This is a genomic window from Neolewinella agarilytica (genome assembly GCF_900110645.1).
Classification (GTDB): Bacteria; Bacteroidota; Bacteroidia; order Chitinophagales; family Saprospiraceae; genus Neolewinella; species Neolewinella agarilytica.
This window is the reverse complement of record NZ_FOFB01000010.1, coordinates 57,672-115,342: the sequence shown is the minus strand read 5'-3', so window position 1 is coordinate 115,342 and position 57,671 is coordinate 57,672. Positions and strand designations below refer to the sequence as shown.

The following is a 57,671-nucleotide window of genomic DNA, read 5'->3' as shown; positions in this document are numbered from 1 at the left end:
GCAGCCTTTTCTGTGTTTTCTCGGATGGAACCTGGTTCGGTCGGTATAAAAAAGCGATCAGCGGACAGCATTCAGAGCCGTTTTGCCTGAATGCTGTCCGCTGATCGCTAAAAATCCTATTTTTTGCCAGAAAACACCGTCATCTAATCCGAAAATTAGGGATGACTCATGTTTGTTATTGGGGGTAATTAAAAGTTGACTATCGCTCCAGCACCATTTCGGTGTCTACATCAACGGAGACGGTCAGGCCGAAGAAGGGGTCCATGATGGTTTCAGAGGCGTTGCCTACGAGCTCGAGGCTGCTACCCATGACGTAGCTCCTGACCGTAAATACCGTGGGGGATTCCGTGTCCGAATCATCTCCAGCGTCAATACCCGTCATGGAAAGCTGGCTATTGGTTACGCTGTAGGTGCCACTACCGATACCGTCATCGTAGGTTTCCATTTCGGTTGTGTCTGATGACATAATGGTAATATCATACTGGCCGGCGGAGGACCAGGTGCCATCAGCCGCAAAAGTTACCACTACAGTACTGTTAGCGATTTCACTGGAGCCACTTTCGTCGCCCAGGCCAGCGATGCTAACTTCGAAGTCGTTGTTTAACTCAATGAGGTTCCAGTCGCCAACGACGTTTTCCTGTGTGAGCTCCACGGCATCTGAGTCGTCATCTCCGCCACAAGCGGTGAACAAAAGCAGGCAAAGCGGGAGCATTAAAAGGGATAAATTACGCATAGTAATTGTGGTGTTTATTGGTAGAGCAGCTCAGGTAAAAACAGGGGCTGAGGCTACCGTTTATTGATAAGGTGAGCCCAAAAGTAAGGCATGTGATTTGAGAATCAGCTAATGGTTCCTTGCCTGAGCAAAAGACGAAAGTCAACAGGAATTCCAGACTGCCTAATAATTATGCACCGGGTAAAAATGTCAGAATTTATGTCATTGGTCGCCCGGCCCATCAATAGAATTAATAGGTTAAAGAGGAGTGCATTTTTTTACTTTTTTAAAGAATTCGCTTGGCGAAAGGAAGCGCTGAACTTAATTAAGCCAAAGACATTCGGTAGGCTGGCCCCAATAGCTTGTTCGCTGCCCGGTCATTCGCAATCCGTTCGGTAGCGGGATCCCAGATGAGCGGCCGTCTCAGGCGATAGGCAATGTTGGCCAGGGTGCACATGCTGGATGTTCGATGGCCCGTCTCCGCCGGGCAGCTTACTTCCTTGCCCTTCAGGATGGCATCAAAGAACTCCTGAAAGTGGATGACATTAGCACTGGTGCTCATAGAGGCATTCGTATCGTTATAACCCACCAGGCCGGGAATACTGCTATCGATAAATCCCCGGGATACGTCCAGGGTGCCTTTTGATCCGATGAAGCGGACGGCATTGCCCCGCCCAAACTGCCGGTGCTCCACTTTAAAGCCGTCGTCATAAAACATCGTTAAGCCGAACTGGGCATCGCCGCCAGAAGGGAAAAACTGCGTCGGGCCGGAGGTGTCTTTGTCCCGGGCCCATTGTACGATATCGAACATATGTGCGCCCCAGTCAGTGATCATCCCTCCGCCGTACTCGGCAAAGTCGCGCCATTTGGCCCACATCCGTTGGTCGGATCCGGGAGCGAGATTGGTATGGAAAGGGCGACTTACCGAAGGCCCCACCCAGGCCTTCCAGTCCATACCTGCGGGAACGGGCTGTGCGGGCAGGTCAAACGTCCGGGCCGGAACGCCGATGCTGACGATGGCCTCGCTAAGCTCGCCGATCGAGCCGGCCCGGATTAATTCCACGGCCCGCTGAAAGCTGCGCATAGAGCGCTGCATGCTGCCGGTTTGCAGCACTTTCCCGCTGCGTTTTACGGCCTCAACGATGGCCCGGCCTTCCTCGATGGTATGCGCCAGGGGCTTTTCGCAATACACATGAAGGCCCCGGTCCAGCGCATCGATACACATCTGTGCGTGCTGGTGGTCGGGGGTGGCAATGAGTACGGCGTCCAGGTCCGGGTGATCCAGTAAGCGGCGGTAGTCCGAATAAGTCGCCGGTGCGCTGTCATTGCCTCCGCCGGCCTGCTCGGCGTAGGTGGTGGCAGCAGTAGCGACGAAACGTTCCAGATTGGAGGCATAAACGTCGCAGGCGGCTACTACCCGGGCTTCGGGCATTTTGCTCATACGTTTAAAGAGGCCATTGGCCTGCTTGCCTGTCCCAATAACGCCAAGGTTGATTTGCGCGTTCGGGCTGTGGCCCGAAAAGCCGGCGCGTAACCAGGAAGGAATGAAGAGTGTTCCTGCTCCTACGGAAGCAGTGGAAATGAATTGTCGGCGGTTCTGTCTCATAATGGTGTTAAAGTAAGAAGCTCATTCGTTTACGCGCGAGGGTTTTCTACTTTTTACCGATCTGTTGCCTCTTATTATTTCTATGTTTCAGACAAGGTGTTACGTCATGTCTGATAGAACTCCCGAAAGACCTCCGAGAGTGTAAACCAGCCACAGCGCTTACACTCATGGAAAAGAGCCATCAGGCGCTCTGCTTCGGGGCGGATGTCTTCCAGCAATACCTGTTTTTGTGCCAGGCTAAGTGCCTTAGCGAAGCTCTTCACCGCAGAGTCGTGAAACTGCTCCGCATCCACGCGGTAATAGACGATGGCCTCGATCATGACTTCCACGCGGTAGAGGTGGAGCAGGACGAGGTCTTTGTTGTGAATGGAGACTTCTGCGAAAGCCTTGATGATCTTAGAGGAGTTGCTGCGCCCGCGTTTGCCCATCCGGCGGCGGCCGGTGAAGAAGGCCTTGCGCACGTCCTTTTTATACTTTTCGAGCACATCTTTAGTGCTGGTGCCCAGCTCAAGTTTATAGTATTCGCGCAAAACGGGGAAGCGCTCGTACAGGGCGAGGAGTTCTTCACGGAGCTCTTCTTCATCGAGCGCTTTGAGGAGTTTGAGGAAGTCGCGTTTCATGGTAATAGCTTTGGGCGAGGGACCGCAGGGTGCAAGGTAAAGGTATTGGAGCAATGGAGGATGACTTCAGGACTTCGTGTGTATCACAATGGTCCGTTACGATTTTGGATTATAAACATGATTGATCCATTATCCTCCGTTAAGCTTCTCGTCTTACATGCCTGCCGGCGGCCTACTTTTGAAGGGCAAAAGTAGCCAAACCCCTGGCCTGTGCCACTGGCTTATCGGTAGAACGGAGCAAAAGAGCCTACGAAAGGGCTAACTCGCAGCACAATCCGTTTTTCAAGTAAAGCTGTGGGGCTAGCGATCTCTTGTGGGAAAAGCTTGAGTTGGGTGTATGCTCAAACAGCCCTTCCGCTTAACGGCTCTTTTGCTCCGTTCTACCGGCCAGTGACAAGGGCCCTCCTCCGAAAAGACACCGGCACAGCCAAGGTTTTTTGTTTCTTTTTCACGGACCACGAAGTAGCAGCGTAGCTAAAAAGAAAGAGCCCGCGCGGAGCAAGGTAAGACGAGAAGGAATAGGCCATTTTTCTGTTCAAAACACGGAGTTTCGCATTTTGAGCGTGTGTGGGGTTTGCCTAAACAGGTCAATTTTCAAGACTATGTATAGGCGTGCCTGAGATAATACTTCCAAAGTTGCATGAAATCGTAGCGGACCATTGTATCACGAAATGCACGGTCAAGCCGCCTGAGACGTCTCCCCTCTCCTCCGGAGAGGGGCCGGGGGAGAGGTTTTTCTAATGAATCGTGCATCTCGTGATACACACAGGACTTCCGGTGTGTAACCAAATAATAGTCCGCTACGAATTTAGGGCTGTGCCGGTAAACGCTATTGTACCCCGGCTTCAGCCGGGGGGGAAGGGGAGCTTCGCCGATCGCCCGTTTCTCCCCGGATTTCGCTACTTTTTACCCTTCAACAGTTTGCTATCCACTGGGGCTTCCTTGCTTTTCTCCACACTTTGCACCTGCGGTCCCGCGCCCAAACACCACAATTCCATATCTTGCTCCCATGAAATACTTACCCCTATTCCTCCTGTTTTTGTTGTCGTCGTTCATTCAGGCCCAAAAAACCGGCCCGGTATTTAAAGACGGCGAAGCCCAGATCGTCCCCGCTTTTGAAAACAGTAAAGACTGGTTACGGCATGATCTTTGGGTAGAAACGGAGTTTGATTCCGACGGAGACGGCAAGATGGACCGTATGCACGTGGCCGTTACCCGCCCGAAACAGACGGAAACGGAAGGCCTGAAATTACCGGTGATCTACGTCACCAGCCCTTATTTCGCGGGTGTTGCTCAGGGAGGCGACGAACTCTTCTGGGACGTTCACCACGAGCTGGGCGAAGCCGGCCCCGAACATGTCCACCCCGAAGTGGAACGACGGGGCGAACGGCCGATCATCTCCAACTCTCACATTAAAAAGTGGGTGCCCCGCGGCTACATCGTCGTACACTCATCGTCTCCGGGAACGGGGCTATCTCAGGGTGCGCCCACGGTGGGTGGCCCGAACGAATCACTGGCGCCGAAGGCCGTCATCGATTGGCTCTGCGGCCGGGCGAAGGGCTTCGAAGCGCCGAATGGTAATAAACAGGTGAAAGCCTCCTGGTCTACCGGCAAGGTAGGCATGACCGGTACCTCCTACAACGGTACGCTGCCGCTGGCAGCGGCAACCACCGGAGTGGAAGGCCTAGAAGCCATCATCCCCATTGCGCCCAACACGAGCTACTACCACTATTACCGTTCCAACGGTCTCGTTCGCTCCCCCGGCGGTTACCTGGGGGAAGACATTGACGTCCTCTACGACTTCATTCACAGCGGAGATGAATCCAAACGTGCGCGTAATAACCAGGTGGTCCGGGACACCGAAATGAAGGAAGGAATGGACCGCATCACCGGCGACTACAACGACTTCTGGGCAGGTCGTGATTACCTCAATCACATGGACGGTATGAAAGCCGCCCTGCTGATGAGCCACGGCTTCAACGACTGGAACGTGATGCCCGAGCACAGCTACCGCATCTACGCTAAAGCCAGGGAGATGGGGCTCCCCGTACAAACGTTTTATCACCAGAACGGACACGGCGGCCCGCCGCCCATGACGATGATGAATCGTTGGTTTACCCGTTACCTGCACGGCGTGGAGAACGGTGTGGAGCAAGACCCCAAAGCATGGATCGTCCGCGAGCGTGACGCCCGAGACAAACCAACCGCCTACGCCGACTATCCTAATCCGGATGCTGCCGACGTAGACCTCTTCCTCACCGCCGGTGCCCCCGGCCACGGAGGGCTCGGCCTCGTGCAGACCCGTACGGCGAAAAAGGAAACCCTGGTGGATAATTATTCCTTCGACGGAGAAGCGCTCGCTGATGCTGAATTCACGAATCACCGACTGATTTATCTTACGCCCGAGCTCAGTTCCGAAATCCATATCTCCGGTAGCCCCCGGGTAACGGTCCGTATGGCCGCCAGCAAGGCCCGCGCCAACCTCTCCGTCTACCTCGTATCCCTGCCCTGGGAAGAAGGCCACCGGACGGTCATCACCGATAACCTCATCACCCGAGGCTGGGCCGACTTCCGTAACCACAAAGACATTCGCCAGGAGGAAGACGTGAAGCCCGGCGACTTCGTTGACGTAAGCTTCGACCTCATGCCTGATGATCAGCTCATCCGTAAAGGACAACAAATCGGGCTGATGATTTTTTCCAGCGATAAAGACTTCACCCTCCTGCCCGAACCCGGTACGGAGTTGACGGTGGATCTGGCGGGAACGAAACTTACCTTGCCGGTAGTGGGAGGTAAAGAGAAACTGATGGAGGCAATGAAATGATGGCTGAGGTTACTTAGCCTAAACCCGGTTAGGTCAGGGGGCAGGAGGTATCGCTCGGTGAGCTACTGCTTCATGAAAGTGCTTGCCGGACAAGTAGAATCGGATTTTTCTTAAAAAATGCTCTTCGGAGCGTAACGGTTTGTGGAATCTCTCCATAAACAATCGTCTTTCTTACCGAAAGACCGGCTCTCCCTGAAGAGCGCCGAAACCCATATTTTTTAAGAAGACGAGCTGGCGACAGCCGTCATTAATTTATCCCTTCTATGAAAAACCTCCTCAGACTCATTGCTCTCACCGTTTGTCTTTGCTTCGCCTTCCAAACTGAGGCCGTGGCGCAAGACTACAAATCCGCCGCCGGGCTTCGGCTCGGTTACCCCTGGGCGGCGAGTTACAAAACCTTCCTCTCCGAATCTAATGCCGTTGAAGTGTATGTTGGTTTTCGGGGCTTTACTTTTTACAATACGATCAGTATTAATGGTGCGTATCTGGTTCACAAAGACATCCCGTCTGTAGACGGCCTGAAGTGGTACTTTGGCGGTGGCGCCGGGGTACAGTTTTGGAGTTACTCTGGTGTTAGTGAAGGTAGCACTTTGTTTACCGCTTCGGGTTACCTGGGGCTGGAATACACTTTTGCCGATACGCCCATTTCCATCACGGCAGACTGGGTGCCAACCTTCGTTTTTGGCGATAGCTTTGGCGGCATTGGATCTACGGGCTTTGGCGGCCGATCCGGTGGCATTGGGGTGCGGTATATCCTCAATAGTGGCGCTGCCAGAAAATAGACGTAAACTATCGGCCCGAATCCTGAAGGATTTACTGCCGGCCAGTTGATAACAGACAGAAGGGACGACCGAATTTCGGTCGTCCCTTCTTGTGTTTGTTCCTATTGCCGAGCCTGCAACTTTTTACCTTTTTGTACCGGTTGATTTCGGGCACCCTATTTGCTCACTAATACCCATCTCGTTATGGAAAACCAACGCAACCCCGATCTCGTCCGCGCTTTCGAAAAAGAACTTGCTGCGGCTACTTTTTCCATTCGGCGCCGGTATGAGCGGGAGTACGAACGCTTCGTATTCTTTGGCTCTGAAGCCGCCCGGGAGGCCTTCCTGAAACAATGGAAGGAAGCCGACGAGGCAAAGCTTGCCATGGAGCTTGAAGACGCTCGCGTACAGATTAACCTCAACTACTTTGGCCCTGAGGCGGCAATAGAGAAAGCGCCTGCTGAAGAATCAACTCGCTCAGCATCTAAGGGGGCTTTCCCTGGATTTAGCTGGTTGCGACGTGTAGCCGCAATGCTCTAAGCTTTTGCCGTACCTACAGCCCCGCCTTCGCCGAAATCTCCAGCATCCGGTCAATACTCGCCACACCCTTCTCAATTACCCATTCTGGCAGCGTGATCTCGGGCAGCTCGTGCTTCATACAGAGGTAGAGCTTCTCCATCGTATTGCGCTTCATGTGGGGACACTCGTTGCAGGCGCAGCTGTTGTTGGGCGGAGCGGGGTAGAATTTCTTGTCAGGGCTGGCCTTTTGCATCTGGTGGATGATGCCAGGCTCGGTAGCGACAATGTACTCCTGGTGGCCACTCTCGCGGGTGAAGCGTAGCAGGCTGGAGGTGGAGCCGACGTGGTCGGCCGCATCCAGAATGTGCGCTTCACACTCGGGGTGAGCGATGAAAGCCGCCTCGGGGTGCTTCATCTGCAGCTTAACGATCTTCTCGTGGCTGAAAATCTCGTGTACCATACAGCTGCCGTTCCAGAGCACCATGTCGCGGCCAGTTTCCTTAACGAGCCAACGACCGAGGTTGACGTCCGGGGCGAAGATCAATGGCTGATCTTCGGGGAAGGAGTCGATGATGTGCTTGGCGTTGGTGCTGGTACAGCAGACGTCGGTGAGGGTCTTCAGCTCGGCGGTACAGTTGATGTAGCTCACGACTTTATGATCGGGGTACTTCTCCTTGAACTTGCGAAAGACGGGCGCTGGGCAGCTATCTGCTAATGAGCAACCGGCCTTCAAGTCAGGCAGCAATACTTTCTTGGAGGGGCTCAGCATCTTGGCGGTTTCCGCCATGAAGTGTACCCCGGCAAAGACGATGATGTCCGCATCCGTTTCGGCTGCCTGCTGGCTCAGGCCCAGGCTATCGCCGATGTAATCCGCAATGTCCTGAATCTCCGACTCCTGATAGTAGTGCGCCAGGATGACGGCGTTCTTCTCTTTCTTCAGTTGGTTGATCGCTTCTACCAGATCCAGGGTGGGGTCGACTTCGAGGTCGAGAAAGCCCATTTTATTCAGATTCTTGGTAGCGAGGTTAAGTTCAGCAGACATGGCGTTTTTTCTTTAGGACGGTAAGATAACGCGGGGGTAACGAATTTTGTTTGTTTATTTTTTAAGCTAACGTTGTTTGCTAATATTGATGAAAAAAATCAACTACTTTGCGACCGAATTAGAATTTCTTTTCGGTTTAACTTACTTGCAAAATAGTTAGCAGGTACTTAAATTCGTGCTGTACTTTACCTATTAACTCAAACCAAACCCTAAATGCACTTCCGCACTTCCGCACGTTGTCATTTGCCTGTTAATGATAGGAATTACGTCCGTAAATCTTACCGCTCAAACTACCTATCCCGTCGGCATTTTTGCTAAAATAACCGACACTCAAACAAAAACAAGCCTAGCCTTTCATACTTATCTTGACGAGTTGAAGTCAAAGCCTGAAGTAATTAGCGCGCAACCAGCGTTTCCGGGCGCACAATCTGTTGCATTGCAAGAGACTATGTTCATTAAACTTCAAGGCTCTGCAAACTATGCAGTATTCGGTGAGAATTTAAAGGCTAGTGGTCATTTCGAGGAAGTTACTATTGAGTATGTACCTGCCCTAACCTGTGATCCAAGTTCCCAAAGCTGTCCAGATCCATCGACAACACTAGAACCTTCAGAATGCTCTAGCCCAGTCAATTTTAATGATCCGGGGACACAGTGTACCAGGCACATAGAACGGATGGAACTTCCCTGTGCCTGGACGGAGTCAAATGGATCCAGTGATGTTGTAGTAGGCGTTGTAGATGTCTATTTTGATAATAGTCACCCTGATTTAACCGGGAAATTTCTTTCCATCTCTGGAGACTGCCGGGAAGAATCAGCAACCTCTAGTCACGGTTATGCAACTTCTGGGGGCGTTGCAGCAATCAGAAATAACGGAATGCACGTTGCTGGCGCTGGCGGAGAAACCAAGCTGCGTGGATACTGTGTGGGAGGAGGAGACTGTGGACTGCTACCCACTACATCCCTTAATACTTTAGCATGGGAAGCTTATCTTGACGGAGTTGATGTTATTAACATTAGTTACTCTTCTAATAGCTGGAATCGGGAGATGATCGCCGAAATTGTAGAAGGAGGTACAACTGTTGTTGTTGCGGCACGAGGCGACTCACATCAAGAAATAGCGGATATCGACGGCGTCATCAATGTAGGCCAATTAACAGAGAGCGGTAATTATCAGAGGTATGATGGAGGCACCCCTGATGAAAACCTGGACATTGCTGTACCCATTCTTAATTTACATCGACTTACTTCCCCATTAGTTGATTTTTCCGGTTACGGAAGCGGTAACACTTCTATGGCCGCTCCTTATGTAGCGGGTACTATAGCCTTGATGCGTGCAGAGGCACCTTGTATCCCACCGGCAATAATCGAAAAGATTCTTAAAGAAACCAGTAATAACATTCCAAACGCTGATGAGCCGAGCGACCAATATTACGCGGAATTAAACGGAGCGGGTGCTCTTAATGCGTACCAGGCAGTATTGGCGGCTAAGAGCTTTCAGTCGGAAACATTACTGGTTGGACCCAACGAAACAGTTATTATAGAAAACGATGTTCGTAGCTTCAAAAAAGTAGAAGTTGATCCATTAGGTAAGCTGGTAATTATCAACAGTCAGATATTTATGGATGAGCCAGATCCTTCCTCCCACAAAACAGGATTCTTTACCGTTAAGCGAGGAGCCAAGTTGATTTTCAAAAGGTCGACGGTTACTGCCGCCTGTAGAAATGGCATGTGGGGAGGTATACGGGTTTGGGGCAATAATGATCGTGAACAACCTGATGTTTGGGCGACAGTTGGTGAAGATGAAGTCCTTGATTATAATGTCCCCGTCACGACCGATGATGCAGGCATGGTGCTTTTTGATATTGGAACAAAAATCACCCGGGCTAAAAGAGTAGTTGGTACACGCTCTGATGCGGTCCCATATGCCATTCAGGTAGACCGCCGAGGAGGTTTAGTGGCTGGTAAAGGTGCTACTTTCATTGATAACGGTCGCGTTGGCGAATTCCTCCAATACCCTCGTCCATCCGGAGGCTATGCTTTTGCGAATAAGAGTAGGTTTGTACTTTGTAACTTTAAGGAAACGAGTGAGGAAACCGAAAAGGGTATCGGGTTCACCATATGGGATACCGATGGCATAACTTTTGACCACTGTACTTTTCGGGAGTTTGATCATGAATCAATCGTAGCGTTTGATGCCAAGATTAATATTACCAGTGGTAATGTATTCTTCAAATCGGAAGAATACACCACGGGTAACCGTTCTCGCATCATCTCTGCAGTTTCTACTTATCCTTTTTCCGGAGGGCTCAATATTGGGGGGGTGAACAATGACCCAAATATTTTCAATTACGCAGCAAGAAGAGGGGCTATGATTCATAGCTATGGTCAGAATAGCTTTGACGCTACTATTGTTACAGAATGTGAGTTTAACTCTAAATATGTGGGGGAAGGTTCAATAAGCGCTACAGGTATCTATTTGGAGGGCCCTGCAGATTATAACATTAGTAGTAACTCGTTTAATAGCACGGCTAATCGCATTGTTGGCACAATAACAGGTAGAGCTTTTGACACAGGAGTTGCCCTTAATAATACAGGCGTTAACGAGTTGTTTAGCTTTAGTAGAATTAGTTGTAATGATATGGACGATTTCTACACAGGCGTTAGAACATCAAGCAATAACTCTTTTGTAGAAATTCTCAGTAACGATTTTCAAGAGGCCAATCGCGCCATTCGAATAAGTGGAACAGTTAATGAGAAGCAAGGGAGCGAAGGAAGACCCGCAGGAAATTGTTTTGATTCAACTGTCGATACTAGAATTTCTACAACGGGCACTGTTTCCCCATTTCGGTACTATATCGATGAAACACTTACTATGCCTTGTGAGATGCCGGAAACATCTACTGTATTTGAAATTAAGGAAACTCCTAACAATGAAAATAATTGTAACCAAAACCGACCGCCCCTTCCAAATCCTGGGTCGAAAGAAGGTATAAAACAAGCCCGTTCAAATGCTTTTGCTAATTTAAGTGCTAATCCCACCAATGAACAATACCAGGACGAATATCAGGAAGCAAACGAGGCTTACGGCCATTTCTTTCGGGGCATGATCAAATCGAAGCTGTTGGAAGGCGAGGTAAACCAAGCCATAAACTATGCTTTGGAGATAAATGCAAAAGAGTTCCCTTATGAGTTGTTTGGTACTTATATGCAATTAGGTCGCTACAATGATGCGGAGGCTTTATTAAATGCGACATCGCTCACGGATAAGAAAACACTAGATTTTAAGGCAATTCAGGAAATCAATTTAGAATACCTGCGGGATACCAATACTTACGTACTCTCACCCAAAAATTTCGAGTTGTTGGATGCCATTAGCTTAGAAGGGACCGCTAATAGCGGCTACGCAAAAGGACTCATGCTTCTTACTGCGGATCGTCGGTATTCTGTGCCTGAGTTGGAGGAAGATGTGCCAAAAATAGCCTCTGTCGTTACTGAAGAAACCGAACAAGTACTGGTCTATCCTAATCCATCAAATAACACTCTTTTTGTAGAGTTGCCTAATAGCTTATTAGAAGAAGGAAAAGAAGCAACCATTCAAATTATCTCTGTCGTTGGCCGGGTAGTACACGAGGAGAAGCTCTATAATTTTTACTCCAGACATTCCATTGGCCTTAATAATATTGAGGCTGGAACCTATTTTTTAAGGATACTACCCCAAGGGAAACCCCAATGTGTTAAGAAAATCACTATAATTAAATAGGGAGCTATGTTCAGGTCATCGTTATTGCTCTTTCTGTTGATTATTATAATTTCTTCAATTGGGGTTAGAGCACAGTCAAATTTTTCAAAGACTTATCGAGCTTTAGGATTAGATTGGTCCTTTGGGACAAATATTCATTGTTTTGACGATAATTATTTACTCACTTTGTCGGAATACCCTTCTGCTTCTTCTGTTCCAAATAGTGTTCGCTATCTAACCATCGATATAAGTGGGAATATTGTGAATGATCGATTAATTGATGACTTTGAATCTCATACCTATCCGGTAAAATCAAATGGGACTCTTTTGGATTCGGACAGAATTTATAGTCTTTTGTTCAATAGAGAACAAGGTAGGCCTCAGTCTTTTGGACTTTTAACAATGAACCTGATAGAAGATACGATTAGCTATCGAGATTATGCCCACATAAGCACTACAGCAGGCTATTCTCTTGTTAAAGGCCAAGGCGACACCCTAATCATATTCGCCGATGAAGTGGACGGTGCCGACACCTCCAAGTGGGTGGCTTCCCTTACTTTTTATGACACTGGCACAGGTGAGGATACGACAATTTCCTATAGAGGAGATTACGGTTACCCTCAACCGGGGGAGATCAAGACTTTGGCTAATGGAGAAATCCTGATGGCCTTTGGTGCCCGCGATTATTCTTCTCAACCACCAGGAGAAGAGCGAGGCATTTTGCAAAAAATAAGCGCCAACGGAAAGCTCTTGTGGTCAAAACCTATCTATCCTGGAAGAACCTTTGACTTTCAACCCACCATTCTCCCTCTTCCCAATGGAGATATTGCTTACGGTTGGACAAAGGACTCCTTTAGTCTGAGTCGCCCACCCCGTTTTTACGATACGGACCCGGTGGCTATTTTTTTCCTGGACAGCTTAGGCGAATTTAAAAGCCGAACCATGCTAGGGCCGGTTCAAGGACAGTTAAACAATCTTGAACTATTACCAGGTGGAGATATTTTGGGGATGGGATGGAAAGGGATGATTGTAGAGCCTGGTGTGCCCGGGCGAGTTGGTTGGGTATTTCGGCTTAGCCCCAATGGAGAAAAGATATGGGAGCGTCTTATCACCTATCCAGGCAGTACGTCAACCTACCTTTCGTTTTACGATGCGGTGGAAACCCCAAGTGGAGATATACTACTGGCAGGGGTACGTGATATTGAGGAGTTTAATTATGGCAGTTGGTTGGTGAAACTGGGAGCGGACGGCTGCTACGATCCGGATGATTGTGGGGGCGTAAAGGACACCATTGTCATTTATGAAGAGGTGGTAGACATAAAAACACCGGAAGTAATTGAAGTCGGATTAGATATTTTTCCGAACCCCACCAAAGAGCGTTTCACGGTCCAACTGCCTTCGGGGCATGAAACAGCGGGGAGTAAATCCTTGAGCTTATTTGATGTTAGTGGCCGGGAAGTTTACCGCCAGAGCTATGTTTCCGGCGAGCAGTTAACGATATCTGTTGATGACAAATGGTCTGCTGGCGTTTACCTGGTAAAGCTTGAAACTCCACTGGGGGTAGCTCAGGGGAAGGTGATTATTAGGTGACTATTGGTACACTACTAGGCATAGGGTGTTACCTCTGTAGGGAAAAGTGTTGTTTTTTTGACGCTATTCACCGCCTCTGGTTCGGCGGAAAGGGCTTCAAGAAACCTCTCCCCAACCCCTCTCCGGTAAGTCTCGCCTCCGGCTTGACGGAGAGGGGCTCGTTAAAACGCTTCGCGTTTTGTGGGCAAAATACCAAGCAGAAACCAACGAATACTTAGGTTACACTGTACTAACAGTATATGACCATTAATTTATTTCGCCGCCCCCAACCGGGTAGTCAGCAGCAGCTCTCCATCTTCACTGGTCACCCGTAGCAGGTAAGCCCCCGCTGGTAAATCCAGCCCCCGCATCTGTAGCCGCTCACTACCAGCCGCAACCGGCTGGCTGTTGAGCAGTCGACCATTCAGATCAAGCAATTCCGCCGTAGCGTTTTTGGGGAGGGGAGTAGCGAATGCTACGGTAAAGGCATCCACGAAGGGGTTGGGGTAAACCTTGCTTTCTACAACTTCCATGGCACCTGCGGCAGCGCCCAAAGTAACGGTAAGCGGAGCGCCATCCAGGCCAACTGCCACAGAAAGTTCGTTGTCGGAAAGCGTAAACATTTCGGCAAGCGAGCCATCGGCTTCCGCCCGGACCTCAAGCGTGATGGTGTGACTCGTCGCACCAGACTCTACGCCCAGTAGCTGTAGCTGACCGTTGGCCAATGCATAACTACTGGCGGGCAGATCGCTGCTGATGACGTCCGTAATTCGCAGACCTTCGCCCGCTAGTTTCAGCTGGAAACCGGCCAGCTCTTCGCCGGTCAAGCGAAGGGTTACCCGTTGGGTTTCCCCAAAGGCAATGTCGGTGTCCGGAACATTGACCACCAGTCCTTCGGCGAGGTTGTTCGTGCTGAGATCAGCGTCAGCGTTCACGTCACCCCGTTTGTAGGCGATGAAGCCCTGGTTAATGTCACCGGGGGCCACGACGGAGAAGTCAATCGTGGTTAGCAGTGGATCATCAAAGGGCCAGGCCGGTGTCTGAAACTCGTAGCTGGCGGCTACGAAAGACCAGGGTTGGGCGGGAGCGGGAAGTAACTCGAGATCCCGACCGAGGATCAGACGGGAGATCGAGACGATGTCAAAAACATCGATGGTAGCATCACCATTAGCATCTGCTGCCAGGAACTGATAGGGATTAGCCAGCTCTTCGATGCCGAGCAATTGGCGCTGGATGGCGACCATGTCAAAAATGTCAACTCCTGCCGCCCAGTCATCGTCCCGCTGGGCGGTAAGGATGGTGTTGTCACAAGCGGGCAGAGCGTCGAAATCGTAGAAGCCGAGATCGGAGGTTAATTCCGTTTGGGTCAATTCCCCATCATCGGTCAGCACGTTGATGGTTACGTCTTGAAGCGGCGCGTCAGTGGTGTGTACTCTCACCAGGCCGTCAACGGCTACGGTAGAACTACCGCAAACTTCACTGAAGGGCATCGCTTCGAAGACATTCTCCTGCATCAGGCTGATGCTGCTGTTGTACATGATGATGTCGCGGAAGGTAGTGGCTTGAATCCAGTCTTTTTCCTCCTCGCTCAGCATCGGATCGTTCTGGTAGAAGAAACGGTCTCCGTCCCTCAGGTCAGAGAATTGCTTCTGCATAATGCGCTGGATGGTTGGGCCGAAAATGCTTCCACTAACGGGGCGTTCGGACAGCATGGCTACCCAGGGATCGATTTTATTGATGTCACTTCCGTACAGTCCGGAGAGGGCTTCGTGAACATCTTCGTCGGGGTTGATGTCCGCAAACTCAAAAAGCAGCGGTAGCCCATAATCCTGTCGGATGGCATTGTAGCTGCTCAGGCCCCGGTCCCGGCCACGGGCGATGTTGATGGAAGCCAGGTCCAGGCCACCGGCACCGGGAGGGCCGAAGAGGAAGTTGCGGACGTCATCAACGACGCGGTTATCCATTTTTTGCTGCACCTGTTCGGCCATTCCTCGAAGGTATACGTCTATGCCATAATCCTGAAGTACAGGCGGGTTGAAAAAGGCTTCCCGCAGGGTGAGGTTGCCATCTTCAATTACCTGTCCGCTGGCATCCAGCCGGCGGAGATTACTGTTGAGCAGGGTATGGCCAACGCGGAAGGCGGCGGCGGAGAATACATTGGTCAGCTGTGGATTGACACTGGGGTTGAAGCCTTCGTAGTCCAGAATCGGGACACCCATCGCTGGCAGCCACTCGTCGTAGGTGATGGATTGGATCAGTCCGCCGACAATCTTGCGGGCGTGGTGGTAAAGTTGGTCGTCGGTCCAGTCCGGGTTGGCAGCTTTGAGCAGATCACACTGACGGTTGTGTTCCCGCACGAAGAGGGTGTGGAAACTGGCGAGCAGCGGGTTTTCATTAGCGCGAACGTCGCCAGCTACGTACATGCGTCCCCGGAAGCCCGTGGCATTGGCCATGTGCGGAGCGTTGGGGTCTTCGGGGCCTTCAATCTCCCCGGTGATGGTATTGTAAGGTAGCATGTTACCTCTACTGACTTTCATCTTTCCGTCCACGTGCGAGCGTAACCATTCTGCCCGTTGTTCATCAGAGCCATAGACGCCTGAACCATCGACGAAGGCGGTAATATCGTTGTTGTACTGCCGGGGGTTGTTAGTGCCGGAACCAGTGCCAAACCGTGGAGCGTTACGGGTCAACGGTATAACGACCGTGCCAAAGTTAAGCGGATCAAAAGCAGGGTCTCCCATAGGAACGGGAATGTTAAAAGGCTCACCGACTTCCTCCGTCAGGGCGATGTCATGGTCCATGAACTGGCCGAAGACCCAGGTGAAATCACTCAGGCCAACCGGGTCATTCAACAGGCCTTCCTGAGCGAATAAGGTATTGGAAATTACGCGAGGGTTGGGCCGGTCAGCAACTGGCTCTGATTGACCGTCTACATAGCCATTGCCGGTAAAACGGCGTAAGGCCGTGTGAGAAGCTCCCCAGTGGTCAAAATTCGGATTGTTGTATCTGCCGTCAATGGTACGGTAAAGGTCAGTGTCATCTGTTTGAGCAAAAGCAAAAGAGGAAAACAAGACAGCAATGCAACTCAGTAGTAGTCGTGTATTCATGGAGCTCTGAGATTATGTCGTTGGGATTAAATACTAACAAACGATAAAACGATAACATTCTGGTTTTAAAATCAGCATCCTAGCGGAGCGGTGAAAGAATAGGACAACTACAATTTCACCACCCGGGTAAAGAGCAACACATCAAGCATTGCTGTTTCTAAAATCTGGCGGGCATCGACTTTACCGTTACATAAAGGTAAGAAATACGTAAGTTCCGGTGGTTCTCATTGAAGGAAAGGACGAAAAAATGACTTCCTGAAAGCCGCAAGCGGTGATGTTTCTTAGGTTTAGGTACACCTGTTTATAATGTTAATGTATTGTAATGTTCAGATTTTCACTCCTTCGACTCCCATTCCAAAGAGAGCAAAGTCATATTTCGTCGGGTCTTCGGGGTCAAATCGTCTTACGGCATCGGTGAGCTCCACGACGGCTTTCCAGTCGCATTGCTTCCGCTTCAGCAGGCCAAGCTGGCGGGCCACGCGCTCTACGTGTACATCCAGCGGCAGGCAGAGTTGATCAGGACGAATTTGCTTCCAGTCGCCAAAATCCACGCCCCGCTCGTCTTGCCGGACCATCCAGCGGAGGTACATGCAAAGGCGTTTGCAGCGGGACTTTCGCTCTGGCGTAGCCACGTGTTTACGGGTGCGGGCGGGGGCCTCGGGCAGGGAGAAGAAGTCGTTATGGAAACCTCGCAGGGCGGCTTCAATCGTCCGGTCCTCCGGCCGGAGGTGACGGGCAAAGGCTTCCTCCAGGCTGTCGTGCTCCCGGTAATACTGCTGCAGGAATTCCAGAAAGTAGAGCGTATCGGTATAGGTGAATGTCCGGTGTTTCCAGTCAGCAAAACGCGCACGGTCTTCCTCGCGGTGTTCGGTAATGAAGCGATAGGGCTCGCCGCCCATCAGTTCGATGAGCTGAGCACCTTTGTCAATGATGGTAGCCCGCCGGCCCCAGGCCAGCGTCGCTACCCAGAAACCAACAATTTCCCGGTCGCGTACGTCATTAAAAGCGTGAACCAGGCCGATGGGGTCATCCGGGATAAAATCCGGCTTATTGTAAAGGTCGTGATAATGATTGAGCGTAGCGGCAACTTCTGCTTTTGTTCTTCTGGGCATAGCCTACTTACAAACGGAAGGCAGCTCCTGTTGCCATCGATCGTCACAAAAAGGACACAAGCTCTATCATTACCTTAACAGCTGACCTAAATGTCTTATTTTTCCGTTGTATTCGATCAAAGGACTTTTGCTATGAAATTTTTGACACCCCTGTTAACCCTGTCAACACTATTATTTTTTGCCACTTCACTCTGTGCGCAGCAACTTGACTATCGTCAGGGAGAACTGATCGTGCAATTGGGCGCGGACGTAGATGCAGGGCGATGGTTGAAGGCAAGGGAGGAACTCCGCGGCTGGCAACAGCTGGGCCGCAGGCAACATACCTACCTGCTACGCTTTGACTTTAACGAATACGGAGAAGAACAACTCCGGCGTAAACTCTGGAAAGACCCCGCCGTACAACTCGTTCAACTGAATCACCTGCTTACCAAACGGGCCCGGCCTGATGACCCCCGCTATGATGACCAGTACAGCCACCGGAATACCGGACAGCTCAACGGTGTCATTGGCGCAGATCATAATATGGAAGCGGCCTGGGACATCACCACCGGCGGCCTGACGGCCAACGGCGACACTATCGTTGTTGCCGTACTCGACGACGGGGTAGACCTGGACCACGAAGACTTCGTCGGTAATCTCTGGCGTAACTACGACGAAATTCCGAACAATGGTATCGACGACGACAACAACGGTTACATCGACGACTACTTCGGCTACGACACTGAAGACAATGACGGCAACCCGGATGCAGGTTCTGCTGACGACCACGGAACGCCCGTCGCCGGCATCATCGGTGCCCGGGGAAACAACGGCCGGGGCGTAGCCGGTATGAACTGGTCAGTGAAGTTGATGAATATCCGCAACGGCTTCCTCTCTTCGGAGAGCGAAGTGCTGCAGGCCTACAGCTACGCTCTGGAAGCCCGCCAGCGCTATGACGAAACGGATGGTGCCGAAGGCGCTTACGTAGTGGTGACTAACGCAAGCTGGGGCCGCGACCGGGGCAACGCCGATGACAGCCCCGTGTGGTGTGGCCTCTACGACCGCCTTGGCGAAGCCGGTATCATTAACGCCGGAGCGACCATCAATGCCAACATCAACGTGGAGGAAGAGGGAGACCTGCCCACCAATTGCTCAAGCCCCTACCTGCTGGGAGTCACCAACCTGAACGCACGGGATGAGAAAGTGATGAACGCCGGCTTCGGTAATATCTCCATTGACCTGGGGGCCTACGGAGAGGAGACTTTTACCACCGAGATCGGAAACGGCTATGGCTACTTTGGTGGCACCTCCGCAGCTACACCACAGGTAGCCGGGGCCATGGCCTTGCTCTACGCAGCGCCCTGCCAGACCTTTGCGGAACTGCTGGCGGCTGACCCGGCGGCGGCGGCACTCACCATTCGGGAAGTACTGCTTACCACCGTTAGCCCGAATACTTCGCTGGCGGGTATCACCGTTACCGGTGGCCGGCTCAACGTCGGAGCAGCCATGGAGGAGTTGATGACGCGCTGCGACGATTGCCTGTCTCCCACCAGCTTTACCGCCGAACCCGTGGCGGAGTCAGCTACCAGCCTTGTCGTTGACTGGAAGGCCATTGAGAGCCTGGGCAACCTGACCCTCCGCTACCGCGTAGCGGGTACGGAGACCTGGACGAACATCGCCGGTGCGACGGCTCCTTACACCATCGAAGGGCTACCAGCCTGCGTTAGCTATGACCTTCAGCTGCTGGGTAACTGCGGAGACAAGAGCGTTGAAACGTCCATCCTCACGACCTCCACCGATGGCTGTTGCGCCATCCCGGAAGACTTCGCGGTCTCCGCCTTCGACAATCAGGTATTCCTGGCCAGCTGGACGCCTTCACTGGCGGGCAACTTCTACCGCGTCCGCTACCGCAAACAGGGAGAGGAAGACTGGACCACGAGAACCTCCGTACAAAACCAACTCGGTATTTCCGGAGGTGTTGAGCCCTGTACGGCCTACGAGTTTGAATTTCAGACAGATTGTGATACGACACAGACGGAGTTTGGTCGCACGATGGTCGTGATCAGTACGGGCTGTGGTGCCTGCCTCGAAGAAGACTATTGCATCCCGAATGATTTCAGCAATAACCAGGAATGGATTCGCCGGGTGGACCTGGGTGGATTGCTGGTCAATGAAAGCGGGCGCGAAGAAGATGCTTACCGCAATTATGGTGAAAGGACGAGTAGCACCTTTGCCCGCAACGCCGTTTATCCGCTGCGCCTCACGCCCGGTTTTCCGGGCGGAGAGGGGATTGAAGGTTTCCGGGTGTACATCGACTGGAATCAGGATGGCTTCTTTGCGTCTTCTGAAATCGTCTTTGAGGGCAGTAATGAGATTGGAGAATCAACTATAGCGGACATTACCGTGCCCGATGATGCCGCGTTGCGGCAAACCCGGATGCGGGTGATGATGCAGTTCCGGGGGGTACGCGGCTCATCCTGTGGGTCAAATGGCTTCGGAGAAGTGGAAGACTACTGCCTGGACATCGCCGAGGCAGCAGAGGGATGTCCGGCACCGCGCCGCCTGACGGCGACCTATGACGCGGCCGAAGAGGTAACGAATATCAGCTGGGCGGCTTCCGCCGCTGCCGGCGGAGATTACCGTGTCCGCTACCGCCTGCGGGGCACGATGGATCCGTGGACGGAGGAGGACGTCAGGGGGACAGCTATGACCGTTGGCGGTCTTAATCTTTGCGGTACTTACGAGGTGGAGTTGGCCAGCCTTTGTGGTGGCGAACCGGGCCCGGCCCGCATCTTCTACTTCATGGATGACTGCACGGACACGGACAATCCCCTGCTGTCAGCTGCTGACTGGACGGTCTTCCCCAACCCCGCGACGGAGACAACACAGGTCCGGCTGAACGGGAGCCTGCGGGTGGAGTCCCTCACATTGCTCTCCATCCAGGGCCGGCACCTGCGGTCAGCGCCGCCATCTTCTGCTGCTTCGCTCGATCTTGACCTGCGCGGTATCGTGCCCGGTATTTACCTGCTGGAGCTACGCGCCAACGATGGCCGGCGTGGCGTACGGAAACTGGTAGTGCGGTAGCGCCCTTGTACCCCCGGCTTCAGCCGGCGGGTAAATTGTACCTTGCCCCGCCTAATCACTTACCATGTATCGTTTCTTCCTGCTCCTGGCGGTCATTGCTTCTACCATCCTTTGCCTTTGGCTACAGACGGCCTGGTACTGGCCCGGCATTGCCGCTTTAATATTGGCCGTGCTGTTGCCTGTCTGGCGACGGGGAGGCTTTTACTTTGCCTTTCTGGGCGGACTACTGGTGTGGGGTATTTACGCCGGTTTTTTGCACTTCGACTCCGAAGGAAGACTCAGCGACCGACTAGCCGTCACCTTCGGCGCTACCTCCGGTTGGATGCTGGTGGGGGTAACCGCCTTGTGGGGCGCACTGACCACGGGATTGGGGGGCTGGACCGGCGCCAGCCTGCGCCGGGCACTGGTGAAAGACGAGCCGAAATAGGCTTTAACGGATAAATAACGGCCTGAGAGCAGAAGGGACAATAGTGCCTTGATCGGAAATTTTGTTTCTTTAGGCGACCAAAAACGGATCATGGCCACCACAAACACAGCAGCGCCCAACATACAGGGCAATATTTTCGGGCAGAAGCCCGCCCTCTTCGTTCTCTTTTTTACGGAAATGTGGGAACGCTTTAGTTACTACGGAATGCGGGTTCTGCTCGTGGTTTTCCTGGTGAAAGTTGCCTTCGGTGACAGCCCCTGGGACCGTGCTGACGCCCTTGCTTTATACGGTATTTACACGGGTTTCGTGTACTTCACTCCCATGATTGGCGGTATTATTGCTGACAAATACATCGGCTATCGAAAAGCCGTGTTAGCGGGTGCTTTGATTATGACCCTCGGCCACGCTTCTATGGCCCTGGAAATCGACTGGGCTTTTTATCTTGGTTTGTTACTGCTGATTATTGGTAACGGACTCTTCAAACCCAATATCTCCTCCATTGTAGGTCAGCTCTACGACAAAGAGCCCGAACTAAAAGACGGTGCTTACACCATCTTTTATATGGGGATTAACGCTGGTGCCTTCCTGGGTATCATGCTTTGTAGCTATTACGGAGAAAGTGCAGACTGGGGCTACAGCTATGGCTTTGGTCTGGCGGGTATCTTTATGCTCATCGGTCTGGTACAGTTCTTTTTCGCGCAGGGCATTTTCGGTCGGATTGGCCTGGCCCCAAGCGAGCTACAGGCGTACGATGATGGCGTGGCCAATGCCGCAGCAGTAGAGCCTGATGGCGCTATTCTGGATGCGCACCTGGCTAAGGGAACTAAAGCCTCCTCCGCTGATTTGCCTGAAGTTTCTACCGGAGACGGGCAGGAAGGCCCGCGTGCGATTCGCTGGGGAATCATCGGTACGGTCATTGCCGCCGTGGTTTACTTCCTGATTGTAACTTTCATGGACGCTCAGCCGAATGCGCTACAGACCTTCAGCCGGCAGTTCATGCCGCCCATTATCATCGGTGCAGTTATCGCCTTCGTGGGCTGGATTGTATCGGATAAATCGTTGCTCAAAATCGAGCGGGACCGCGTATGGTCCATCATCGTTTTCAGCTTTTTCATCGTATTCTTTTGGTGGGCCTTTGAGCAAGCCGGTGGTTCAATGACGATTTTTGCCCTTGATTATACCGATCGTACACTGGATGCGGGTAGTGCGAGTACTTTCCGAATTGCTAATACCCTGCTTACGGTGGTACCGGTCATGGTATTGACTTACGTTCTGCTAAAACTCTTCAGTATAACCTTTAAGCATTACTCGGTGGCTAACCTGGTTCTTGCACTTGCCTTCGTCATCGTCTGGGTGTTGATCGGCATCATGCTTTACGAACAGTTTACTACTACTGAGCCCGAAGTGCCTGCTGGCTGGTTCCAGATATTCAATAGCTTATTCATTATTTGCTTTGCTCCGGCTTTCGCCAAACTTTGGGAGAAGAAAATCTCCTGGCTCAAGGCTGGTCCGGTCAAGTTTGCTATGGGCCTTATTCTGTTGGGTATTGGTTTTGCCATTCTTGCCCTGGGTGCTATGAGTATTCCTGACGGCGCCAAGACGGCAAGCGTAAGCATGTTCTGGCTCATCGCGGCTTATCTCTTCCACACGCTCGGCGAGCTTTGCATCTCACCGGTAGGACTGAGTTATGTCTCCAAGCTGGCTCCCGTTCGCCTCATTGGTTTGATGTTCGGTGTCTTCTTTGTGGCCAACTTCATTGCCAATTTTGCGGCAGGTCTTACGGGGTCCTACATCGAACCCATTGCGGAGCAGGTTGGCCTCAGTGGCTTCTTCCTCATTTTTGCTGCCGTGCCGATTACGGCTGGCCTCGTCTTTATCTCCATCTCCGGCTGGATGAAGAAGATGATGCACGGGATAGAGTAGATCCATTACTCGATATAAGAACATGAGCTGCTGTGCATTAGATGCGCGGCAGCTCTGTTTTGTTTAGGGTGGGAGCTCCTCATCCAGGGACCGTCGGAGCATGGCAGTGTGGCGCAGCCGCAGGTGCAAAGAAGGTTGAAGATCAGCAAGGTCAAGTCGTCAGGAGTAGCTTCCTTGTCTGATAAATAATTGATCCTTTGCCCTGAGGTTACTTTGGGAGGAGGAGCTCCCGCTCCGACGGGAGACTGGATAATAAAATGATAATCGATGGGCAAGTCGAACCCTGCCTGTTATCTTTATCGCCATGCTCCACCTGCGTTCACTTGTCGGCTTACTGGTCAGCATCTGCCTGCTTTCCGCCTGCCAGCGGAATGGCGAACCCGAATACCACTTCCGCGCTGCCCTCTGGGCCAACGAGCGGCATACCTGGTATCTGGCGATGCAGTCTTTTGCGGAGGAGGTTTATGATAAATCGGATGGCCGCATTGAAGTGGAAGTGTATCCTTCCGAGCAGCTGGCCAAGGAAATCGAAGCCATCCGCCTGATCCAGGCTGAAGTTATCGATATGACCATCACGGGCTCACTGCTGAGTAACTGGATTGAAATTGCGGCTTTTTGTGAGTTGCCTTTTCTGCTTCAGAGCGATGCGGACCGGGATGCGCTGCTACAAGGACCAATCGGCCAGCGCGTCGAACGGGAGATGCTGGAGCGGACGGGCCTCCGCCCGCTCGGCTACTTTATCCGCGGTCCGCGCCATCTGACTTCTAACCGCCCCATCAGGCACCCGGATGAGCTGAATGGTATGATCATTCGCGTGCCGAATGTACCTTCCTTCGTGACGGCCTGGGAGGCAATGGGCGCAAAGCCCACCCCAATGGCCTTCTCTGAAGTGTTTACCGGCTTACAGCAGGGAACGATCGAAGGGCAGGAGAACCCTTTTTCGCTTATTCTGAATGCGGGTTTCCCGGAGGTGCAGCAGTACGTGAACCTGACGGAGCACGTCATGAGCTGGAGCTACCCCGTAATCGGTGAGCGGCAGTTTCAGGCGCTGCCGGCGGATCTGCAAACCATCGTTCTCGAGGCGGCCCAAAATATGCAGGCCTACGAGCATGAGCTTTTCACGACCAATGAAAACTCCGTTAAGGCGGAACTGGAAAAACGGGGTATGACCTTCGTGGAGGTGGATAAGGCCGCCTTTCAGGCGAAGTGCGAGCGGGCCATTTTCGAGAGCCTTAGCCCGGAGATGCAAGAGGTTTACCAGGGTTTCATCAGTGAACGAAAAGCCGCCCGCCAATGATTCGTCAAATACACAAGAACCTCCGCCGCCTGATGAAGTACGGCGTTTTGCTCAGCACCATTGGCCTGCTGGTGAGTGTCCTGATTCAGATATACGGTCGCTTCTTCCTGGCGGCTTCGCCGCCGTGGACGGAGGAAGCCTCCCGGCTGTTCTTCATCTATACGGTTGCCTTTGCGGCGGCTCCCGCCCTGGGCGAGGGATACTTCATTGCGCTCGATCTGCTGCCGAAGGGTATGCCTGACCTTTGGCGGCAGCGGCTGGGCCGCTGCGTTCAGCTGACCATCATCGGGCTCTGTGCAGTGCTGGCGGTGTACGCCTGGGGTTTTGTGCGGCTCGGCTTCGCCGAGCAGTCGCCGGGAATGGGCTTCCGGATGGCGATTGCCTTTTTCAGTGTATGCCTGCTTTTTGCCAGTGTGTCGGTGCTGGAACTGTTGCGGCTTGTCAGGGGCTGAGGCCATACATTCACCCATTCAATCATTCCTCATTCACTCCCTCCTATGCTCGCCCTGCTGGTCATCGCTTTCGTCATTTGTCTGCTGCTACGCTTCCCGATTGCCTTCGCGTTGGGCATCTCCTGCCTGGTATATCTGCTGGCCAGCGGTACACCCCTGATCGTGGTGCCGATGAAGCTGTATTCCGGCATTGATGTTTTTGTGTTGCTCAGTGTACCAGGCTTCATTCTGGCGGGTAACCTGATGAATGCTGGTGGACTGACGACGAAGATCATCAATTTTTGCAACCACCTCTTTGGCCATATCCGGGGCGGACTGGCCCTGGCCAATGTCGGTACCTCCATGCTCTTTGCCGGTATCTCCGGTACAGCAATTTCGGACACGGCCAGCATTGGCGCGGTGATGATTCCGGCGATGAAAAAGGAGGGCTACGACGGTGATTTTGCTGCTGCGATTACGGCGGTGTCTTCCACCGTAGGACCAATCATCCCGCCGAGTGTACCGATGATCATTGCGGCAACGCTGAGCGGTCTCTCGGTGGGGAAGTTGTTTTTGGCCGGGGTGATCCCCGGCCTGCTGCTTGGGCTGGGGATGATGGGAGTTGCTTACGTGATCTCCCGACGCCGGAATTATCCGAAGCGGCCACGAAGTTCCTTTCGGCAGATTGGCCGGAGTTTTATCGATACCTTCTGGGCGCTACTGATGACGGCCATAATTCTGTTCGGTATCATCGGAGGAGTGTTTACCCCGACGGAAGCTTCGGTGATTGCCGTGGTGTACGCTCTGCTGGTGGGCTTGTTCGTGTACCGGAAACTGAACTGGAAGCGCATCCTGGTGATTACGATTGACAGCATGAAGGTGTCGGCCTCGCTGATGGTGATCATCGGCTTTGCCAATCTCTTTGGCTGGATCCTGATCACGGAACAATTCCCTCAATGGATCTCAGCGGAAATAACGGCTCTGACGACTAATAAATACGCCGTTCTGCTACTAATTAACCTGCTGCTGATTGTGGTTGGCACCTTCATGGAAACGGTAGCGGCGCTGCTCATCCTTTTCCCCATCCTTCTGGGCGTTGCTACGGGCGTGGGCGTGGAGCCGATTCACTTTGCCGTCATTGCGGTACTGAACCTCGTCATTGGGCTAACGACACCACCACTGGGTATTTGCCTGTTTGTGGCGGCGGGCATCGGCAAGGAATCTATTGGTAGCGTAAGCCGGGCGAGCTTGCCCTTTCTGGCCTGTAATCTGGCCGTGCTGGCGGTGGTGACGCTGGTGCCGGGGGTGTGTCTTTGGTTGCCGGGTCTGTAGCTGGTCGAGGAGTTACACTCCGAGCAGATTTGGGACTCGGAGTGCAACTCCTCGACCGGAACTACACTTCCTGCAAGCGCACCAACTTCTCATAAGCCCCTTCCAGCGCCAGCAGTTCCGCATGGTTGCCACGCTCAATAATGCGACCTTGATCGAGGACGAGGATTTCGTCTGCCTGCTGGATAGTGGACAGGCGGTGGGCGATGACGAGGGCCGTACGACCGCTCATCAGCTTCTGGAGAGCGTCTTGTACCAGCCGCTCGGACTCGGAGTCGAGGGCGGAGGTGGCTTCGTCCAGGATGAGGATGTCCGGGTTACGGAGGATGGCCCGGGCGATGGTGAGCCGTTGCCGTTGCCCGCCGGAGAGCTTGCTGCCCCGGTCGCCGATGTTGGTCTGGTAGCCCTCGGGGCTGGCGATGATGAAGTCGTGGGCATTGGCGATCCGGGCGGCTTCGTGTACCTGGGCTTCGGTCACTCCTTCGAGACCGAAGACGATGTTGTTGTAGATGCTGTCGTTGAAGAGAATCGCCTCCTGAGAAACGATGCCAAAGCGATCGCGAACGACTTTGAGTGGGAGGTCACGTAAATCCTGCCCATCAAGGGTGATGCGCCCTGCGGTGGGGTCGTAGAAGCGGGGCAGCAGGTCGGCAATGGTGGATTTACCGCCGCCGGAGGCGCCGGCGAGGGCAACGACCTTCCCCTTCGTCAGGTGGAAACTGATGTTCTGCAGGACGGGAGGACCGTCAGGGGTGTAGCGGAAGCTGAGGTCTTCCACCGCTAATCCAACGTGCATGGCATCCTGCGTCTGCGCCGTCTTGGTCTTTTGGTAGCCGTCTGCCAGTGGATTGGTAATGTCCAGGATGGCATCTACGCGCTCCATGGCACCGAGGCCTTTTTGCACATTATACCAGGCTTTGGAGAGTTTCTTGGCCGGATCAATGACGAGGTAAAACGCAAAAATGAACGAGATGAACGTACTGGCCTCCATCGCTCCGCTGAAGACCTGACGGGAGCCGTACCAGAGCAGTAGGGCTACCGTTGCGATGCCCAGGAATTCGGTGAGCGGGCTGGAGAGGTCCCGCCGCCAAAGCAGCCGGATCAGCTGCCTGCGGTAGCCATCATTGAGCTGCGCAAATTTCCCTGATTGATAGTCTTCCGCACCAAAACTTTTAATAATGCGCAGGCCACCGAGGCTCTCTTCGGTACGGCTCACGATCTCGCCGAGTTTCTCCTGCACCAGGCCGCTGCTGCGTTTGAGCTGTTTGCCAATGCCTCCGATGACCACACCGGTAAAAATCATCAGCCCGAAAACAAAAAGCGTTAGTTGGGGGCTGATGAAAATCATCATGCCCAGGGTGCCGACGATGATGAAAGGCTCGCGGAAAATGGATTCGAGTACGTTGAGAATGCTGGCTTCTACTTCCTGCACATCGGCCGTAATTCTACTCAGCAGGTTCCCTTTTCGCTCCTCCGAAAAATAGCTGAGGGGTAGCCGAAGCAAGTGATCGTAGAGCGCATTGCGGAGGTCACGGATGATGCCGTTACGGACCGGAGACATGAAGAACAGCGCCAGGTAGCGGAACAGGTTTTTGAAGAAAAAAGAAGCGAGAATCAGGATGCAAACGTAAGCGAGCGCTGTTTCTTTACCGAACTCCGTAATCCAGGAGGAGATGTGGAAACCAGCGAACTGCTCAAAGTCAGCGGCATTACGGATGGCCTCAGGAGCTTCCGTTACGACGGGAACACTCTCGAAGAGAATATCAAGAAAGGGCTTCAGGATCGGGACAGACACAACGGTGAACAGGGCCGTGAGGATGTTGCTGATGATCGCCAGGATCACCAGGCCGCGATAGTTGGCCATGTAGCCGAGGAGACGGCGGAAGCTTGACATTAGTTTTTGGTTCTTTGGTCTGTTGGTTCTTTGGGCTGCCGCATTTTAGAGAGGGCAAAGGTAGGCAAGGAATAAAACAATCGCCTTCGTATTATAGTTGGTTGGGTAATCATTAAAGACCATAAGACTTCCTCCTCCATATGAGTATCATCAAGAAATCCACCCTCACCTTCCTGAAAAAGCTGGCCCAAAACAACAACCGCGATTGGTTTCAGGAGAATAAGAAATTGTATGAGGCAGCGCGGGAGAATACGGCGGAGTTTGCGGATGCCCTGTTGGAAAAGCTCCGGGAGAGTGATGTGCTGGAAACAATGAACGGAAAGAAATCGCTCTATCGGATCTACCGGGATGTCCGTTTCAGTAAAAATAAGATGCCCTATAAAACCAACTTTGCCGGTGGCTTTACGCGGGACGGTAAACTGCGGCGTGGCGGCTATTATTTTCACCTTACGCCGGACGGCACCCAGAGCGATTTCATTGGCGGCTCCATGGTCGGCGGCGGCTTCTATGGAATGGAAACCCATGACCTGAAGCGTATCCGCGAAGAACTGGCCGTGGATGCGGCGCCCCTGCGCGAGATCATGGCCGATAAAGATTTTCAGCGAATCTTCGGTGACATGCGCGGCGAAAAGCTGAAAACCGCCCCAAGGGGATATGACAAAAACCATCCTGACATCGACCTGCTCAATCACAAGCAGTTCTACGCCTTCCGGTCATTCTCGGATAAAGAGGTTACCTCCGCCGGGTTCCTGGATCAGGCCCATGAAGCCATGCTTGCACTACGTCCGTTTTTTGACTACTTCAGTGACGTGCTGACGACGGATGCTAATGGGGAGGTAATAGTCTAGTGGTCTTGTAGTCTGGTAGGCTGCCGCATTTTGTAGGTGTTACAGGCGGCATGGTGGAAGATTTATAACATTCGCCTCCAACGCCTCCAAGGTGCGGTAGCCTACCAGACTACCGAACTACCAGACTACCTCTCAGTACCCCGAAGTCAAATACTTCAGCTGCACCCCGGTGTATTGCTGAGTTGCCGCGCCAAAGGGTACGAGGTGAAGACCAACATGGAGACGTTCGCTAAGCGGATAGTCCAGGCCGATAAGGAGGCGAAGGTCAAGTACGAATACGGAGTCAGGGCCAATATAACCGTCCAGGCCTTGCTCAGTTTCCTGCTCAGAAGCAGGGAAAATAAACCCAAGGTTACTTCGCTGATCTCTTTCGTAAAGAAATAATGTCTGTATGCCAGCATAGGGTTGTAGCCGGCGAGTTCGAAGGAGGTGAAACTTCATGCTGCCGGTTAGACCGATCTTCAGGTAATTGACGTCGCTTACCCCCAGAGCAAAATCTTCAAGGTCAGTATTGGGCATTTTTAATCGAGTGCTGTAGCGGCCTTCACTAAGGAAGATTCCGCCGCCAAACTCCAGTCCGCTCAGCATCTTTTTTTCCAGACGCAGTTGCAGGTTATAGCGTTGAGAATGATCTTCTGCCCGGTCCCTGAAGATGGTCCCGTCCCTGAAGCCATAGTTAAGGGTATCTCCGTTTTGGGCAATCAGTATGGTGGTGAACCGGTTGTTAATGCTTCGAAGCTCTTCACTGGAGAGTAAGACCAGTGGGCGGAAGGAGATCATGGGCTCCTGTTCCAGACCCAGCTCTGCGCTTACGGTTATTCCCCGGTGATATACCTTGTCCCACTGTGCCGAAAGATGTATACACGGGAGGCAGAAAAAGACAATGAACAAGGAGATTCTCATGCACTGGAAACGAGCTTTTTGCCTTGGTAATTATGCCTTAACATTTCCTCTTCACCCGCTACCTTTGCGGCATGTCTTATTCCCTTCTTGTAGTCAGTGATTATCGTGATAGCCACAACGCCGTTCGGCCGGAGGGGCAGTGGTTTATTGGTCTGGTGAAAGACTTTGGCTACCGGGTTACCGTAATGACCAGAGTAGAGGGCGCCAGCTATATAGAAGAACTGGAAGCCGGTGGGGTGCGGATCATCGACTGGCACCCGGAGAGTAAGTTTGGTGCTGAAGATCGAGACGGCATCCGGGCAGAGTTGGATGCCAACCACTACGATTTGTTACATCTGTTCAACAACAAAAGCATCGTCGCGGGTATCCGCGCCGCGAAAGGCTGGCCCGGTAAAGTACTTACCTACCGGGGATACACGGGGAACGTGCACTGGTGGGACCCTTCGGCCTGGTTTCAGCATTTTAACGCCAGAGTAGACGGTGTTATTTGTGTTAGCCAGGCGGTGAAAGACAGCTTTGACGGGCAACCGTTCTTTGATGACAACAAAACCATTGTGGTGGGCAAGGGACATGATCCGGCATGGTATGCCGGCGTAAAGCCCATCAACCTGGAAGCTGAGTTTGATATTCCGCCGGAGCGTAAGACCATCATCATCGTAGCTAATGCCCGCCGGATGAAAGGAATGGACTATCTCGGTGCGGCTATCCGCCGACTGCCGCCGGAGTTGGGCATTCACTTTCTGTTCGTTGGCCGTGGGCTGGAAACTCCGGAGCTGGGCTCCGATCTGGCCGATAGTTATTATGCTCATGAGCACACGTTTGCGGGCTTCCGGTCGGATGTACTGAACATCCTCGCCGCCGCCGATGTGAGCCTGTTGCCAAGTGTAAAGGGAGAAGGGCTGAGTAAAGTATTGCTGGAAAGTATGTTCCTTGGCCGGCCAACGGTGATGACCGACATCGGGGGCAATCGTGGCCTGGGGGTCGATGGAGAAACAGCTCTCATTATTCCTGCCCGTAATGAAGAAGCTCTGCAGGAGGCGATAGAACGCATTGCTTCAGAGCCGGAGCTGAGACGTAAACTGGGGCCAGCCGGGAAAGCGTACATCACGGAACACTTCCGGGCGGACAAGACGGTGAAGGATTTGCACCGGGCTTATGAACAAGTTTTGGGCGCGGCCGCAGGTGCAAAGTAGGGAAGGAGAAGCAGGGTGGTGAGCGCTTCGGTCCGATCGCCGAGAGCTTTCAATTGTCCTGCCGATCACCGGCCTTAGCCTTATTGAACTTGAGCTACTAGCCCCTGCAACTCCCGGTAACTGCTGATCTGCCCCCGGTTAAACTTCCGCTGGTTTCCGTTATAGAACAGCGTAACCGGAATGGAGCCTCCCCGCCAGTTCTGATCTACGCGATAGAGCCAGCCGTTATAGTTGTTGTCCGTGAAGGAAACCACTGGTAGCTGCATGGGCCGGTCTTCGACGAATTCTTTCAGTTTGCCGCGAATGTCCTGTGGTTTATCCAGGCTAACCATAATGACCTGCAGGTCGTCTCGGCTTGTCTCTTTAGCCAGTTGCTCAAAGTAAGGAAGCTCCGTAAGGCAGGGGCGGCACCAGGTAGCCCAGAAGTTGACGACATACGTGCGGCCATCATTCTGGTTGAAGAGGGCCTCCATCTCGTCAAAAGAGGCGTAAATGGGGTAGGGGAGATTGGGGTCGTTGGGCGTAAGGGTGCTCTTAACGGCTTCATTAGCCACTTTGGTGTAGGCACGGGCCGGGCCGGAACCGGCACAACTCATGAAGCCTGCGAGCAGGAAGAGGTAGAGAGAAAAACGGGATAAATCCATAGTGTGCTGTATTGATCTTTCTTCTTAACGTATGTTTCCCTTAGAGCGTGTCTAAACCTGGCTTTTGTGGCGACTGCTGATAAATTTTGTTCTGATCATGGCGCGATGAGGGAGCTTGGCCAAAGCCAAGTGACCGAAGAAGTAACGTAGATCAGGATGAAATTTGGCGCAGGTAGCCCAAAGTGTTAAATTTAGACACGCTCTTAATCCCGTGTCCAGTAATCAAGAACCAGCACATCTGCCAGGTGAGGGCCCAATACTTCAACGAAAGCCTGGTGGTCAGGATGAGGAAGATATACTTCCCGGTCTGCCTCGCTTTTAAAAGTGACGAAGAACAGGTGAGTAAACCCTTTGTCTAATCCTTCGGGGCTGTTGTTGGTTCCCCATTCGAAATCGTGGATAGCGTCGATCTTTTCAGGGAGTTCACGGAAGGCTGCTTCAACCATGGCTACTCCGTCCGGGTAGCTCTCTTCTTTAAAAGAAAACATAACGGCATGACGCAGGAGGGAGTCAGGGGCTGCAGCGGCCACGTCGACGGAGATGGTTTTTACCTCAGTAATGGCTTCGGCCGTGGAGTCCGTACCACAAGCACAAAAGAGAAGGGCAAGGAGGAAGAAAAGTGAATGTTTCATCCATCTAAGGTAGAACAAGATGTACATACTGTAGTACTGGTGATACAGACGCGTTGCTGAATGAGAATTCTAATTGTAAGTTTGCCAGCACATGCGCTTAAAAGACGAACAGAAATTTGAAGCCATCATCCGGGCAACGCTAGAGCTTACACATGAGAAAGGGCTGGCTGGTATAAAGATGAGTGAACTGGCCAGGAAGGCTGGTATCGCTACGGGGAGCCTGTATACTTACTTTGAAGACAAACAGGATATCCTGCTTTCCGTTGATCGGGAAGTCCGAAGCAGAGGAGCGGCCTATTTGATGCAGGCAAGTACTGATGATGAGGAAAACTATGAAGGCAGGGTAAAGACTTACGTAGGGCAGTACGCAGATTTTGTAAGCGCTAACCGCGAAGCCATTCTGTTCATCGATCTATTGCAGCGATCTCCCTTTATGACCGAACGGTCTTATCAGGATACGGTAGACCAGTATCGGTTTACGCTTGAGTTAGTTGAGGAAGGGCAAAATGCCGGATTGGTACGGGAAGGAGACCCCGAAGAGATGGTACACGTTATTGATAGCATTATAAAAATGCTGATCGATCATCGGCAAACACACCTCAAGGGGGCCTATGATGAAGAAGTGAGAAATCGTTGTAAAGAGTACGTTTGGGCGGTGCTTAAAAAGTAGATTAAAGTTTTTTCAAGGAAAACCCTGATTTAGTGCTCTTGATTTGTGAAATTTATATCAATTTGACAATTTATTTTAATGGTTTGTATATTTTGAATCATTTTAATGAAAATACTTGTGTGTTTGGGCCTAAACATTGCATCTTTGCTATTGCAAGGACGAAGCGACGGCAAGTTCTTAAGCAGGTTACAAGTTGCAGGTTGCAAGTTTTTCCAACCCACAACTCGCAAGCTGAAACCTGCAACCAATAATGTAAGGTGATGAAACTGGCAGCCATGCCCGCTTGTCTCGCGGGTGGGGAGCCCGGAATAAACCAAATTCGATGCTCCGACGGAGTTCTGCTTCCCGGAGCAATGAATTTTGGCTAACCGCCCTTTGCAGGTTCGACTCCTGCCCTTACAGCGAAACGGGTTACAGGTTGCAGGTTACAGGTTACAAGTTGTAGGTTTTTCAACCCAACCTGCAACCTGCAACTTGCAACCTGCAACCTGCAACCTGCAACCTGAAAAACCACAATGTAGAGTGATGAAACTGGCAGCCATGCCCGCTTGTCTCGCGGGTGAGGAATCTGGAATAAATCACGGCTCAATGCTCCGACGGAGCCCGCTCCCCGGAGCAATGAGCTACTGACTAACCACCTCTTGCAGGTTCGACTCCTGCCTCTACAGCGAAACAGGTTGCAAGTTTCAGATTACAAGTTGCAGGTTTTTCCAACCCACAACTCGCAAGCTGAAACCTGCAACCAATAATGTAAGGTGATGAAACTGGCAGCCATGCCCGCTTGTCTCGCGGGTGGGGAGCCCGGAATAAACCAAATTCGATGCTCCGACGGAGTTCTGCTTCCCGGAGCAATGAATTTTGGCTAACCGCCCTTTGCAGGTTCGACTCCTGCCCTTACAGCGAAACGGGTTACAGGTTGCAGGTTACAAGTTGCAGGTTTTTCAACCCAACCTGAAACTTGCAACCTGCAACCTGCAACCTGAAAAACCACAATGTAGAGTGATGAAACTGGCAGCCATGCCCGCTTGTCTCGCGGGTGAGGAATCTGGAATAAATCACGGCTCAATGCTCCGACGGAGCCCGCTCCCCGGAGCAATGAGCTACTGACTAACTACCTCTTGCAGGTTCGACTCCTGCCTCTACAGCAATGTTGTTCAATATTATCTTTTGTATTCCAGCGTATATTAATTCTACAGTCTATTGGGCTACTTCCTGGCAAAGGGAGTAGCCCAATTGCTTTTAGGAGATTCCGTTTCTCTCCGCTTGCCTCCCCGCTTCTTATTAACGATCTTTGCGGCATTGAGGCAACTGAACCCCATTCCTTCCGGTGCGTTTAGTAAGCCTGAACTACGAGCAAAATTTATCCTGCACTTATGAGTATTGTCGAAATGAAAGTTCCCGTCATCGGGGAATCCGTCACTGAAGTAACCCTCTCTGAATGGCTGAAAGCTGACGGTGAGTACGTGGAACAGGATGAAGCCATCTGCGAATTTGAGTCGGATAAGGCCACGCTGGAGTTCCCCGCAGAAGCTGCGGGCAAACTGATCTATGTTGCCGCCGAAGGAGATGACCTCGAGATTGGTGCACTCGTAGCTAAAATCGATACCAGTGCCAGTGGCGGAGATGCTGCTCCTAAAGAGACGGCCGCTGCTCCTGCACCTGCTGCCAAAGCGGAAGAACCGGCTCCGGCTGCTGCTCCCGCGCCGAGCACCAGTTACGCTGCGGGGACGCCAAGCCCCGCCGCCGGAAAAATTCTGCGCGAAGCAGACGTAGACCCCGCTACCGTAAATGGTACTGGCCGCGACGGACGAATCACTAAAGACGACGCCCAGAAAGCCGCAGCTGCGCCCAAAGCCGCTCCCGCTGCTGCTCCGGCACCTTCCTCTGCACCTGCGGCCGCGCCCGCTACGGCTTCTTTCAGCCGCGCAACCCGCACGGAGAAGATGAGCCGCATGCGCCGCACGATTGCCAGCCGCCTGGTCTCTGCGAAGAACAACACGGCCATGCTAACCACTTTCAACGAAGTGGACCTGACCGAAGTAATGGCCCTCCGCAAAAAAGTACAGGATAAGTTCGTTGAGAAGTACGGCACGAAGCTCGGCTTCATGTCCATCTTCGCTAAGGCCTGCGCCGTGGCACTGATGGAAATGCCCGACGTGAATGCTCACCTGGCTGAAGACGAGAAGAGCCTGATCTATCACGACTTTGTGGACATCAGCTTTGCGGTCTCCACGCCTACCGGCCTTGTCGTGCCCCCGATCAATAATATCGAAAGCCTGCACTTCGCAGATATTGAGTTGAAACTCAAAGACCTCGCCGCGCGCGCCCGCGCCAACAAGCTCAGTATCGAAGAGATGCAGGGAGGAACCTTTACCATCACCAATGGCGGTGTCTTCGGCTCCATGCTTTCTACCCCGATTCTGAACCAGCCGCAGAGCGCTATCCTGGGGATGCATAACATCATTCAGCGCCCGGTGGCGGTTAACGGCGAAGTGAAAATTCGCCCCATGATGTACCTCGCGCTGAGCTATGATCACCGGGTGATCGACGGTTCCAGCTCCGTTACCTTCCTCGTGCGCGTGAAGCAGCTACTGGAAGATCCGACGCTGTTATTATTAGGGGTGTAACCTCCGCCAGAATTAAGGCTTTAGAACGGTCCGTCCATTTCTTTTGGGCGGGCCGTTCTATGTTTCTGACCGTTCTGTCCTCACATGGTATCCCCAAAAAAACAAAGGACATTATTTGTGTACTGATACCTTAAATTGCATCTGACCTATAAACACCGACATGAAAAATATACCTGACAGTTTTTTCTTTCCGCTAATTTTCCTTCTTCTCTTTAGCTGCGACCCCAACGCCAGCGATGAGGATATGATGATGGACGTTTTACCCGTAGACCTAATTCTGACCGGCGACATCCGGGAAGCCACCACTGGTGAACCGTTGACCGGTTGGATCGTCTGGGCACAGAACGGAAGAAACCTGAATTTCAACACCCTCTTGCGGGACACCGCCGTCGTTCGATCGGATGGAAGCTACCGGCTCGAAATTGGCCACTTTTCAGAAAATACGGATACCAGAGGGATGTTTGCCGCAGAAATCATCGCGGCGAAAGAAGACTTTTACAACTTCTCCTCCGTTGACCTGCTACCTCCCGAGTTTGCTGACCGGGATACCTCAATAGATTTGCGTGATTGTTTCTATGCCGGTATTGATGTCCAAAACCGCTATATTTACTATGGTGGGCGGTCGTTGGATTTTAGTCAGACCGATCCACCATTAGTGATGCGCAACGTAAATGCACACACTAATTCAGAAGCGATGGCCATGCGCATTGAGCTTTCTGACCCTCCCTCCGGTTCGCATAAGGTGGTGGGCCAGTTTATGGTAAAAGATGATGGCTATAATTTGCCTTTCTTCAATCTCAGGACAGGAGCATTCTTTACGGAAGACCACTATGAGACCTCTACGTGCGTTCCCGCTGACCGGCCATTTACCCTTGAAATGATGGCGATCTTTTACGATGAAAATGATCCTCTGCCCCGAATTGCCGATACCTTGATTTTTCGGGATACTATTCTGCAGTTTGATCCCGTACAAGACACTCTGATCATTGCCTCTTTCTAAGAGATTAGGTCATCTGTCGGACCAGGCGAAGAACCAGCTTTGGTGAAAACCTTTTGTCGGTTTATCTTAAAGTAAGTACCCAACGATAAACCCTGAAAATGATGCTACGACTCCTTTTCCTGTTTGGCCTGTGTTGTACGACTCTGTATGGACAAGGTGACGTTTTCTTTCAAGAGGATTTTTACGAAGGCGTTTGCCCTTATGACTCCTCCCAAACCGGGTTCTATCCCCGAAGCTATGCGTTTTTTATTACCCTGGATAATACTTATGATGGTGTCGTTGACAGTAGCTGGTGTCCGGTATTCAGTTATGAAGAAGGACGACCTTCACGGTACCGGCTGGAGCTGGAAGATTTTGACTTTAACCGCAAACTCTTCATTCGGGTACTGTTTACGGATCCCGTAGCACAGCCTATCCGGCCCAGTGCGGACTATTATCTGGAACTGGACCTCTGGAGCGAAGCCTTAGGGCTGAACCCGGATTCTCTCTGTAGCCATCGCATACTTAGATATGCAGCCGTTGCTAATTCCGGAGATACGATCGCCCGGTCATTTACCTTTGACCTGCCGGATACTTATGTGGAGGAGGCCGTAGACAGATGCTTTTTTACGGAAAATTTTGAATCTCAGTGGGTCACGGAACTTGGGCTTAGCCTTTGCATGCAGCGGGAAGGCGATATGCCATGGTTGTCTACCTACGGCTTCTCGATGTATAACGAAGAATATCTTTTATCCGAAGAAGTGACGGACATCACCTTTCCCCTTTCCTCACTCAGAGATAGCGTGTACATTGATGATCTTTGGAATATTGTGACGACTGTTCCTTCAGAAGAACCTGGTTTTCTGGCGTCCTATTTCCTGCCTCAGTACAACGACCGGCTACCGGGCCCGACGGCCATCCGGTATACGGACGTGGGTATTGAGGGAAACCCCGATACGGTGGTGAAAATGTTCATCCGTCAGGATCGGGAGCTTAGCCTGCAGTTCCCTCCGTTCACAGGGCTCCGGGGAGCTCCGGTAACGGGAACTGATAACCTGCGGCATCAACTGACGCTTTCTTATCCGGAGTATTACTTCGCCTCTTGCTTTTCTTTCATTGTCGAACGTCCTGCACCGGTAAGTACCTTCTTTGAGTTTGGCAGCGACAGCCTTCACTTTGATGGCCCCGAGGGCTGCATTTATCTCGACCGGAAAGCGGGCATTATTCTTCGTCCTGACAGTGATTTGCATTACGGCAGCTCCGGGCAGGGAATGCTGGCTGTTGAACCGGAGAGTAAAATTATCGTTGGTGCCGGATCATCGTTCAACATTGGTAGTACCTTCCGTATTCTCAACCGACCAGAAGAGCAGGTCGCCCATATTTACCTGGAGGAGGGTAGCGTGCTTTCCTTCGGCGAGCACGCCCGTGCGGAGCTTAAGTTTCCGGAGGAGCCGGGCTTCATTGATGTATACAACAATGGTGGGGCCGTGAATTTCGGGCCGCTTACGCCCGCCGAGCAGGCATTTTTTCGATTCATTTATCCGGAAAGCGATGTAGAGCAACGGGTAGTACAGGATATACTGGCTTTCCCAAACCCGGTAAAGGCCGGCGACAGGGTGGGCATTCAACTGCCGGATGCCGAGATGGGGGAAAGAGCGGACTATCGCCTGCTGTCGTCAACGGGGCAGGAACTGCTGACGGGACAGGTTTCGCTGGACAGCTCACCGCTGATTCAATTGCCCGCTAAACTGGCCGTGGGGGTATACTGGCTGCTGGTGGACAGTAGCGACCGTCGCTACCAGCGACGGCTGCTGGTTCATTAGTATGGATTTTAGTCTGTATTCCTGGAGTTCTCTCATTGAACCCGTTTAAATTTTTTGCTGCGCAGTACTTCGTGCTCTGAGCTGGCCGCTCCGAAACCAGGGGAAATCAGGGCTCGGATAAGGTCGCGAACGAAAAGTTTAAACGGGTTCATTCGTCAAACTCTTTCATGCTCTGAAGAGCGGATAGCGGGGTGAAGCCCCCAGTGGCGAACAGTAAGCTGATGACGGTTGCGTTCATCATGACTACCCGGACGTTCATCATGGTTTTTTTGCCAAAGCACTGCTTATACCTTGATTTGTGGCATGAATCGGGATACCTTTAGTTACCTCGGTTCCGGAAAAGGATATACCATGCTACTAGCCATTAACAAATACCCCCAACTTCAGGACTTTTTCCTTAAAGGACAGAGCTGGATCTTCTTTTGCATCATTCTCTTTGTCTCCCTGATTTGTGTATCGGAAGGGAACATCATCTCCGGCGGGGCTTATCTGAGCGTCGTGGCTGGTTTTAGCCTCGTGTACGCACCTACCTTATGGTTTGTAACTATGCGGGATAAGCTGCGGGACAGCCTGAACAAATGGGGCTACCGGGCCCTCTGGCTGGCGCTATTTGCCGGCTACCCGCTACTGCTGACCGGGCTCGAACTGGCCATCAACGACTTCCTCATTTCCGGACCTATATTTGAGGAGGACAGCTCCAACAACAGGGAGACCATCTCCATCATGGGAGCTTTCTTATTCGCTATGGCCACTCTGCTCCACGTTGTGCTCGAAAACCCCTGGATGCCCAATTTTAAGCGCTTTTTCGGTCGTCTTAGCGTACCTAAAATTATCGGCCTCTTCGCCATTATCGCCTCCATGCTCGGTGTCGCAGGCAGTGATGGTTTTCAAGAAAGCACAACCGGCCTGAGCGAGCCACTGGCAGTAGGTCTCTTCTTCACGGGAGTATTCCAGACTTTACTGGTATACGCGCCCTATTTGCTGCTTTTTTATGTGCATTACGAATTCGTCTATCGGCGGTTATTAGCTAAGCGCGGGCTCCTCTTTTATGGCTTGGGAATGGGGGCTTTGGTGCTTCTGTTTACCCCTGTTCATTCGTTCTATGCACTGCTGTTTCCGGCCGTCCGGCACTGGTGGGTACACCCGGCCGGCTTTCACATGAGCGTGATCGGGGAGGCTAGCTATGCAGTGAATGTAGGCTTCACCGCGCTCTCCATTCCAATTATCCTTTTTCTGGAGTGGGTCCGTAAAACAAAGACCATCGCCCTCCTTGAAAAGGAAAAAACCGATACCGAACTTAGCCTCCTCAAGCAGCAGGTTAACCCGCATTTCTTTTTCAATACCCTCAATAACCTTTATTCTCTCAGCCTGAAACAAGACCCCGCCACCCCGGAGACCGTCCTCCAGCTCTCCGAGCTGATGCGTTACGTTATTTACCGCGCTAAGGAAGAAAGGGTAGAGCTGCAGGAAGAGGTCAAATACCTGGAAGATTACCTCGATCTTCAGCGCATCCGCCTTTATCAGGAAGCTGACATCGACTTCGTCATCGACGTGGAAAACCCGGAGCTGGAAGTGCCTCCGCTACTGTTTATCATTCTCGTGGAGAACGCCTTCAAGCATGGTATCGAGCCGGCAGTAGAAGACTGTTTTCTCCAGATAGAACTCATCGAGCGAGGTGGGGAGATCACTTTCATTTGCCATAATTCCCGCGAAGAAAGGGAGGAAGACGATCACCAGAAACCCGGCATTGGCCTCGAAAATATGACCCGCCGCCTGGAACTTCTCTACCCCGACCTGCACGAGCTTAGTATTCGGGAAACGGCCGTCGATTATCGTGTGGAGCTTACCCTCTGGGAAGCGATGCCATTGACAGCACCTGCGCCTGAAGAGGATGTCTATGAAGTGCGTTATGATTTGGATGAGCAGCTCTTGTAGAAAACCTTCCCGCTAATACCCTGGTGTTCCACCCCAATATCTGCTGCCTCCCCATGAAAAGAACAATTATCCAATACCTCAAGCATCTGGGGCTGACCCTTCTTGTGCTCATTCCGGCTCTTATCCTCTTCGGGCTTTCCATTGGGGCGACCCTGAATTATGGCGATCAGGACAACGCCGGCAACTGGCATGACGATGGCCCTTACGTTTTCTACGAAAACGACTCAACACTTACCGTTCACTACGTGCAGGGAAACCGGGATGATGGCTTTTCGGTGCAGCAGGAAAGCAGCGGAGCGGGGGCGACTGTGCCTTGTTATTACCCCTACGATTCCAGTAGCTTTGAAGTGACCCTTCAGACGGATTTTGCTACCCCAGCCGCCACTTATAACGACGGCGAACCCATCTTCGCAATCTCAGACATTGAAGGTAATTACCGGGCCTTCCGCAATTTTCTCATTGTCCATGGCGTGGTGGATCAGGATCTTAACTGGACCTTCGGAAAAGGGCACCTGGTGCTGGTGGGCGACTTCGTTGATCGTGGCGCCTACGTCACCCAGTTGCTATGGCTGATGTATCGGCTCGATGGCCAGGCTAAGGACTCCGGTGGACATTTACACTTCATCATCGGTAACCATGAGCTGAAGAATATGCACGGCGACTTCGGTAGCGCAGCGCACAAATACTTTCGCGTTGCTTCCTTTCTTGACCGGCAACAGTACGAACTGTGTGGCCCCAATTCGCTCATCGGCCGCTGGATGCAAAGTAAAAACGCAATCGAAGTCATCAACGGCCACCTGTTTGTTCACGGAGGCATTTCTCCTGATCTGACGGATACGGACCTTGACCTGGAGACCATGAATACTGTCTTACGGGATAATTATCGCCGGGCTTATTTCCCCAAGGCTGATGAAGAGGATTACCGGGCATTACTTTCCGGCAGGTGGGGACCCTGCTGGTATCGGGGCTACTTCAAGGAAGATTTGTCCGATGAGGAGGTCGCCCGGGGACTGGCAAAATTCGGGGCCAGGGACGTTGTCGTTGGCCATACCTTACAGTCCAAAGTCCGGACTTATTTCAACGGTCAGGTCATCGCTATTGACGTAAAACATCCCTCCGATCATGAAAAACGATGGCCTAAGGGAAGTTCCGAAGCCTTGCTGATTGATGGGGAAGATTACTTTCGCTTACTGGAAGATGGTGATCGAAAGCTCCTTAAGCAGTAAATTTAGCATGGAATAAAAACATCGATTTGCCCTCCATTAAAAACATCTCTGCCCTCGTTATTGACGACGAACCACTGGCCCATCAGGTCATTGAAACCTACGCGCAGGACCTCGATTTTCTCGAGGTCGCCGGGCACTGCCACCGGGCTACGGAGGCCTATGGCTTCCTGGCGGAGCACGCCGTTGATCTCATTTTTCTGGACATCAATATGCCTAAGCTCAAGGGGCTGGACTTTCTACGAACATTGGACCGCCGGCCCAAAGTCATCATCACTTCAGCCTACGGTGAATACGCCCTCGAGAGCTTCGAATTGCAGGTGAGCGACTATCTGCTCAAGCCCTTTCGCTTTTCCCGGTTTTTGCGGGCGGTCAACAAAGTCCGGCAGGAATTAGAGCAGGGCGCGGACGCAGGTGCAAAGGAAGGTAGAAAAAGCAGTGGAGCCTCTGCTGAAATAACGGACCACCTCTTCGTTAAAGTCGATCGCCAATATCGCCGCCTCGACTTCAAAGACCTCCACTACCTCGAAAGCTACGGCAACTACGTCAAGCTATGGACCAGCGAAGAAGACTTCCTGCTCACCGCCCGAACCCTCAGCAGCTTCCAGTCGGAATTACCCCCGACTTTTCAGAAGATTCACAAAAGCTACATTGTCAATAAAGCCCTGGTCGATTACCTCGAAGGCAACCAACTCGCTATGCGGAGTGGCAAAATTCTACCCGTCGGAAAATTGCAGCGGGAGGCGGTAAAGCGGTGGATCGTAGGCTGAAGCAAACAAAAGCGCAGCTACCCTGGGGTAACTGCGCTCGTATCCGTCAAAGCGGAAAGGGGAATGCCATTAAATTCGGATCGTGCTTCCGTCGAATTTTGGCAGCGTCATGGAAAAATTCTCTCCGAAGGTCAGCTTCTGTTCTTCCAGAATGGCGATGGCGATGGCTTCTCCCATCAGCAGCGATTCGTAGTAGTCGGTGAAGTAATGGACTCCCGCCCAGTTCCGGCCGATGGCGATGTTGGACGCCAGTTTATTCAGCTCTCCCTCCACCGTTAACTGGGCCAGCTTACAGTCTTTGTTGAGCACCGGGATCACGTCGAGTTTCTGACCATTATTGGTTGGTACAAAAGCCAGGTTGGCCGATTTTAGCTGGTAACCCGGAAAGGGCAAAACCTCCGCCAGACCCATAATCTGTTGGGCTTCGCTGGCGGCCGGATCACTGGGGTCAATCAGGGATAGTGGCGCGCAGTGGTCGAAAAACGCTTTCAAAATCGTTACGCAGGCCCCCGCTACGGTTGCATGACCCGCCCCGTAGGCCGGGTGCATCGGGGAGCCTTCGCAGAAAGCCATGGGCAGCAAGTGACTGTCAGCTTGTTCCGCTGGCGGCTTACTCCCGTTCTGGACAGCGTTGTGAGTCTTCACCTCATCGAGGATATTGCTAAGGTCAGCGGCCATTTTCATCAGTTCCGGTGCCTGGTCCCGCAGCACATCCACTTTGTGGATACGAGCGGCCATAACTTCCGGGCGGCAGCGACGGTGGACGTTATACTTCTGAAACCGGACGGCCTTCAGTGCCCGCGTGGCAACTTCTGTCACCAGGGATAAAATGTGAGGTCCGCCAAAGTGCGCAAAGCCCTGCTGGTGGTCGATGTTGTCTGCCGTCTGAAACGGGATGCCGGGATCGAAAGGTGTCCCGTTGCCCAGGAGCAACAGGCAGGCGTTCAGGTAGGCCTCATATAGTGCATCGTAATGCACGTAGGTGGCCAGGTCGCGCGGGGTGTAGATGAACCGGCGGGCAGGCGCCGCCTGGTAGGCTTCCTGGCCTCGCAGGTCTGCGGCATTTTGCACGTCAAGGTATTCTTCCCAACTGGTCATGTAATCCTTGCCGGGCTCCGCTACCCGGATGCGCTGGTCAATGTCAATGGCGCCGTAGCTGATGCGTCCGTCTGCGGGCGTCCGCTCTCCGTCGAAGCCGGCATCACCGGCCAGCAAAAACTGAGAGAGGTAAGGGCCAACGTCGTCTCCGCGGGTGATGCCACGGAAGGCCGTCGCCGGAGTTGGAGCAGTCCTGCGCCGGGCAGCAACCTGCGGGTCGGTCACGGCTCCGGTGCCGGCGAACCAGGGTAAGTCCGCCATTTCGTCGGTCAGCGTCTTGATCTCTTCCACTTTCGGCTTTTTCCCTTCAACGATATCGAGGAAGTTGGTGGCGGAGATGTCGTCTTTGTCCTTCGTTACGCCAAGCCCCATCACCCCTGCGGAGAAATGGCGGAAGGGTACGTCCCGAAGGAGAGCCTGAGCATAAATTTCCGCCATTTCTGCCGTCAATTCATCACTGCCCACGGAAGGTGCCGGAGGCATGGTCAGCGCCTGCGCATCGGGGCCCTGCAGATCGAAGGCCAGGCCAGCGCTCTGGCTTTCCCAGGCCCGGACGTTCAGGTCAGGAATGCCCTGGGCTTTGGCTGAAAGCCACGCCGGTGGCGTGGTGGTGGAACCATTGCAGTTGCCGTCGTGGCCGAGGGGTGTATCCCGAAAATCCCGGAAATCACCACTGTCAATGGCGCGAACGAAGAGTTGATAGTGGTCGGGATTGTCGATCAATCCGGTATCCGGATGGTGCGGGAGCCCCTTAGTGAAGGAGGCGAGGTAGCTCGGTAAGCCTTCTTTGTCAAGGCCATGGGTGGCCGTCGTCGCCGCGCAATGGCGGAAACGTTGTTCGTCGCTGTTCTCCAGTTGGGGCGGATGAACGCGATCCCGGGCCATCTGGGTAGCCTGGCTGCGAACGGTGTGAGAATTGTGTCTTCTGTAAGTCATTGGGATGTCGGTTGAGATGAATAAAGAGTACTACCTGAGGGTTATGGGTGATAAATGCGTTGTTCAGGTATACTACAAAATTCAGGGCATCCGATGGACATCCGCTTATAACTTTTGTTATCCCGCCTTTGGTGTAGCCGTGCCGACTGTTGAATGAGGACTTCCTCTTGAAGAGAGTTTGACCTTTTTTATGTTACTTTATAGTGGATTTTTCCAAAAACCGCTCAACAATCACCGCTAAATCTTCGGACACGATCTCCAGCCGCCTGGATAATGCTGAAATTGCGCCTCGATCACTTCTTCGGAATTAGATCCGTTTAACTCTGGACTTGAAGTAGCAGTTGTTCTTGTCTAAGAATATATCCAGGTAGGTCTCTTTGTGGTAGCCTGGACTATTGTAGTCATAACTCACGTAGATATCTTTATGACTTGCTGAAAAGCTCAGGCGCTTTCTTCAGCGCTATAAGATAGGCTGATTGATTTTTACGCTAGTGATAAGAAAGACAGGGCAATTGAATTTGCAATGCGGAAAATATGGAGAATTTTCGCAAAATTTGTGCGCTAAGGCTTCGCGCTTTACTTAGCAGGTAGTCATTGTAAGAAGTCAAGAAACATATGGTTGGGTTTGACCTTATTCGTATTAGAACACTGAAAGTTTTGAATGCTTAAGTCATGACAAGTCATTACTCTTGATTCACTACAACAAAAAAATAACATGATACCGTCTTTTAGCTTGCCCCATCATTATAAATTGAATTACCAGAAAAATTCAAATATCCTGGCAGAAGAGTACAAAGTTATTTACTTCAATACACAAAAGAATGCGAACTCGACAATGAAGGCTCAATTTGTTGAGGTGTTAGGCTTGAGCAAGACGAAGGATTTTCCAAAAGATGTTCACTACAGCTATAACTTTCCAGCTGCAATGCAGAGTGAATTACTCTCAACTTATCGAAAGTATCTAAAGTTTATCATTCTAAGAAACCCGTGGGAAAGATTAGTCTCTTGCTACAAGAGTAAAATCGAATCCAGTAGTAAAACTGGTGAAGATTACATTTTGGATAGTAGCCCTGACTTGTACATAGGAATGCCATTTGAGGAATTTGTTGAGGTAGTCTGTTCGATTCCCGACTCTAAAGCAGATTTTCATTTCTGTTCCCAAATTTATTTGGCACTTTATGATGATGGTACGTTTCCAATGAACTACCTGTGTAATATGGAAAATTTAGCCTTTCACATAAAGGAAATCAAAGAGAAAACCGGGATTCCATTTACATCACTTCCTCAACTTAACAAGAGTGCAAATTTTAGATACGAGACCTTTTATACGCCAGACTTGGTTGAAAAGGTAGCGGTTCGGTACCAGGCAGATGTTGAATTTTTTCAGTACAAATTTGGGGTAGAAAATAAAGATTTTCCTTTTGGAAAGGTTTCAGAAAGCTGGAAGGATGAAATGCTGAATCATCCTATGATGATTACCCTCATAAAAGAAAAGAATCAAGAGCTTCTCCAACAAGTGAAGTTAAAAAAACTGGCTCAAACCAAGGAAATAAAAAAAATGGAAAAAGATATCGTCAAGTTGCAAAATAACCAGAGGGAATTGCATGCCATCAAGGCGTCTTTTGTTTGGAAAGCCGCTTATCCGTTAAGGAAGGTGATCTCCTTTTTTTTAAGAAAGAATACTCATTAGAAGATGAATCAGTCAAATCGTACAATTACCTCTTTCCCGGCCAATCGGGTTGCTTTTTTTGATCAAGCATTTTGTGATTATTCAATCCTGCTTATCGGAAAGGAAGTGTCTGAATCCGATGTCATAAGTTCATTAAATTCTTTTCATAGTCAGCGTGACGCCCAGAGAATCACTCATTTTTTTGAGCGAAACAGTATATACTCTATTGGATTAGTTAGGAGTAAGGATGCGAATTGTTTTCAAGACGAATGCTACTTAATAGAGCAAAAAATTGATCTTGAGGTGTCACATTTACTTGTTCTATTAGAATATCGTAGTCCTGATGTGGCCTTTAAACCCGGTGATGTTTCTGCTGAAGAATGTTTTTTGATGTCACCTAGTGAATTTGCTAATTCCTGTAGAGACGTAATTTCAACTGGTTTAGCTTATCATTTGGTGTTAAAGGCTATTTCCAAAGAGTGTGCTGTCGAACAAATTGCGGTTCACCAAATAGCCCACCCAAACCCGTGTTTTCCATTAAAAAATACTGTGTCAGAGGGTACAGAGGTAGTTATGCCTCATCGTGGAAATTTAAATGACCTAAGGACGGCGCTATGGTATTTAGAAAAGCAAAGATTATCGCCTAAAAAGGTTTCTGTATGTTTTGATGAGGAAGTTGCAACGCAGCATTTTTCTTTAATCAAGGACTACAAAGAAGCAAACTTTTTTGTGAACCTGCCGGAAGGGGTCGGTCCATATCCGTCAAGAGATGTGCTGGCGCGTTCCACGGAAGAGGAAATAATTACCTTTCACGATTCGGATGACTGCTCTACTATCGATCGAATAGCCGTGTTGACTGCTAAATTAAAAGACGAACAATTAGATGTAGTGGGTAGTCATGAATTACGGGTCAATAAAATAAGCCAACAACTAGAAGCGATTCGTTACCCCCTGGATGTAATAGAAACAAGAAAGAGGGAGAACCGGTATGGTATCCTATTTCCGACTACAGCGATAAAAAAATCTGCTTATCTCAAAGTTGGAGGGTTGTCAACGATAAGAAGACACAGTTCGGATACTCAGTTTTACTTAAAATCCTTCTTTTTTCTTAATATTAAGAACGTAGATGAATTCTTGTATATCCGCATCAAACGGGAAAATTCTTTAACCACCGCCCCTGATACCGCTTTGGGAACCCCGGTGCGGGAAAGACTTCGACAGCAGTGGGGATTAGATTTCTTAAGAATGCAATGCCTAAATATCGATTTGTCACTTTCAACTCTAATAGACGAAAAAAATGTAGTGCAGATTGAAGTCGTTCCGTTAGAAAAAGAGAATGTTGACATGATTTTATCTTGGCAAAAATTCCGGCGTCAGATAAAGGAAAAGAGTATTTCTAAGCAGATAAAATCTGTGATGCCACCAGACGGAGAAAATATGATTAAAGACAGGTTGCTATCTCTTAAGCTTGTGAAATTTCCGCGCCCTGACAACTTAAAGTCCAGTTTTTTTTGGCAAACTGGATGGGCTATCTCAAGAGTAGTTGTAATTCTGGTCAAGTGGATACCTGCGATTAGAAAGCGCTATTAGAACGAGTTTTAATTTCCCCCTCTTCACTCATTGGCGGAAGGTTTTGCCTCTGACTCCACTGGAAACGCTAGCCGATTTGTTGGTTTCTCCTGTACTTTCGCCTCGCCCATAAAAAATATGCTCACCATTTACGGATCAGGAAAGTCTAAACACGCTCTTTACATTTCATTATGTCGTTAGGTAAATAAATAAGTATGAAGAAACGATGGTTGAAAATAATTCGAAAACCTAAAGCAGTTGTGGCCAGGTATAAAGAAAAGAAGCTTTTAGAGAGTGTTACGGGTGTTATCCATGTCGGGGCTAATAAAGGCCAGGAGGCAGGTCGATATGCTGAGCATGACCTGAATGTGCTATGGATAGAGCCCATTCCTGCCGTATTTGACCAATTAATAGAAAACACCAAAGCTTATAAAAAGCAAGTGTCAGTACAAGCGCTTATTACAGATGTTGATCACCGAGAGTATGAATTTCATGTCGCAAACAACAATGGTGCATCCTCATCAATTTATCAGTTCAAAGAACATGAAGAAATCTGGCCACATGTGAAATTCACCGAAACAATTTCCTTGAGGAGTATTACTTTGTCCTCGTTGTTAAAGCGGGAGAAAATTGATCCTGGAAAATATCAGGCCTTGGTAATGGACACTCAAGGGTCAGAACTGTTAGTGTTGGCAGGTAGCCTACCTTTATTGAAGCGCTTTAAATTTATCAAGACCGAAGTTGCAGACTTTGATGCGTATCAAGGAGCATGTCAAATTCAGGGTATGAACGACTTTATGCGTAAAAACGGTTTCAAGGAATACTTCAGGAAACCATTCGGGCGGCCCACGAAGAATGGAGGAAGGTATTTCAACATAATTTATTTAGCGAATTCCTGAAATAAGTAACCCGTATTCGATATGTAATACGCTTTCCGAAGCTTGAAAAGGATAGAATTTCCGTGAAATCTTGTGAGCCTTTAGACCTGATTTGCGTCGATTCTTCATTGTTGAATACTATCTGAAATTATGGTGTAAAAAAAACTTATGCAAAAATTTATAGTTGAGGTAATCCTGCCGCGATTGGAAAAAAGGGGGTTTGTTCTACAGCAAACCATTGAAAAGCAAAGAGTGGTGGATCTGATTCAGAAACTACATCCACAGCGAACCCAATTTCAGCTAACCCGATTAGGAGCAAAAGGGGATGGAGGATATTTGGTGCCTGATTGTTTAGAGGATATTACCGCGTGCTTTTCTCCCGGAGTAGCTCGGGTAAGTTTATTCGAGTTTGATTGCCTGGAACGAGGTATGAAAATATTTATGGCCGACAAATCTGTAGATGAGCCAAACTGGAAAGTTGACAAAAACAGGTATAGTTTCGAAAAAAAGTACATTGGCTGTACTAACAACGAAACCTTTATGACTTTAGATAACTGGTTTGAATCGTCTGACTTGTCCAACGATACAGAGTTGTTACTGCAAATGGATATCGAAGGAGGGGAATACCCCGCGCTTATGAACGCTTCTGATGAATTGATGGGTCGATTTAAAATTATGGTTATCGAGTTTCATCGATTGAAGAATCTCTGGAATCGAGGCTTCTTTGATGTGGCAGAGACGGTCTTTGACAAAATTCTGCAAACTCACGTTTGCGTTCACCTCCACCCAAATAATTTCAAGGGCCCCAAAGGGTCTGTTTATTCTCTTTTTGGAGTAGATATCCCAAAGGTCATGGAGTTTACCTTTCTCCGGAAAGACGTCGCTGAGATAAAAGGCTATCAAACAGAGTTTCCTCACCCTTATGATTTTGATAATGCTGCCAGGGGGCATTACCCGTTACCAGGCGACTGGTATAGAACTGAAAACGAATCATAGAATAACTATGCTAGAATTAATTCCAACTGGAGGCCTTTGCAATAAAATGAGAGCTATTGATTCGGCAGTTTCATTCTGCGAGGCCTACGATTTGCCACTAAAAATATATTGGATTAAAGATGAAAATTTAATCAACTGCCGGTTCCATGATGTTTTTGAGCCACTAAAAAACCTGAGGGTGTACGAGTTAGATAACTTGCCATTCAGGTTCAGGAAAGGGAGGGTACGCAACCTGTTTTTACCTAATGTCTTGCAGAAAATGCCATGGGCCGGAAAAATATTCGATCGATTTGAGATTAAAGATTTTAAAAACAGAGGCGGTGATTTTAAAGAGCTGTACGATGAATATCAACGGCTCGTCTTTTTTTCTTTCTCGCGATTTTTTTCGCCGGAGAAAAAGTATAGCATTTTCAAGCCATTGCCAATTGTAGAGCAAATGATAGAACAGGAGAGCCGAGCCTTTAATAGTTCTACAATCGGTATACATATCAGAAGAACGGACCACGAAGTAGCTATAGAAAAAAGCCCGTTGGAACTTTTTGAAAGAAGAATAGAAGAAGAAATGGAAAGAGATGCTCGGGCTAATTTTTACCTGGCGTCAGACTGTTCTGATACCAAAAGACACCTGGTGAAGAAATACGGTGATGTTATATGTACTAGCTATGATCCTGGTGATAGAACGACGCTAACAGGAATGTATAGAGGAGTTACTGAATTGTACGCTCTCTCTAAAACGTCAAAAATCCTTGGTTCCTTTGGAAGTTCCTACTCTCGCACGGCTAGCGAGATAAATGGAGCCGAGCTAACTTATGTGAAGCAGTCGAAAATTAATGGGCAGCATTAATGTGACTGACAATAAGGCCGTGATGAAATTTGCCTAGAGTGTATATCCAAGTAAGCTGATCTCTCTTGCGAAAGCAATTTTTATTAACTCAATGGCTTTTTCATCCAGCACATCTTTATAGTTTCTGACTTTTCTTGAATTACTTTTAGCTTTATACTTTATCATTTTGAATGGTTCGTCCAGTTGTAGCTTTTCAGTAAGATCTTTTTCGAAAAAGTCAAAAGACTCATACCGGTAAATAGTATCTACTGCTGGCAATTTCCCAATTGCGTACAGATCATAGGATCGCATTTGTGCGAGGCCGCCATCTGAAATCCAATCAGAAATTCGTTCATACTTTTCGTCAGCTTTTCTCCAGTAGTAGAAGGAAACTACTTTGTCAAAAGGGTTGCGTTCTGTTGTGAATTTAAAATAAGAATCCCAGGTTGCCTGGTCAATTATTTGGCTAACTTCTTCACAGGAGATATGGTTGTAAAACCCTCTCGGTTCTTTGCCCTTTCTGAAATGTATCCAGCGTTCTCGCCGACTCCACTTATCCCTGGGCTTTTTATAGTTCTGAGCACATCGAAAGCCCAGATTGTGTCGTATTTTTTCGTCAGCAGGAGGTAGTGGTGTAATAATGTCTTCCTCCCCGCAAATTTTGCTCAAAGAAATTTCAATTGAAGTTCCAGCTGTTTTTCGATTTTTAAAGTAAATGAACTTGTGCTCATGGGAGATAATCATGTCAATGTTCTTTGGAGGATTTTATGTAAGGACTTTCAACTTAGGTTTACGAATGGAGCCTATGAGTAGCCACGTGCTGGCAACGGTCTCCCTGAAACAGCTCGGTATATTTTCTGTTTTTTTCAATAAGAGCCTGATGAGTACCGGTGTCTGTGATTTATTCAGCCTGGAAAATGTGTATAAGCAACCTACTGAATATTTAAGGCCCCTTGCCCCCCCGCAACCCAAACCCCGCACCCTGCGCGCCGTCGCCCCTAAAACCCTCCGCTCACCAAAAACCGGAATCGCAGATCATTCGCTTCTCCGGAGAACAAATCCTGGTCCAGCCGGTAAGCCAACTCAAAGCCCACCGTTATGTCCTGCGCGTTTAGCCAGACGTTATCGAATAGGAATTGCCCGCCGACGGAGCTGGCCGAAATATTCTGGATACTTGTTCCCTCCAGACTATAGTTGTGGTAATCGTAAAAAGCATTGAGCCGCACCCGCTGGAAATAGGTGACGCCGGCGATACCGAAATCAGGGTACAGAATCGGTAGTTGATAATTCACCCCCAGGCGATAGACCCGGTCAGCGGCCGGCGCAACGTAGCCCCGTGCATACCGGAAGGCATCCGGAAACTGATAAGCGTTGCGGATGGGCTCCCGCTGGTAGTCGAAGTCCAGCTTCAGGCCGTGCGTAGCGAACAGCCCCGGAAGGTTGATGGCCGAGCGCAGCAGAAACCGATCTCCCAGGTCCTCCTCTCCAAAGCCCTGATCGTAGCGCAGGAAGAGGGAGGCACCCAGCCGCGACTGCACCTGCTGATAAGCCAGCCGCTGAAAGCTGGAAAAAGTCAACTGAAAGCCCAGCCCGCCGAAGTTGTCCGGCAGCTCTCCGCCTTCGTTGTTGCTCAGCGCATAGTAGGTGTATTCTGCGGCGGGCGTCAGGTTGGTCTGGAAGTTGCCGCTCACCCAGGTCAGGGGAACGCGGAGGCCACCACTAACCGTCAGCTGGTTCAGATTGACCCGGTTAAAAACCGTGTCTACGCCCGCCCGGAAGGTGGAGTAGTTGCGGTCCCGCAGCTCCACGGCTGCACGCAATACGGGGAACAGTCCCCCGTAATTCACCGAGGCGCTGGCGGCCGACCGCTTCTCGTTCAGGTTGTACTGCCCGTCTACGTCAATGGCGATGGTGTTCAGCGCGTTCGTGGCCGCGATGATCGCCCCCGGACTCACGTAACTGCCGTTGTACGACCAGCTGTGTAGCTTAATACCCCCCAGGTTGTCGGAGAAATCGCTCACCGGGTACTCTTTAGCTTCCACCGTACTGGAGAGGTCCACGGCCTCCTCCACGAAGCCCGCTGCCCGCTCGTAATAGCTGGGGCCGGCGGGCAGCAGCCCGCCCGGAATACCCGCGTACAAACCGCCATATACGCCGTTCAGGTTTTTGTCTCCGCCAAATGCCAACCGCTGAAGTCGCAGCCCCTTCGGTGTCGGGGTGCTGTAGATAAGATAACCGTCTTTAGTCAGTAAGGGCATGGTAGCTCCTACGGCGACGTTCGTCAGCTGGACAATGTCGCCGCTGGCCGGCTCCAGCTGGTAGATGTTATCCACGCCGTCCCGGCCGCTGGCGTAGACCAGCGTGCCGCCCGGGGCTACCCGCAGCAGATCAATCGCTTCCGGCGACCGTTCTTTGAGGGTTGTGGTTTGCCCCGAGGCCAGGTCCAGCGCCATTATGGCGATGCCGCTGTATTGCTGGTCGAAGAAGTAGACCGTCTTGCCGTCCGGCGAGAAGCGCGGGAAGCTAACCGAGGTGGCGTTACGGCGGAAGCGACTCTCTACTTCGCCGCTAACGGTGTTCAGGATCACGATCTCCGGGGGGCCGGCCAGCGGGTCGTGGTAGACCGATACAATTTGCCGGCCATCAAAACTCAGGGAAGGAGAGACGTACTTGCCCTTCTCCGTTAACTGCCGCTTCCGACCACTGCCCAGCTCGTACAGGATGATGTCGCTGAACTGCAGGTTCGTGTAGCGGGGGTGCTGCCGCCGTTCCATCCAGACGGCGAACTTGCCGCGTACGTCCACGTAGGGCTCCCGTTGGATGCCCACATTGGTGACCACGCGGTCCGGCCCGCCCGCCGGGTCAATCTCCACCAGCTGCGGCAATACTTTGAAGCCGCTGCGCAAGGCCATTAGCCGGCCCTCGCCGTCCATTGCCGGAAAACGATAATTGACGATGTCTTTACGGGTGGCACCGATGGGCTGACCTTCGATGAAGGGCGCGCGGGCGGCGGTGAGGCTGTCCTGGGCCGCCTTCAGGTCGGCCATCGTGGTGGCATACAGCTCCGGCGTACTCAGCCCGGTTTCTTTCTTCAGCGCCCGGCTGAAGGAGTAAAGCAGGCCGCCCTGGGCTGCGCCCTGGTGGAGCACCTTTCGCCAAACGTCGTTGCCGTAGCGCTCGCGGGCGTAGGCCAGCATTCCGTAACCGTAACGGTAGTGGTCGGGTACGATCCGGCGGAAACTGTTGTTTCTCGCTACGGGATATTTATAGATGATATCCTCAGCCAGCAGGCTGCGGAGGGTGCCAGAAAAGGCCGGGGTCCGGCCGCGGCCGCCGGGGCTCATGGCCGTTTCGTAGATCGTCGCGTCACCTTCCGCAAACCAGTTCGGTACGGCAATGCCGGAGAGCACGGCCCAGCCGAATTGCCCCTGCAGGTAGCTGACCAGCTTGGTCAGTCCACGCCGCTCATTGCTGTTTTGCTGCACGTGGCGGAACTCGTGAATCGTCAGCAGGTCCATCCAGTCCGCCGTGCTCAGCAGACTGAACGACTGTGGCGGCGTCGCGAAAAAACCGGAACGGAAGGGCGCCAGCCCCACGAATCCGTTGATGGTCATATTGGGCGTCTGCAGCACGATGTCTACGTCAAATTGCTGCTCCCCGATGCTGCGGGTGTGCTTCTCGTTGAGCAACTCGATGAGTGTGGCGACGCGCTTGGCGCGGGCTTCGTAACCCTTGGGGAATAGCACCCGTCCCTCCGTCGTCTCGATTTTTTGCCAGTCCACCGCCGGTGGGTGCAACCCGATTTGGGCGCGGACGCAGGTGCAAAGAAGAAGTAATATCAGCAGGGGGAGGTAGCGCATAGTTCGTTGCCGGTAGGTTTAGCTCGCTGCCCAATATGCGGATAATCCCGGGTACCTGCACACTCCGGGTGCAGGAAAAGTGTTTACCAGGAGCGGGAGCGCCTAGTGACCGGGCTTAACGCCGGAAGCTTCGCTCCCAAACAGTACTATTTCCCTGCCGGTCCGTTACCTCAATGGCGAAGCGGTGCTGGCCCGGCCCCGGGTCTCCGTCTTTGAAGTTGTAGGTGAGCTTATCGTTTTTAATGTCGTATTCCAGGAGTACCCATTCTCCGTTGATGGTGCCCCGGTATTGCAGGGCGCCCTGTACGTTATCCGTAATGAGGAGGCTGAAGCCTGCGCCCCGGCGCAGATCCGTAGCGAAGTAATTGATGGCTACCTGCGGGGGGATGGTGTCCAGGAAGAGGGCGTAGTCGCCGAAGGAGTAGACGTTGGCGCGGAAACGTCCGTCGTCGGTCCAGTTGCCACCGTTGCCGCTCCACTGTCCGTCGGGCTGGCATTTGCCGAGGAAGACGTGGTCGCGGAGGGAATCGGCGATGTGCTGGTCGGGGCGGATGCTGAGTTTACCGTGACCGTGCAGGGGCGTCAGCGGATCGTGTAGCTGGTGGGTGTGACTTAGGTGGCCCGCCGAAGCGTCGGGCAGCTGGGCGTAGCGGAAAAACAGGTCGCGGTAGAGGGCGTCGGCGTCCAGCTCCAGGCGCATGGCACCGTTGTCGATGATGCTGCGCTCTCCGGCGGGGAGGAAATACTGGTGGGGGCGGGGCTGTGGCGCCCGCTCCTGCGGGCGGTAGACCAGCGCGAAGGTGATCCCGGAAACATTACCAGCCTGATCGTTGACGAGCATTCGCACGGGGAGCGGGCGGTTGGGGAGCAGCCTCAGGCTGCCATCGTAGGTCTTGTCCATGGCTGTTTCAAGGAACATGGCATCCTGCGTCAGCGCCCAAAAACGATGATACCAGGAGGTGTTTTTATTCCATTCTTCATAGTCGGTCAGGGCGTTGAGGTATTCCGTCTCTTCAAAGGGGATGCGCCCAAAGCGGAAGTCAAAAATCCGGGTCGTGTCGGCGTAGAGTTCGCCGCCATAAATGCCGTTCCAGTTCGGCATGGCGTTTTGCCGGTCGTAGGCCTTGAGCGCCAGCCCGATGCGGGGCGAGCCGACGACGATGGTGTCCGGCGCCCGGTATTTTCCCCGGCTTTCGGCTATTTTGAAGGTCTGAATGTGGGTTTCCAAGCCGTGGTTGTCCAGCTCATATACCCGTAGGTTTCGGATTTGCGGCGCGCGGGTGTCCGGTATCGAGAAACCAAAGTCGAGCGGATTAAGCGCCGCATCCGTCTTCGCGTCCCGCATCTCGAAGTGGAGGTGCGACCCGAAGCTGTGGCCCCGGTTCCCTACGCCGCCGATCTGCTCGCCTTGCTGCAGCGGGAAGGCCGTTGAGTCAAAACGCAGGTCCTGCCGGAATTTCTCCTCCGCAAACTGCCGTGCCCGCACGGTGTCCAGTAGCTCCGGCCGCAGCGTCTCCAGGTGAGCGTATACGCTCCGGTGCCCGTCCGGGTGGTCCACGTACACCGCCTGTCCGTAGCCGCCGGGGCTGACCACAATCCTGCTCACATAGCCTTCTGCTACGTTATAAACCGGTGTATTGGTACTGGCCCGAAAGTCGAGGCCTGCATGAAAATGGTCGCTGCGCAGCTCCCCGAAGGTGCCGGTGACGAGCAGCGGACCGTTGAGGGGCGCGCGGTAGTCAAGGTCCTGGGCGGAGAGGGGAAGGGTTAGGAGAAGAAGGAAGAGTAAGGTGATCTTGTAGTCTTGTCGTCTTGTAGGCTGCCGCATTTTGGAGGGAGAGGGATTGGTCTTTTGGTTCTTTGGTCTTTTGGGCTACCGCATTTTAAGGGTAGTGCCTGGCGGTGAAATTAGCTTTTTATTTGCGGGTCAGGCTTACCATTACGTTGGGGGGTAAATAGCAAGTTGCACAAACAGCCTAAAATACCCCTCGGCTTCGCCCTCCATGGGGTCGGGCTTTGCTCGGGCACCATTGATCTTAGTTGACGGCCTCCACCCAAGGTACTGGTCCCCGAGTGAACACCGACCGACCGCAGGGAGTGGAGGGGCATTATTCGTTCATTTGGTTATACGTACACGTTGGGCAACCTTGCTTACGGCGAAAGCTGCAGCCTGTGGTATGAAGTCCTTACGGACTATATGAAAGTGGGGCGAAGCCTGTGGCTTCACTCTAATCTGTGCTCTGAATCTGTGAAAATCCGTGAAATCTGTGGTTGGAACCTGCTGCGCAGCAGCCTATCCCAACACCGCCTCCCGCGCCGCCTTCATCGGAATTCCGATACAGCGCTTCTCCATGTAGGTCATCATGCGCATCAGGAGGTCTTGTGCTTCGGGGTCGAGCTTGTCTAGTTCCTTAGCGAAGACATTGTTGACGGCGGCGTGCTTCACGGCTTTGATCTCGGCGGGCAGGCCGGCCATAGCGCGTTCGAGCAGGCGCTGGCGGTAGCTGTTTTCCATCACCTTCAGGTGCTGGTGCAGCTCACCGTGGGCGCGTTTGATCTCTTCACGGCGGAAGCTCATATTCTCTTCGGCGAGGGCGCGGAGTTGTTCGATGCCGACGTAGTGGAAGGGGTAGTGAGAGGTCGTGCTTTCGGCAACATCTGCCGGAACACCGAGATCGATGACGATCTTGTTGTCGGGGGCATCACCGGCCAGCAGCCAGTGGAATAGCTCGGGGGTGACGATGGCTTCAGCGGAGCCGGTACAGGCGACGATGATGTCAAAGCCTTCCTCGTAATTTTCCAGTTCGCTCAGGGCAATACCCTTGCCCTGCGGGAAAGAGGCTGCCAGTGATTGAGCCCGGGCGGCTGTACGGTTCACCACGGTGAGTCTTTCACAGCCTTCCTTGCGGAGGAATTTAGAGACCAGTACGTTCGTTTGTCCTGCGCCGATCATCAATATGCGGGCGTCAGTTTTGGGCTTCAGGCGGCGGAGCTGCTGCATTGCCAGAGAGACGATGGAAACAGATTTTTCGCCGATTCGGGTATTGTTATACACATCTTTGGCGGCCAGCACTACGCGATCACAGATGATGCGGAGGTCGTCACCGATCAGGTCCCACTCCCGGCAGCGGGCGTAGGCATCGCGAAACTGCCCGAGGATCTGACGTTCCCCAACAACGAGAGAATCGATGGAGGAAGCTACTTCGAAGAGGTGGTAAATGGCCTTCAGGCCCTGGAGGTACTGCATCTCTCCGATGGCGTCAGTCGTAGCATTTTCTACTAGGCCTTTACGGAAGGCATCATTGACTTCACGGTCAGTCGTGAAGAAGAGAATAATCCGGTTACAGGTAGAGAGGTAAAAAAGCTCATCTACCTTTTGGCTTTGCCGCAGGGCGGTTAGTCGCTCCTGTAACTTGTCCTCTGACTCAAATGCAGCGACAATCTCTCCAATCTCCTTGAGTTTGGCGTGACGGTGTGTAAGCGTTAGAAGGTGGACGTGCTGGAGCATAGAGATATAACAGAACTACTGCAAAGGTAAATTCAGTACCCGTCTGTTTCTGTCATGGGGAGGTATAAAGACGCTTAGAATTGTTCTAAATAGAATTGATTAGGCCGCCGTT

41 protein-coding genes (1 of these 41 only partly in view) are annotated in these 57,671 nt (G+C 51.7%); 25 read left to right on the top strand and 16 right to left on the bottom strand.

The features are described 5' to 3' along the window. Nucleotides 1-199: 199 nt before the first annotated feature. The 3 genes from BM123_RS10595 to BM123_RS10585 all read right to left on the bottom strand — a co-directional run bounded on the left by BM123_RS10595 (nt 200) and on the right by BM123_RS10585 (nt 2,938). Nucleotides 200-733, bottom strand: a complete 534-nt coding sequence (locus tag BM123_RS10595; RefSeq protein WP_139211842.1) for a hypothetical protein — start codon at nt 731-733, stop codon at nt 200-202. Nucleotides 734-1,037: 304 nt separating this feature from the next. Beyond that, on the bottom strand, nt 1,038-2,318 hold the full coding sequence (locus tag BM123_RS10590; protein WP_090168091.1) for a Gfo/Idh/MocA family protein: 1,281 nt from the start codon (nt 2,316-2,318) through the stop codon (nt 1,038-1,040). Between the two features lie 104 nt (nt 2,319-2,422). After that, nucleotides 2,423-2,938 carry a DUF6155 family protein gene (locus BM123_RS10585; protein WP_090168089.1) on the bottom strand — a complete coding sequence of 172 codons (516 nt, stop codon included), beginning with the start codon at nt 2,936-2,938 and terminating at the stop codon, nt 2,423-2,425. A 1,009-nt stretch (nt 2,939-3,947) separates the two neighbouring features. Between BM123_RS10585 and BM123_RS10580 the strand changes: the two genes are divergently transcribed. The 3 genes from BM123_RS10580 to BM123_RS10570 all read left to right on the top strand — a co-directional run bounded on the left by BM123_RS10580 (nt 3,948) and on the right by BM123_RS10570 (nt 7,063). Further along, the gene (locus BM123_RS10580; RefSeq protein ID WP_090168087.1) at nt 3,948-5,762 is read left to right on the top strand and encodes a Xaa-Pro dipeptidyl-peptidase; all 1,815 of its coding nucleotides are present in this window, start codon (nt 3,948-3,950) and stop codon (nt 5,760-5,762) included. Between the two features lie 263 nt (nt 5,763-6,025). After that, entirely contained in the window at nt 6,026-6,544 is a 519-nt protein-coding gene (locus BM123_RS10575; RefSeq protein WP_090168086.1) for a hypothetical protein, read from the top strand. Nucleotides 6,545-6,727: 183 nt separating this feature from the next. Further along, on the top strand, nt 6,728-7,063 hold the full coding sequence (locus BM123_RS10570; RefSeq protein WP_090168084.1) for a hypothetical protein: 336 nt from the start codon (nt 6,728-6,730) through the stop codon (nt 7,061-7,063). Nucleotides 7,064-7,076: 13 nt separating this feature from the next. Here BM123_RS10570 and nadA read toward each other — a convergent pair whose 3' ends face one another. After that, complete coding sequence (gene nadA, locus BM123_RS10565) at nt 7,077-8,084, bottom strand: quinolinate synthase NadA (protein ID WP_090168082.1); 1,008 nt, start codon at nt 8,082-8,084, stop codon at nt 7,077-7,079. Between the two features lie 253 nt (nt 8,085-8,337). On the opposite strand from nadA, the gene BM123_RS10560 reads away from it, so the two are divergent. After that, nucleotides 8,338-11,844, top strand: a complete 3,507-nt coding sequence (locus BM123_RS10560; protein WP_090168080.1) for a S8 family serine peptidase — start codon at nt 8,338-8,340, stop codon at nt 11,842-11,844. A 6-nt stretch (nt 11,845-11,850) separates the two neighbouring features. Beyond that, nucleotides 11,851-13,413 carry a T9SS type A sorting domain-containing protein gene (locus BM123_RS10555; RefSeq protein WP_090168079.1) on the top strand — a complete coding sequence of 521 codons (1,563 nt, stop codon included), beginning with the start codon at nt 11,851-11,853 and terminating at the stop codon, nt 13,411-13,413. Between the two features lie 251 nt (nt 13,414-13,664). Here BM123_RS10555 and BM123_RS10550 read toward each other — a convergent pair whose 3' ends face one another. Together BM123_RS10550 and BM123_RS10545 are read right to left on the bottom strand one after the other, a co-directional pair. Continuing rightward, nucleotides 13,665-16,499, bottom strand: a complete 2,835-nt coding sequence (locus BM123_RS10550; RefSeq protein ID WP_090168078.1) for a peroxidase family protein — start codon at nt 16,497-16,499, stop codon at nt 13,665-13,667. A gap of 326 nt (nt 16,500-16,825) precedes the next feature. Continuing rightward, nucleotides 16,826-17,611: a TIGR02757 family protein gene (locus tag BM123_RS10545; RefSeq protein ID WP_090168077.1), complete on the bottom strand. Its 786-nt coding sequence runs from the start codon at nt 17,609-17,611 to the stop codon at nt 16,826-16,828. A gap of 132 nt (nt 17,612-17,743) precedes the next feature. Here BM123_RS10545 and BM123_RS10540 point away from each other — a divergent pair, with 132 nt between their 5' ends. From BM123_RS10540 to BM123_RS10515, 6 genes are all read left to right on the top strand, one after another. Beyond that, nucleotides 17,744-20,674 (top strand): S8 family serine peptidase, encoded by a 2,931-nt coding sequence (locus BM123_RS10540; protein ID WP_175489324.1) that lies wholly within the window; start codon nt 17,744-17,746, stop codon nt 20,672-20,674. A 64-nt stretch (nt 20,675-20,738) separates the two neighbouring features. After that, the gene (locus BM123_RS10535) at nt 20,739-21,101 is read left to right on the top strand and encodes a hypothetical protein (RefSeq protein WP_090168075.1); all 363 of its coding nucleotides are present in this window, start codon (nt 20,739-20,741) and stop codon (nt 21,099-21,101) included. 90 nt (nt 21,102-21,191) lie between these two features. Further along, nucleotides 21,192-23,024, top strand: a complete 1,833-nt coding sequence (locus BM123_RS10530; protein WP_139211841.1) for a peptide MFS transporter — start codon at nt 21,192-21,194, stop codon at nt 23,022-23,024. Between the two features lie 304 nt (nt 23,025-23,328). After that, the gene (locus BM123_RS10525) at nt 23,329-24,321 is read left to right on the top strand and encodes a TRAP transporter substrate-binding protein (protein WP_090168071.1); all 993 of its coding nucleotides are present in this window, start codon (nt 23,329-23,331) and stop codon (nt 24,319-24,321) included. After that, nucleotides 24,318-24,773, top strand: coding sequence for a TRAP transporter small permease (locus tag BM123_RS10520; protein WP_090168069.1), 456 nt, complete (start codon nt 24,318-24,320; stop codon nt 24,771-24,773). Before BM123_RS10525 ends, BM123_RS10520 begins: the two co-directional genes overlap by 4 nt. 45 nt (nt 24,774-24,818) lie before the next feature. Then, nucleotides 24,819-26,084, top strand: coding sequence for a TRAP transporter large permease (locus BM123_RS10515; RefSeq protein WP_090168067.1), 1,266 nt, complete (start codon nt 24,819-24,821; stop codon nt 26,082-26,084). A 61-nt stretch (nt 26,085-26,145) separates the two neighbouring features. Here BM123_RS10515 and BM123_RS10510 read toward each other — a convergent pair whose 3' ends face one another. Then, entirely contained in the window at nt 26,146-27,975 is a 1,830-nt protein-coding gene (locus tag BM123_RS10510) for an ABC transporter ATP-binding protein (protein WP_090168065.1), read from the bottom strand. A gap of 140 nt (nt 27,976-28,115) precedes the next feature. On the opposite strand from BM123_RS10510, the gene BM123_RS10505 reads away from it, so the two are divergent. After that, nucleotides 28,116-28,823, top strand: a complete 708-nt coding sequence (locus BM123_RS10505) for a DUF2461 domain-containing protein (RefSeq protein ID WP_090168064.1) — start codon at nt 28,116-28,118, stop codon at nt 28,821-28,823. Between the two features lie 132 nt (nt 28,824-28,955). On the opposite strand, the gene BM123_RS10500 is transcribed toward BM123_RS10505, so the two are convergent. Beyond that, on the bottom strand, nt 28,956-29,726 hold the full coding sequence (locus BM123_RS10500) for a hypothetical protein (RefSeq protein WP_090168062.1): 771 nt from the start codon (nt 29,724-29,726) through the stop codon (nt 28,956-28,958). Between the two features lie 71 nt (nt 29,727-29,797). Here BM123_RS10500 and BM123_RS10495 point away from each other — a divergent pair, with 71 nt between their 5' ends. After that, on the top strand, nt 29,798-30,919 hold the full coding sequence (locus tag BM123_RS10495; protein ID WP_090168059.1) for a glycosyltransferase family 4 protein: 1,122 nt from the start codon (nt 29,798-29,800) through the stop codon (nt 30,917-30,919). 80 nt (nt 30,920-30,999) lie between these two features. Here BM123_RS10495 and BM123_RS10490 read toward each other — a convergent pair whose 3' ends face one another. Next, nucleotides 31,000-31,563, bottom strand: coding sequence for a TlpA disulfide reductase family protein (locus BM123_RS10490; RefSeq protein ID WP_090168056.1), 564 nt, complete (start codon nt 31,561-31,563; stop codon nt 31,000-31,002). 203 nt (nt 31,564-31,766) lie between these two features. Further along, nucleotides 31,767-32,195: a Dabb family protein gene (locus BM123_RS10485; RefSeq protein ID WP_090168232.1), complete on the bottom strand. Its 429-nt coding sequence runs from the start codon at nt 32,193-32,195 to the stop codon at nt 31,767-31,769. A 91-nt stretch (nt 32,196-32,286) separates the two neighbouring features. Here BM123_RS10485 and BM123_RS10480 point away from each other — a divergent pair, with 91 nt between their 5' ends. From BM123_RS10480 to BM123_RS10450, 7 genes are all read left to right on the top strand, one after another. Continuing rightward, on the top strand, nt 32,287-32,865 hold the full coding sequence (locus BM123_RS10480; RefSeq protein ID WP_090168054.1) for a TetR/AcrR family transcriptional regulator: 579 nt from the start codon (nt 32,287-32,289) through the stop codon (nt 32,863-32,865). 1,373 nt (nt 32,866-34,238) lie between these two features. Continuing rightward, nucleotides 34,239-35,492 (top strand): 2-oxoglutarate dehydrogenase complex dihydrolipoyllysine-residue succinyltransferase, encoded by a 1,254-nt coding sequence (odhB, locus tag BM123_RS10475; protein ID WP_090168052.1) that lies wholly within the window; start codon nt 34,239-34,241, stop codon nt 35,490-35,492. Between the two features lie 160 nt (nt 35,493-35,652). Continuing rightward, complete coding sequence (locus tag BM123_RS10470; RefSeq protein ID WP_090168050.1) at nt 35,653-36,492, top strand: hypothetical protein; 840 nt, start codon at nt 35,653-35,655, stop codon at nt 36,490-36,492. A gap of 98 nt (nt 36,493-36,590) precedes the next feature. Further along, nucleotides 36,591-38,294: a hypothetical protein gene (locus tag BM123_RS10465; RefSeq protein ID WP_139211840.1), complete on the top strand. Its 1,704-nt coding sequence runs from the start codon at nt 36,591-36,593 to the stop codon at nt 38,292-38,294. Nucleotides 38,295-38,597: 303 nt separating this feature from the next. Further along, entirely contained in the window at nt 38,598-40,229 is a 1,632-nt protein-coding gene (locus BM123_RS10460; protein WP_090168047.1) for a sensor histidine kinase, read from the top strand. Nucleotides 40,230-40,282: 53 nt separating this feature from the next. Continuing rightward, a complete protein-coding gene (locus BM123_RS10455) occupies nt 40,283-41,455 on the top strand; it encodes a metallophosphoesterase (RefSeq protein WP_090168045.1) in 1,173 nt (390 codons plus the stop codon). Nucleotides 41,456-41,481: 26 nt separating this feature from the next. Then, nucleotides 41,482-42,222: a LytR/AlgR family response regulator transcription factor gene (locus tag BM123_RS10450; protein ID WP_245748499.1), complete on the top strand. Its 741-nt coding sequence runs from the start codon at nt 41,482-41,484 to the stop codon at nt 42,220-42,222. A gap of 69 nt (nt 42,223-42,291) precedes the next feature. Here the strand turns inward: BM123_RS10450 and BM123_RS10445 are convergent, their stop codons facing one another. After that, complete coding sequence (locus BM123_RS10445) at nt 42,292-44,256, bottom strand: vanadium-dependent haloperoxidase (protein ID WP_090168043.1); 1,965 nt, start codon at nt 44,254-44,256, stop codon at nt 42,292-42,294. Nucleotides 44,257-44,971: 715 nt separating this feature from the next. Here BM123_RS10445 and BM123_RS10440 point away from each other — a divergent pair. From BM123_RS10440 to BM123_RS10420, 5 genes are all read left to right on the top strand, one after another. Next, nucleotides 44,972-45,946: a sulfotransferase family 2 domain-containing protein gene (locus BM123_RS10440; RefSeq protein WP_090168041.1), complete on the top strand. Its 975-nt coding sequence runs from the start codon at nt 44,972-44,974 to the stop codon at nt 45,944-45,946. Nucleotides 45,947-45,949: 3 nt separating this feature from the next. Continuing rightward, the gene (locus BM123_RS10435; RefSeq protein WP_090168040.1) at nt 45,950-47,515 is read left to right on the top strand and encodes a glycosyltransferase family A protein; all 1,566 of its coding nucleotides are present in this window, start codon (nt 45,950-45,952) and stop codon (nt 47,513-47,515) included. 194 nt (nt 47,516-47,709) lie between these two features. Further along, nucleotides 47,710-48,393, top strand: coding sequence for an FkbM family methyltransferase (locus tag BM123_RS10430; protein WP_090168038.1), 684 nt, complete (start codon nt 47,710-47,712; stop codon nt 48,391-48,393). A gap of 147 nt (nt 48,394-48,540) precedes the next feature. Continuing rightward, nucleotides 48,541-49,368 (top strand): FkbM family methyltransferase, encoded by an 828-nt coding sequence (locus BM123_RS10425; RefSeq protein WP_217642154.1) that lies wholly within the window; start codon nt 48,541-48,543, stop codon nt 49,366-49,368. 7 nt (nt 49,369-49,375) lie between these two features. Further along, on the top strand, nt 49,376-50,212 hold the full coding sequence (locus BM123_RS10420; RefSeq protein WP_090168037.1) for an O-fucosyltransferase family protein: 837 nt from the start codon (nt 49,376-49,378) through the stop codon (nt 50,210-50,212). Between the two features lie 33 nt (nt 50,213-50,245). On the opposite strand, the gene BM123_RS10415 is transcribed toward BM123_RS10420, so the two are convergent. From BM123_RS10415 to BM123_RS10395, 5 genes are all read right to left on the bottom strand, one after another. Further along, nucleotides 50,246-50,935, bottom strand: coding sequence for a sulfotransferase family 2 domain-containing protein (locus BM123_RS10415; RefSeq protein ID WP_090168035.1), 690 nt, complete (start codon nt 50,933-50,935; stop codon nt 50,246-50,248). A 254-nt stretch (nt 50,936-51,189) separates the two neighbouring features. After that, nucleotides 51,190-54,051, bottom strand: a complete 2,862-nt coding sequence (locus BM123_RS10410; protein ID WP_090168032.1) for a TolB family protein — start codon at nt 54,049-54,051, stop codon at nt 51,190-51,192. Between the two features lie 115 nt (nt 54,052-54,166). Then, entirely contained in the window at nt 54,167-55,879 is a 1,713-nt protein-coding gene (locus BM123_RS10405; RefSeq protein ID WP_090168030.1) for a M23 family metallopeptidase, read from the bottom strand. A gap of 465 nt (nt 55,880-56,344) precedes the next feature. Next, a complete protein-coding gene (gene hemA / locus BM123_RS10400; protein WP_090168027.1) occupies nt 56,345-57,559 on the bottom strand; it encodes a glutamyl-tRNA reductase in 1,215 nt (404 codons plus the stop codon). A 99-nt stretch (nt 57,560-57,658) separates the two neighbouring features. After that, nucleotides 57,659-57,671, bottom strand: partial view of a calcium/sodium antiporter gene (locus tag BM123_RS10395; RefSeq protein WP_090168025.1) — the end only. The gene runs 917 nt beyond the window's last position; the window shows 13 of its 930 coding nt (coding positions 918-930); the start codon falls outside the window, past its right edge; its stop codon occupies nt 57,659-57,661.

What these genes read in the sequence shown, in the direction of transcription:
- BM123_RS10525 (WP_090168071.1), top strand. Translation starts at nt 23,329, where the DNA reads ATGCTCCACCTGCGTTCACTTGTCGGCTTACTGGTCAGCATCTGCCTG.
- BM123_RS10470 (WP_090168050.1), top strand. Translation starts at nt 35,653, where the DNA reads ATGAAAAATATACCTGACAGTTTTTTCTTTCCGCTAATTTTCCTTCTT.
- BM123_RS10425 (WP_217642154.1), top strand. Translation starts at nt 48,541, where the DNA reads ATGCAAAAATTTATAGTTGAGGTAATCCTGCCGCGATTGGAAAAAAGG.
- BM123_RS10575 (WP_090168086.1), top strand. Translation starts at nt 6,026, where the DNA reads ATGAAAAACCTCCTCAGACTCATTGCTCTCACCGTTTGTCTTTGCTTC.
- BM123_RS10590 (WP_090168091.1), bottom strand. Translation starts at nt 2,318, where the DNA reads ATGAGACAGAACCGCCGACAATTCATTTCCACTGCTTCCGTAGGAGCA.
- BM123_RS10550 (WP_090168078.1), bottom strand. Translation starts at nt 16,499, where the DNA reads ATGAATACACGACTACTACTGAGTTGCATTGCTGTCTTGTTTTCCTCT.
- hemA (WP_090168027.1), bottom strand. Translation starts at nt 57,559, where the DNA reads ATGCTCCAGCACGTCCACCTTCTAACGCTTACACACCGTCACGCCAAA.
- BM123_RS10465 (WP_139211840.1), top strand. Translation starts at nt 36,591, where the DNA reads ATGATGCTACGACTCCTTTTCCTGTTTGGCCTGTGTTGTACGACTCTG.
- BM123_RS10430 (WP_090168038.1), top strand. Translation starts at nt 47,710, where the DNA reads ATGAAGAAACGATGGTTGAAAATAATTCGAAAACCTAAAGCAGTTGTG.
- nadA (WP_090168082.1), bottom strand. Translation starts at nt 8,084, where the DNA reads ATGTCTGCTGAACTTAACCTCGCTACCAAGAATCTGAATAAAATGGGC.
- BM123_RS10570 (WP_090168084.1), top strand. Translation starts at nt 6,728, where the DNA reads ATGGAAAACCAACGCAACCCCGATCTCGTCCGCGCTTTCGAAAAAGAA.
- BM123_RS10540 (WP_175489324.1), top strand. Translation starts at nt 17,744, where the DNA reads ATGAAATTTTTGACACCCCTGTTAACCCTGTCAACACTATTATTTTTT.
- BM123_RS10435 (WP_090168040.1), top strand. Translation starts at nt 45,950, where the DNA reads ATGAATCAGTCAAATCGTACAATTACCTCTTTCCCGGCCAATCGGGTT.
- BM123_RS10510 (WP_090168065.1), bottom strand. Translation starts at nt 27,975, where the DNA reads ATGTCAAGCTTCCGCCGTCTCCTCGGCTACATGGCCAACTATCGCGGC.
- BM123_RS10560 (WP_090168080.1), top strand. Translation starts at nt 8,338, where the DNA reads ATGATAGGAATTACGTCCGTAAATCTTACCGCTCAAACTACCTATCCC.
- BM123_RS10535 (WP_090168075.1), top strand. Translation starts at nt 20,739, where the DNA reads ATGTATCGTTTCTTCCTGCTCCTGGCGGTCATTGCTTCTACCATCCTT.
- BM123_RS10485 (WP_090168232.1), bottom strand. Translation starts at nt 32,195, where the DNA reads ATGAAACATTCACTTTTCTTCCTCCTTGCCCTTCTCTTTTGTGCTTGT.
- BM123_RS10505 (WP_090168064.1), top strand. Translation starts at nt 28,116, where the DNA reads ATGAGTATCATCAAGAAATCCACCCTCACCTTCCTGAAAAAGCTGGCC.
- BM123_RS10515 (WP_090168067.1), top strand. Translation starts at nt 24,819, where the DNA reads ATGCTCGCCCTGCTGGTCATCGCTTTCGTCATTTGTCTGCTGCTACGC.
- BM123_RS10440 (WP_090168041.1), top strand. Translation starts at nt 44,972, where the DNA reads ATGATACCGTCTTTTAGCTTGCCCCATCATTATAAATTGAATTACCAG.
- BM123_RS10415 (WP_090168035.1), bottom strand. Translation starts at nt 50,935, where the DNA reads ATGATTATCTCCCATGAGCACAAGTTCATTTACTTTAAAAATCGAAAA.
- BM123_RS10460 (WP_090168047.1), top strand. Translation starts at nt 38,598, where the DNA reads ATGAATCGGGATACCTTTAGTTACCTCGGTTCCGGAAAAGGATATACC.
- BM123_RS10595 (WP_139211842.1), bottom strand. Translation starts at nt 733, where the DNA reads ATGCGTAATTTATCCCTTTTAATGCTCCCGCTTTGCCTGCTTTTGTTC.
- BM123_RS10545 (WP_090168077.1), bottom strand. Translation starts at nt 17,611, where the DNA reads ATGCCCAGAAGAACAAAAGCAGAAGTTGCCGCTACGCTCAATCATTAT.
- BM123_RS10555 (WP_090168079.1), top strand. Translation starts at nt 11,851, where the DNA reads ATGTTCAGGTCATCGTTATTGCTCTTTCTGTTGATTATTATAATTTCT.
- BM123_RS10520 (WP_090168069.1), top strand. Translation starts at nt 24,318, where the DNA reads ATGATTCGTCAAATACACAAGAACCTCCGCCGCCTGATGAAGTACGGC.
- BM123_RS10480 (WP_090168054.1), top strand. Translation starts at nt 32,287, where the DNA reads ATGCGCTTAAAAGACGAACAGAAATTTGAAGCCATCATCCGGGCAACG.
- BM123_RS10490 (WP_090168056.1), bottom strand. Translation starts at nt 31,563, where the DNA reads ATGGATTTATCCCGTTTTTCTCTCTACCTCTTCCTGCTCGCAGGCTTC.
- BM123_RS10495 (WP_090168059.1), top strand. Translation starts at nt 29,798, where the DNA reads ATGTCTTATTCCCTTCTTGTAGTCAGTGATTATCGTGATAGCCACAAC.
- odhB (WP_090168052.1), top strand. Translation starts at nt 34,239, where the DNA reads ATGAGTATTGTCGAAATGAAAGTTCCCGTCATCGGGGAATCCGTCACT.
- BM123_RS10420 (WP_090168037.1), top strand. Translation starts at nt 49,376, where the DNA reads ATGCTAGAATTAATTCCAACTGGAGGCCTTTGCAATAAAATGAGAGCT.
- BM123_RS10580 (WP_090168087.1), top strand. Translation starts at nt 3,948, where the DNA reads ATGAAATACTTACCCCTATTCCTCCTGTTTTTGTTGTCGTCGTTCATT.
- BM123_RS10410 (WP_090168032.1), bottom strand. Translation starts at nt 54,051, where the DNA reads ATGCGCTACCTCCCCCTGCTGATATTACTTCTTCTTTGCACCTGCGTC.
- BM123_RS10445 (WP_090168043.1), bottom strand. Translation starts at nt 44,256, where the DNA reads ATGACTTACAGAAGACACAATTCTCACACCGTTCGCAGCCAGGCTACC.
- BM123_RS10585 (WP_090168089.1), bottom strand. Translation starts at nt 2,938, where the DNA reads ATGAAACGCGACTTCCTCAAACTCCTCAAAGCGCTCGATGAAGAAGAG.
- BM123_RS10500 (WP_090168062.1), bottom strand. Translation starts at nt 29,726, where the DNA reads ATGAGAATCTCCTTGTTCATTGTCTTTTTCTGCCTCCCGTGTATACAT.
- BM123_RS10455 (WP_090168045.1), top strand. Translation starts at nt 40,283, where the DNA reads ATGAAAAGAACAATTATCCAATACCTCAAGCATCTGGGGCTGACCCTT.
- BM123_RS10405 (WP_090168030.1), bottom strand. Translation starts at nt 55,879, where the DNA reads ATGCGGCAGCCTACAAGACGACAAGACTACAAGATCACCTTACTCTTC.
- BM123_RS10530 (WP_139211841.1), top strand. Translation starts at nt 21,192, where the DNA reads ATGGCCACCACAAACACAGCAGCGCCCAACATACAGGGCAATATTTTC.